Source organism: Trinickia camelliae (genome assembly GCF_053525655.1).
In genome coordinates, this window is sequence record NZ_JBCHAA010000004.1 from 338,487 (window position 1) to 393,944 (window position 55,458).

53 protein-coding genes and 2 tRNA genes (2 of these 55 running past the window's edge) are annotated in these 55,458 nt (G+C 65.3%); 21 read left to right on the forward strand and 34 right to left on the reverse strand.

From position 1 onward, the window contains the following. Together AAHK20_RS09885 and AAHK20_RS09890 are read right to left on the reverse strand one after the other, a co-directional pair. A protein-coding gene (locus AAHK20_RS09885; RefSeq protein WP_449181269.1) for a DUF6600 domain-containing protein crosses the window boundary here: on the reverse strand, positions 1-1,896 show its 5' portion. 627 nt of this gene lie to the left of the window's left edge; only the first 1,896 of its 2,523 coding nucleotides appear in the window; the start codon lies at positions 1,894-1,896; the stop codon falls past the left edge of the window. A gap of 153 nt (positions 1,897-2,049) precedes the next feature. Continuing rightward, positions 2,050-2,766 carry an ArsR/SmtB family transcription factor gene (locus AAHK20_RS09890; RefSeq protein ID WP_449181270.1) on the reverse strand — a complete coding sequence of 239 codons (717 nt, stop codon included), beginning with the start codon at positions 2,764-2,766 and terminating at the stop codon, positions 2,050-2,052. A gap of 268 nt (positions 2,767-3,034) precedes the next feature. Here AAHK20_RS09890 and AAHK20_RS09895 point away from each other — a divergent pair, with 268 nt between their 5' ends. From AAHK20_RS09895 to AAHK20_RS09910, 4 genes are all read left to right on the forward strand, one after another. Continuing rightward, complete coding sequence (locus AAHK20_RS09895) at positions 3,035-3,172, forward strand: hypothetical protein (RefSeq protein WP_449181271.1); 138 nt, start codon at positions 3,035-3,037, stop codon at positions 3,170-3,172. A gap of 144 nt (positions 3,173-3,316) precedes the next feature. Further along, positions 3,317-4,585 carry an MFS transporter gene (locus AAHK20_RS09900; protein WP_449181272.1) on the forward strand — a complete coding sequence of 423 codons (1,269 nt, stop codon included), beginning with the start codon at positions 3,317-3,319 and terminating at the stop codon, positions 4,583-4,585. 39 nt (positions 4,586-4,624) lie between these two features. Further along, positions 4,625-5,650 (forward strand): GlxA family transcriptional regulator, encoded by a 1,026-nt coding sequence (locus AAHK20_RS09905; RefSeq protein WP_449181273.1) that lies wholly within the window; start codon positions 4,625-4,627, stop codon positions 5,648-5,650. Positions 5,651-5,735: 85 nt separating this feature from the next. Next, on the forward strand, positions 5,736-6,239 hold the full coding sequence (locus AAHK20_RS09910) for an acyl-CoA thioesterase (protein ID WP_449181274.1): 504 nt from the start codon (positions 5,736-5,738) through the stop codon (positions 6,237-6,239). Positions 6,240-6,307: 68 nt separating this feature from the next. Here AAHK20_RS09910 and fumC read toward each other — a convergent pair whose 3' ends face one another. The 10 genes from fumC to kdpF all read right to left on the reverse strand — a co-directional run bounded on the left by fumC (position 6,308) and on the right by kdpF (position 19,509). Continuing rightward, complete coding sequence (gene fumC / locus AAHK20_RS09915) at positions 6,308-7,708, reverse strand: class II fumarate hydratase (protein ID WP_449181275.1); 1,401 nt, start codon at positions 7,706-7,708, stop codon at positions 6,308-6,310. A gap of 52 nt (positions 7,709-7,760) precedes the next feature. Beyond that, on the reverse strand, positions 7,761-9,485 hold the full coding sequence (locus AAHK20_RS09920; RefSeq protein WP_449181276.1) for a phospholipase D-like domain-containing protein: 1,725 nt from the start codon (positions 9,483-9,485) through the stop codon (positions 7,761-7,763). 257 nt (positions 9,486-9,742) lie between these two features. Further along, a complete protein-coding gene (locus tag AAHK20_RS09925) occupies positions 9,743-11,134 on the reverse strand; it encodes an MATE family efflux transporter (RefSeq protein ID WP_449181277.1) in 1,392 nt (463 codons plus the stop codon). Between the two features lie 153 nt (positions 11,135-11,287). Then, entirely contained in the window at positions 11,288-11,509 is a 222-nt protein-coding gene (locus AAHK20_RS09930; protein WP_449181278.1) for an RNA-binding S4 domain-containing protein, read from the reverse strand. Between the two features lie 99 nt (positions 11,510-11,608). Continuing rightward, entirely contained in the window at positions 11,609-13,291 is a 1,683-nt protein-coding gene (locus AAHK20_RS09935; RefSeq protein WP_449181279.1) for a SulP family inorganic anion transporter, read from the reverse strand. Between the two features lie 225 nt (positions 13,292-13,516). After that, positions 13,517-14,026 (reverse strand): DUF1269 domain-containing protein, encoded by a 510-nt coding sequence (locus tag AAHK20_RS09940; protein WP_449181280.1) that lies wholly within the window; start codon positions 14,024-14,026, stop codon positions 13,517-13,519. Positions 14,027-14,177: 151 nt separating this feature from the next. After that, positions 14,178-15,194, reverse strand: a complete 1,017-nt coding sequence (locus tag AAHK20_RS09945; RefSeq protein ID WP_449181281.1) for a potassium-transporting ATPase subunit C — start codon at positions 15,192-15,194, stop codon at positions 14,178-14,180. Positions 15,195-15,293: 99 nt separating this feature from the next. Next, positions 15,294-17,465, reverse strand: coding sequence for a potassium-transporting ATPase subunit KdpB (gene kdpB, locus AAHK20_RS09950; RefSeq protein ID WP_449181282.1), 2,172 nt, complete (start codon positions 17,463-17,465; stop codon positions 15,294-15,296). A 90-nt stretch (positions 17,466-17,555) separates the two neighbouring features. Then, positions 17,556-19,358 (reverse strand): potassium-transporting ATPase subunit KdpA, encoded by a 1,803-nt coding sequence (gene kdpA, locus AAHK20_RS09955; RefSeq protein WP_449181283.1) that lies wholly within the window; start codon positions 19,356-19,358, stop codon positions 17,556-17,558. 70 nt (positions 19,359-19,428) lie between these two features. Beyond that, entirely contained in the window at positions 19,429-19,509 is an 81-nt protein-coding gene (gene kdpF / locus AAHK20_RS09960) for a K(+)-transporting ATPase subunit F (protein ID WP_449181349.1), read from the reverse strand. A 394-nt stretch (positions 19,510-19,903) separates the two neighbouring features. On the opposite strand from kdpF, the gene AAHK20_RS09965 reads away from it, so the two are divergent. After that, positions 19,904-20,539: a GNAT family N-acetyltransferase gene (locus AAHK20_RS09965; protein WP_449181284.1), complete on the forward strand. Its 636-nt coding sequence runs from the start codon at positions 19,904-19,906 to the stop codon at positions 20,537-20,539. Between the two features lie 81 nt (positions 20,540-20,620). After that, entirely contained in the window at positions 20,621-20,947 is a 327-nt protein-coding gene (locus tag AAHK20_RS09970; protein ID WP_449181285.1) for a hypothetical protein, read from the forward strand. A 164-nt stretch (positions 20,948-21,111) separates the two neighbouring features. Here the strand turns inward: AAHK20_RS09970 and AAHK20_RS09975 are convergent, their stop codons facing one another. From AAHK20_RS09975 to AAHK20_RS09985, 3 genes are read right to left on the reverse strand one after another with little or no spacing between them, the layout of a single operon-like run. Continuing rightward, positions 21,112-22,263: a branched-chain amino acid ABC transporter substrate-binding protein gene (locus tag AAHK20_RS09975; RefSeq protein WP_449181286.1), complete on the reverse strand. Its 1,152-nt coding sequence runs from the start codon at positions 22,261-22,263 to the stop codon at positions 21,112-21,114. A gap of 36 nt (positions 22,264-22,299) precedes the next feature. Continuing rightward, complete coding sequence (locus tag AAHK20_RS09980; protein WP_449181287.1) at positions 22,300-23,532, reverse strand: NAD(P)/FAD-dependent oxidoreductase; 1,233 nt, start codon at positions 23,530-23,532, stop codon at positions 22,300-22,302. Further along, a complete protein-coding gene (locus AAHK20_RS09985) occupies positions 23,532-24,959 on the reverse strand; it encodes an amino acid permease (protein ID WP_449181350.1) in 1,428 nt (475 codons plus the stop codon). The genes AAHK20_RS09980 and AAHK20_RS09985 overlap by 1 nt, the downstream gene beginning before the upstream one ends. 376 nt (positions 24,960-25,335) lie before the next feature. Between AAHK20_RS09985 and AAHK20_RS09990 the strand changes: the two genes are divergently transcribed. Beyond that, complete coding sequence (locus AAHK20_RS09990) at positions 25,336-26,760, forward strand: aminotransferase-like domain-containing protein (RefSeq protein ID WP_449181288.1); 1,425 nt, start codon at positions 25,336-25,338, stop codon at positions 26,758-26,760. Between the two features lie 88 nt (positions 26,761-26,848). Here AAHK20_RS09990 and AAHK20_RS09995 read toward each other — a convergent pair whose 3' ends face one another. From AAHK20_RS09995 to fdxA, 11 genes are all read right to left on the reverse strand, one after another. Further along, the gene (locus AAHK20_RS09995) at positions 26,849-27,616 is read right to left on the reverse strand and encodes a DUF4088 domain-containing protein (RefSeq protein ID WP_449181289.1); all 768 of its coding nucleotides are present in this window, start codon (positions 27,614-27,616) and stop codon (positions 26,849-26,851) included. A gap of 109 nt (positions 27,617-27,725) precedes the next feature. Then, positions 27,726-28,049 (reverse strand): AzlD domain-containing protein, encoded by a 324-nt coding sequence (locus AAHK20_RS10000; protein ID WP_449181290.1) that lies wholly within the window; start codon positions 28,047-28,049, stop codon positions 27,726-27,728. Next, entirely contained in the window at positions 28,046-28,717 is a 672-nt protein-coding gene (locus AAHK20_RS10005; protein ID WP_449181351.1) for an AzlC family ABC transporter permease, read from the reverse strand. Before AAHK20_RS10005 ends, AAHK20_RS10000 begins: the two co-directional genes overlap by 4 nt. A gap of 219 nt (positions 28,718-28,936) precedes the next feature. Next, complete coding sequence (locus AAHK20_RS10010; protein WP_449181291.1) at positions 28,937-29,824, reverse strand: helix-turn-helix transcriptional regulator; 888 nt, start codon at positions 29,822-29,824, stop codon at positions 28,937-28,939. 46 nt (positions 29,825-29,870) lie between these two features. After that, on the reverse strand, positions 29,871-30,464 hold the full coding sequence (locus tag AAHK20_RS10015) for a DUF4865 family protein (RefSeq protein ID WP_449181292.1): 594 nt from the start codon (positions 30,462-30,464) through the stop codon (positions 29,871-29,873). A 110-nt stretch (positions 30,465-30,574) separates the two neighbouring features. Beyond that, positions 30,575-31,066 (reverse strand): CreA family protein, encoded by a 492-nt coding sequence (locus AAHK20_RS10020; protein WP_449181293.1) that lies wholly within the window; start codon positions 31,064-31,066, stop codon positions 30,575-30,577. A 31-nt stretch (positions 31,067-31,097) separates the two neighbouring features. Beyond that, positions 31,098-31,460: a type II toxin-antitoxin system RelE/ParE family toxin gene (locus tag AAHK20_RS10025; RefSeq protein ID WP_449181294.1), complete on the reverse strand. Its 363-nt coding sequence runs from the start codon at positions 31,458-31,460 to the stop codon at positions 31,098-31,100. Continuing rightward, a complete protein-coding gene (locus AAHK20_RS10030; RefSeq protein ID WP_449181295.1) occupies positions 31,457-31,759 on the reverse strand; it encodes a type II toxin-antitoxin system ParD family antitoxin in 303 nt (100 codons plus the stop codon). Before AAHK20_RS10030 ends, AAHK20_RS10025 begins: the two co-directional genes overlap by 4 nt. Before the next feature lie 166 nt (positions 31,760-31,925). Beyond that, a tRNA-Asn gene (locus tag AAHK20_RS10035) sits at positions 31,926-32,001 on the reverse strand. Positions 32,002-32,077: 76 nt separating this feature from the next. Next, a tRNA-Asn gene (locus AAHK20_RS10040) sits at positions 32,078-32,153 on the reverse strand. A 164-nt stretch (positions 32,154-32,317) separates the two neighbouring features. Beyond that, positions 32,318-32,641, reverse strand: a complete 324-nt coding sequence (fdxA, locus tag AAHK20_RS10045) for a ferredoxin FdxA (protein ID WP_449181296.1) — start codon at positions 32,639-32,641, stop codon at positions 32,318-32,320. Positions 32,642-32,990: 349 nt separating this feature from the next. On the opposite strand from fdxA, the gene pncB reads away from it, so the two are divergent. The 5 genes from pncB to AAHK20_RS10070 all read left to right on the forward strand — a co-directional run bounded on the left by pncB (position 32,991) and on the right by AAHK20_RS10070 (position 39,105). Beyond that, positions 32,991-34,187, forward strand: a complete 1,197-nt coding sequence (gene pncB / locus AAHK20_RS10050; RefSeq protein WP_449181297.1) for a nicotinate phosphoribosyltransferase — start codon at positions 32,991-32,993, stop codon at positions 34,185-34,187. A 178-nt stretch (positions 34,188-34,365) separates the two neighbouring features. Beyond that, positions 34,366-35,028: a LutC/YkgG family protein gene (locus AAHK20_RS10055; protein WP_449181298.1), complete on the forward strand. Its 663-nt coding sequence runs from the start codon at positions 34,366-34,368 to the stop codon at positions 35,026-35,028. Positions 35,029-35,097: 69 nt separating this feature from the next. After that, positions 35,098-36,522 carry a sodium:proton antiporter gene (locus tag AAHK20_RS10060; protein ID WP_449181299.1) on the forward strand — a complete coding sequence of 475 codons (1,425 nt, stop codon included), beginning with the start codon at positions 35,098-35,100 and terminating at the stop codon, positions 36,520-36,522. Positions 36,523-36,631: 109 nt separating this feature from the next. Then, a complete protein-coding gene (locus AAHK20_RS10065; protein WP_449181300.1) occupies positions 36,632-37,621 on the forward strand; it encodes a 2-hydroxyacid dehydrogenase in 990 nt (329 codons plus the stop codon). Next, positions 37,618-39,105, forward strand: coding sequence for a DNA recombination protein RmuC (locus AAHK20_RS10070; protein WP_449181301.1), 1,488 nt, complete (start codon positions 37,618-37,620; stop codon positions 39,103-39,105). The genes AAHK20_RS10065 and AAHK20_RS10070 overlap by 4 nt, the downstream gene beginning before the upstream one ends. Positions 39,106-39,169: 64 nt before the next feature. On the opposite strand, the gene AAHK20_RS10075 is transcribed toward AAHK20_RS10070, so the two are convergent. The 6 genes from AAHK20_RS10075 to AAHK20_RS10100 all read right to left on the reverse strand — a co-directional run bounded on the left by AAHK20_RS10075 (position 39,170) and on the right by AAHK20_RS10100 (position 46,524). Beyond that, a complete protein-coding gene (locus tag AAHK20_RS10075; protein WP_449181302.1) occupies positions 39,170-39,652 on the reverse strand; it encodes a GNAT family N-acetyltransferase in 483 nt (160 codons plus the stop codon). Next, on the reverse strand, positions 39,652-39,927 hold the full coding sequence (locus AAHK20_RS10080; protein WP_449181303.1) for a hypothetical protein: 276 nt from the start codon (positions 39,925-39,927) through the stop codon (positions 39,652-39,654). The genes AAHK20_RS10075 and AAHK20_RS10080 overlap by 1 nt, the downstream gene beginning before the upstream one ends. 41 nt (positions 39,928-39,968) lie before the next feature. Continuing rightward, a complete protein-coding gene (moeA, locus tag AAHK20_RS10085) occupies positions 39,969-41,279 on the reverse strand; it encodes a molybdopterin molybdotransferase MoeA (protein WP_449181304.1) in 1,311 nt (436 codons plus the stop codon). Positions 41,280-41,390: 111 nt separating this feature from the next. Then, positions 41,391-42,008 (reverse strand): molybdenum cofactor guanylyltransferase MobA, encoded by a 618-nt coding sequence (gene mobA / locus AAHK20_RS10090; protein ID WP_449181305.1) that lies wholly within the window; start codon positions 42,006-42,008, stop codon positions 41,391-41,393. Between the two features lie 34 nt (positions 42,009-42,042). After that, positions 42,043-43,152 carry a GTP 3',8-cyclase MoaA gene (moaA, locus tag AAHK20_RS10095; RefSeq protein WP_449181306.1) on the reverse strand — a complete coding sequence of 370 codons (1,110 nt, stop codon included), beginning with the start codon at positions 43,150-43,152 and terminating at the stop codon, positions 42,043-42,045. A 198-nt stretch (positions 43,153-43,350) separates the two neighbouring features. Then, on the reverse strand, positions 43,351-46,524 hold the full coding sequence (locus AAHK20_RS10100) for an Rne/Rng family ribonuclease (RefSeq protein WP_449181307.1): 3,174 nt from the start codon (positions 46,522-46,524) through the stop codon (positions 43,351-43,353). Positions 46,525-47,248: 724 nt separating this feature from the next. Here AAHK20_RS10100 and AAHK20_RS10105 point away from each other — a divergent pair. Genes AAHK20_RS10105 through AAHK20_RS10120 form a run of 4 tightly spaced genes read left to right on the forward strand, consistent with a single transcriptional unit; the run spans position 47,249 to position 50,381 of the window. Continuing rightward, on the forward strand, positions 47,249-48,268 hold the full coding sequence (locus tag AAHK20_RS10105; protein WP_449181308.1) for an RluA family pseudouridine synthase: 1,020 nt from the start codon (positions 47,249-47,251) through the stop codon (positions 48,266-48,268). 23 nt (positions 48,269-48,291) lie between these two features. Beyond that, positions 48,292-48,951 (forward strand): HAD family hydrolase, encoded by a 660-nt coding sequence (locus AAHK20_RS10110; protein WP_449181309.1) that lies wholly within the window; start codon positions 48,292-48,294, stop codon positions 48,949-48,951. Then, positions 48,948-49,340 carry a Rieske (2Fe-2S) protein gene (locus tag AAHK20_RS10115; protein ID WP_449181310.1) on the forward strand — a complete coding sequence of 131 codons (393 nt, stop codon included), beginning with the start codon at positions 48,948-48,950 and terminating at the stop codon, positions 49,338-49,340. The genes AAHK20_RS10110 and AAHK20_RS10115 overlap by 4 nt, the downstream gene beginning before the upstream one ends. Before the next feature lie 18 nt (positions 49,341-49,358). Further along, the gene (locus AAHK20_RS10120) at positions 49,359-50,381 is read left to right on the forward strand and encodes a S49 family peptidase (RefSeq protein ID WP_449181311.1); all 1,023 of its coding nucleotides are present in this window, start codon (positions 49,359-49,361) and stop codon (positions 50,379-50,381) included. Positions 50,382-50,444: 63 nt separating this feature from the next. On the opposite strand, the gene AAHK20_RS10125 is transcribed toward AAHK20_RS10120, so the two are convergent. Further along, positions 50,445-51,164 carry an SAM-dependent methyltransferase gene (locus tag AAHK20_RS10125; RefSeq protein ID WP_449181312.1) on the reverse strand — a complete coding sequence of 240 codons (720 nt, stop codon included), beginning with the start codon at positions 51,162-51,164 and terminating at the stop codon, positions 50,445-50,447. Next, positions 51,161-51,781 (reverse strand): Maf-like protein, encoded by a 621-nt coding sequence (locus AAHK20_RS10130; protein ID WP_449181313.1) that lies wholly within the window; start codon positions 51,779-51,781, stop codon positions 51,161-51,163. Before AAHK20_RS10130 ends, AAHK20_RS10125 begins: the two co-directional genes overlap by 4 nt. 247 nt (positions 51,782-52,028) lie before the next feature. On the opposite strand from AAHK20_RS10130, the gene AAHK20_RS10135 reads away from it, so the two are divergent. The 5 genes from AAHK20_RS10135 to fabD form a co-directional block, all read left to right on the forward strand. Further along, positions 52,029-52,670, forward strand: coding sequence for a DUF177 domain-containing protein (locus AAHK20_RS10135; protein WP_449181314.1), 642 nt, complete (start codon positions 52,029-52,031; stop codon positions 52,668-52,670). 109 nt (positions 52,671-52,779) lie between these two features. Then, complete coding sequence (gene rpmF, locus AAHK20_RS10140) at positions 52,780-52,959, forward strand: 50S ribosomal protein L32 (protein WP_449181315.1); 180 nt, start codon at positions 52,780-52,782, stop codon at positions 52,957-52,959. Positions 52,960-53,143: 184 nt separating this feature from the next. Then, complete coding sequence (gene plsX, locus AAHK20_RS10145) at positions 53,144-54,250, forward strand: phosphate acyltransferase PlsX (protein WP_449181316.1); 1,107 nt, start codon at positions 53,144-53,146, stop codon at positions 54,248-54,250. Next, positions 54,250-55,239, forward strand: a complete 990-nt coding sequence (locus AAHK20_RS10150) for a beta-ketoacyl-ACP synthase III (protein ID WP_449181317.1) — start codon at positions 54,250-54,252, stop codon at positions 55,237-55,239. Before plsX ends, AAHK20_RS10150 begins: the two co-directional genes overlap by 1 nt. 79 nt (positions 55,240-55,318) lie before the next feature. Beyond that, positions 55,319-55,458 carry the beginning of an ACP S-malonyltransferase gene (gene fabD, locus AAHK20_RS10155; protein WP_449181318.1) on the forward strand. The gene runs 793 nt beyond the window's last position, so only the first 140 of its 933 coding nucleotides appear in the window; the start codon lies at positions 55,319-55,321; its stop codon lies off the right edge, out of view.

Below are 55,458 nucleotides of genomic sequence, written 5' to 3' on the forward strand. Positions count from 1 at the left end.
CATCGGCCCCGGCGCATGCTGCGGTCCATTCGCGTTGCCCATCATTTGCGGCGGATGCGGCACGCCGTTGCCCGGCTGGCCATGCTCCGCGGCCATCGGCGCGCGCGGCGCGGCTTGCTGTCCAAGTTCCGGACGCGCGCCGTTAGGCGCACCCGGAGCCGGACGCTGCTCGGCGGCCTGCGCCGGACCGTGCATCGGCGCCATCACCGGCGAGCGCGTATTGACGAGCCGCACGTCGCGCGCCGGCGCGCCACCGGGCGCGCCGTGCGCCTGCTGTTGCGCGGCCTCGCCGCGGAACGCGGCCGGCGGCGCGTTGCGCACGACCGGGGCGCCGGCGCCCGGCACCTGACCGCCTTGCGCGAACCGCTGTGCGAGGTGATCGTTGAATGCAGCCGGCATGACCGGGTTGCGCGTCGCGACGATCTGCCGTCCCATCGCGGCTTGAGGCGGGCGATAGTTCGCCTGGCGCATCCCCGGCCCAAAGCTCTCGCGTACCGGCGCGATGCCCGGCGCACCCGCGTTGATCCGCGCGTTATGCCATTGCTGCGGATCGACCTTCTGCGCGAAGCGCATGACGGGCTGGCCGTGGACGAACGCCGTCGCCGGCACTGCCGTCACCGCGCCCGGCGCGCGGTAGTTGATGTACGTGTTGTGGATGTTGTTGATATTGGTGATGTTCACGTTGCGGTTGTTGACGATCACCGTCTGGTTCACGCGCTCGTAGTAGCGCGGGCTCCAGCCGCCGTCCCTCGGGTGCCACTCTTCGCCGGGGCCGAGCGGGAACCACGCGCAGCCCGCCGTGGCGACGCCGCCAATCGTGAGGTTCACGCCCCAGTCGACACCGCCGCCTCCGCCGCCGACGAACGCAACGAGCGCCGGCGCATAGACGGGCGGCGCGCTCTCGACGAGCGGACCCGGCACCCACGCCCAACGATCGTCGTCGTACGCCCAGCGGCCGTAGTGGTAGGGCGCGAAGCCCCACGGTGCGTCATCGACCCAGGTCCAGCCCCACGGCGCTTGCCAGACCCAGTGGCCTTCGTGGTACGGCGCCCAGCCAGCCGGCGTCGAATTCGGCACCCACACGGCGCCGTACTGCGGGCTGTTGCTCCACGTGCCGTTCGCGTCGAGATCCTGGTAGCCGGGGATGTCGCGCGATACGTAGCGTGCGGAGATCGAGCGGTCCTCGGCCTGATCGCGGCCCATCGCCCAGTGGTCGAACGCGTCGGGCGGCGGCGTGCCGTTGCTCGCCACCTGCTGGAGATTCGTGCCGGAGAACGTGATCTGCTGGCCGGCCTGCATCGGCACCTGGCCGCCGTCGCCATAGACCGTGACCGAGCCCTCGCGCACCGTCACCGTCGTCGTGCTGCCGTCGGGCGCGGCGTCGACGCGATAGTCGCCGGGGCCGGTCACGCCGACCGCGACGTTCGGCGTGTCGATTTCATACGACGAACCCGGCGCGAGTTCGCGCACGTGCGTCGACAGCGTGCCTTGCGCGACTTTGAGCTGCGCGTTGGTGTCGTCGAGATTGAGGACGTCGAGGCTCGTCGAGGCGCCGAGGCGCACGGCCGTCGAGCCGATATGCATTTCGGAGCGGGCGTTCGTGTCGTTCCACAATTGATCGCCGGTCGTGAGCGGACGGTTCAGCGTCGCGTATGACCAGTCGGTTGCGCCGGCGGGCTCGGTCGTCACGGCGCCCGACATGTAGTTCAGGCGTGCGACGCGCGAGGGCGGATCGACTTGCTGCGCGGCCGGCGCGGTTTGCGGCGGCATGTCCTGCGGCGGCTCGGTCTGTGCGAAGGCTGCGTGCGACGCCAGCGCGAACGGCGCGATGGCGAGCAGCACGTAACCCGTCAAGCGACGGAGGGTCAGTCGAGGCGATGGGGTTGGCGTTTTCATGATGGTCCGTGGTCCGAGACGGGTGGGATGCTACGGCATTCCATGGAATCACTCTAGCCTTTGCCCCTGTATCAAAGCGCTGTGTTTTGTAAGTCTCCAGTCGTCGTCTGTAACAAAGAATGTCCGCGCCCTAAATTCGTAATCCGCCGGCTTTCAAGTCGAAAGAATGGCGTCGAATTGGCGGTGTCCGGTGGGGGTGATGCGCAGCACGCGCGGCTTTTCCGCGCGCTCGACCCAGCCTTGCTCCGACCAGCTTTCAAGCAGCGCTGCGCCTAGCGCGCCGCCGAGGTGGGCGCGCCGCTCGCTCCAGTCGAGGCAGGTGCAGGCGAAGCGTCGGCGGCGTCCGCGTTCGATGCCCACGTCGACCCCCAGGCTCGCGAGCTTCGCGGCGCCGGTGTCGGTCGCTTCGATCGCGTCGCCGTCCTGGACGAGCCAGTGCTCGCCGATCATTTTTTCGAAGACGCGCACCGCGAGCTCGCCCGCCATGTGGTCGTAGCAGGTGCGCGCGTAGCGCATCTCGAGCGGCACCGTGCGTGCGGGGCGCGGCGTCGCGCGCTGCGGCGCGCTCGCTTGCGCGAGGTTGGCGAGTGCTTCGATCGACGCCGCGATGTCGGGCGTCGCGATCCGGTAGTAGCGGTGGCGTCCGCGCACCTCGAGCGCGAGCAGGCCGCCTTCGGAGAGCCGCGCGAGATGCCCGCTCGCCGCCGATGGCGACAGCCCCGCGATCAATTGCAGTTCGCCGGCGGGGCGCGCGCTGCCGTCCATCAGCGCCCAGAGCATGGCGGCGCGGCCGGGATCGGCGAGCAGCGAGCCGATGCGGCTCAAGCCGGGGAAGTGGCCTTCGTTGTGGTCGGGAAGCGGGGCGGGCATGGTGGATCTCCGTATAGACGAGGGGGTGTCGCGCGGCCGGTTTGATGGTTCGAGGTGGCTGCCAGCGCGAGGAAGGGCGCGTGTCGATACTCTACCGCTGCGCTGCATTCGATGTTTCAGGCTAGATCGAAATGTCGAATGCGGCTTCGGATTGGCGGCGGGAGATTGCCCGAAGCGTCGCGACCCGGCGCGCAACATGAGTACGCGCTCGCCGCTGCGCTAGAATCGATTTCTTCCTTCGCGCAACGCGATGAACCAAAGGGCAGTCATGAAAGTGTTCCTGGCGGCGATGCTGGCCGCTTTCCTCTGCAGCGCCTGCGCGGGCGGCGGCCCAGCGCCGAGCGCCGGCTCGGGCACGATCGAGATGTACGGCACCATCGACGAAGGCATCACCTTCCACAAGTAACGCGTAGCGGGCGAGGCTTGGCCGCGCTTTCGCCCGTTCTCGGGTGCGCTCGATCTTCTGGCAGCAATTGATGCATCATTGGCATTTCTGCCAATAGCGGGCGTGGGACGATTTGAATACCGTCCACCCGCTTCGAGGCCGTCGATGCCGCCTTCCGCTCAGTCCTCATCCTCCGATGCAACAGCCGGCCTCGGCCGGCGCAATACGCGCGTGCTGGCGCTGTGCCAGGCGCTCTACACGTCGTCGGTATCGATCGACCTGACGCTCACCGGCATCGTCGGCTACACGCTCGCGCGCGACAAAGCCTTCGCCACGCTGCCGTTTTCGCTGATCACGGTCGCCGCCGCGCTGACGACGGTCTTCGCATCGTTCCTGATGGCGAAGATCGGCCGGCGCGCGGGCTTTGCGATCGGCGCGAGCGTCGGCGCGGCGGGCGGCGCGATCTCGGTCTGGGCCATCTTTCATCACAGTTTTGTCGCGTTCTGCTGCGGCACCGCGACCGTCGGCGTATTTCAGGCGTTCGCGCAGTACTACCGCCTCGCCGCAGCCGATGCGGCCGGCTTCGCGGGCAAGAGCCGCGCGATTTCGACGGTGCTCGCGGGCGGTGTCGTCGCGGCGGTGCTCGGTCCGGCGATCGCGGCGTGGAGCCGGGACTGGTTCGCGTCCGTCGCGTTTGCCGGGTCGTATGTGGTCGTGACGGTGTTTGGGCTGGCTTCGATGGCGCTGCTGCTGATGGTGTATCGCGACGGCGCGGCGAGCGGAGCGAGTCACGCGCCGTCACACGTGGCACAAGCAGCGAGCGCGGAGACGGCCGCCGCGCGTCCGCTCGCGCAAATCGTGCGCCAGCCGATCTTCGCCGCCGCGCTGGCGAACAACGCGCTCGGCTACGCGGTGATGATGTTCGTGATGACGGCGACGCCCATCGCCGCCGTCGCCTGCGGCCACACGATCGGCCAAGGCGCCGAGATCATCCAGTGGCATCTGGTCGGCATGTACGCGCCGTCGTTCTTTTCGGCGCGACTCATCGACCGCTTTGGCGTGCTGCGCGTCATCGGCGCGGGGATCGCGCTTTCTGCGATGTGCGGCGTGATCGCGCTGCGCTCGGCCGATCTGCCGCATTTCTACGCGGCGCTCGCGTGCCTCGGCGTCGGTTGGAACCTCATGTTCGTCGGCGGCACGACGCTGCTGGCGCAGTCGTATCGGCCGAGCGAGCGCGCGAAGACGCAGGCGGCGAGCGAATTCACGACGTTTGGCTTTACCGCGCTGGCGTCGCTGTTTGCCGGGCAATGGCTCGCGCATTTCGGGTGGGACGCGGTCAATGCGGCGATTTTTCCGTTGCTCGGCTTGGCCGCGCTCGCGACTGTCGCCCTCGCGTGGTCGCGTTCGCGCGCTGCGGCGATGGCCGCGTTGTGAAGAGGGCGCTGTGAAGGGTTTTCCATCGAGGGTTTCGACATGACTTCCGAAGTTCGCCACGTCGTTTTTGCGGTTGCGCCCGATCTCGTGCTGCTCGACGCGGCGGGTCCGCTCGAGGCGTTCTGGCGCGCGGAGCTGACCGCGCGCGCCACCGGTCTCGGCGGTCCGGGCAAAGCGGGCGAGCCGGCCGCGTATCGGACGACCGTGGCGTCGATCGATGGCGGCGCGCTCGACACCTATCCCGGCCTGCCGATCCTCACCGAGCGCCTGGACACGCTCGACGGCCTGCCGATCGACACGCTGATCATCCCCGGCATCCCGGCCGACGAGGGCCTCGTGATGCAGCCAGAACTCGTCGACTGGATCGCGCGCCGCGCGCCGCAGATCCGGCGCGTCTGCTCGGTCTGCACCGGCGCGTTCTACCTGGCCGCGGCGGGCCTGCTGGATGGCCGCCGCGCGACGACGCATTGGCGCAGCGCGGGGCTGCTCGCGCGGCGGTACCCGGCGGTGCAGGTCGACGCCGACCCGATCTTCATCCGCGACGTGCGCGACGGCCGCGCCGTCTGGACGTCGGCGGGCGTCACCGCGGGCATCGATCTCGCGCTGGCGCTGATCGAGGAGGACCTCGGCCACGATGTCGCCATGCAGGCGGCGCGGCGCCTGGTCGTGTTCATGAAGCGGCCCGGCGGCCAGTCGCAATTCAGCGCCGCGCTCAATGCCCAGGCGTCGGCGGGCGGCGCGTTCGACACGCTGCACAGCTGGATGGCGGCGAACCTGCAAGACGATTTATCGGTGGAACGGCTCGCAGAAGAAGCGAGCATGAGCCCGCGCACGTTCGCGCGGCGCTACGTCGACGAGGTCGGACGCACTCCCGCGAAGACGGTGGCGGAGCTGCGGCTCGAAGCGGCGTCGCGCGCGCTCGCGCAATCGGCGCGGCCGCTCAAGCGCATCGCGCTCGAATGCGGCTTCGGCAGCGAGCAGAACCTGCGCCGCGCGTTCATGAGGCGCTTCGGCGTCCTGCCGCTCGACTATCGCGAACGCTTCGCGTCTCTGCATGCGGGTTGATGCACGCGGGTTGATCGGCACAGCGCGCGACAATTTGCCCCTTTATAATCCGCTCATTTAGAACCCTCGCCTGACCGGAGTCACGATGAGCACGCCCGCCGCACCGATGGACCGTTCCGAAACCACCTTCCGCTTTCTCGCGGAGCCAACGTCCGTCAACTTCGGCGGCAAGGTGCATGGCGGCGCGTTGATGAAGTGGATCGACGAGACCGCGTATGCGTGCGCCGCCGTCTGGTCGGGGCGCTATTGCGTGACGGTCAGCGTCGGCAATATTCGCTTCCGCCGGCCGATTCTCGTCGGCAATCTGGTCGAATTGCGCGCGCGCGTCGTCGCGACGGGCCGCACCAGCATGCATATCCACGTCACGGTGATGGCGGGCGACCCGAAAAGCGGTCAGCTGCGTCTGACGACCGACTGTCTGGTCGTGTTCGTCGCCGTCGACGAGAACGGCACGCCGATCCCGGTGCCGGCGTTCGTGCCGGAAACCGACGAGCAGAAAAGCATCGCCAAGTACGCGATGGACGTGAAGGCTGCGCTCGACGCGATCGTCGAACTCAAGCCCGAGGAAATCGCGCAAGGGAAGATCTGACGCGAGCCTGATGTGAAAAGCGCCGTGACGGTCCGCCGCCACGGCGCTTTTTGTTGGTCGGCGCGCCGCTACTTCTGCGCGTTGCCGACCATCTCCTGCGGACGCACCCACTCGTCGAACTGCTGCTCGGTCACATAGCCGAGCGCGAGCGCCGACGCCTTCAGCGTCGTGCCTTCCTTGTGCGCCTTCTTCGCGATCTTGGCGGCCTTGTCATAGCCGATGTGCGGATTGAGCGCCGTCACGAGCATCAGCGATTCGTTCAGGAGCGTCTCGATGCGGTCGTGATTCGGCTCGATGCCGACCGCGCAGTTGTCGTTGAAGCTGTGCGCGCCGTCGGCGAGCAGGCGAATCGATTGCAGCACGTTGTGCGCGATCATCGGACGAAACACGTTCAGCTCGAAGTTGCCGCTCGCGCCGCCCAGGTTGATCGCGACGTCGTTGCCGAACACCTGGCAGCACAGCATGGTCATGGCCTCGGATTGGGTCGGGTTGACCTTGCCCGGCATGATCGAGCTGCCCGGCTCGTTTTCCGGAATCGACAGTTCGCCGAGGCCGCAGCGCGGGCCGCTCGAGAGCCAGCGGATGTCGTTGGCGATCTTCATGAGGCTCGCCGCGACCGTCTTCAACGCGCCGTGCGCGAACACCAGCGCGTCGGCGGCGGCCATCACCTCGAACTTGTTCGGCGCCGTGACGAACGGCAGGCCGGTCAGCTTGCCGATCGTCTGTGCGACGTTGTGCGCGAACTGCGGATGCGCGTTGAGGCCCGTGCCGACCGCCGTGCCGCCCTGCGCCAGCTCATAGAGATGGGGCAGGGCGGATTCGACGTGCTTGATGCCGTGATCGAGCTGCGCGACGTAGCCCGAAAACTCCTGGCCGAGCGTGAGCGGCGTCGCGTCCTGCAGGTGCGTGCGGCCGATCTTCACGATGCCGGCGAAGGCCTGCGCCTTGGTGTCGAGCGTCGCGCGCAGCGTCTTCAGCGCGGGCAGCAGATGCTTGACGATGCCGTACGCCGCGGCGACGTGCATCGCCGTCGGAAACACGTCGTTCGACGACTGGCCGCGGTTCACGTCGTCATTGGGATGCACCTTGCGCGCCTCGCCGCGCTCGCCGCCCATCAATTCGCTGGCGCGGTTCGCGAGCACCTCGTTCAGATTCATGTTGGTCTGCGTGCCGGAACCCGTCTGCCAGACCGCGAGCGGGAATTCGCCCGGATGCTTGCCGTCGATGACTTCGTCGGCCGCCTGCATGATCGCGTGCGCTTTGTCTTCGGGCAGCACGCCCAGGCCGAGATTCACCTCGGCCGCCGCGCGCTTGATGATCGCCAGCGCGTTGATGAGTTCAGGCGACTGCTTTTCCGTCGAAATCTTGAAGTTTTGCAGCGAACGCTGCGTTTGCGCGCCCCAGAGGTGCGCGTTCGGCACGGCGATTTCGCCGAAGGTGTCGCGTTCCATGCGTACGTCGTCGGTCATGTTCAGCTCCAATTGACAGAGGGTTCGGATTCGGCGCGCTGTCATGCCAGCGTCACAGCTCCGAATCGACGGGCAACCACAAGAATAGACCCGTGAGCGCGTTTCGGTAGAGGCCGGCTTGCGGGTCGAGCGTCCAAGTCTTCAGATAGGGGCCGCTTGCGCCGGGTTCCTCGCTCGTCCACACGATGCGCGACGTGGACCCGGCGAGCCCTTGCAGCTGGGCCCTTTCGGCGGGCGTCGCGAGCCGCAGACGGTAGCTTGCCCGCAGCGACGTCGCCTGTTCGAACAGTTGCGCGACTTGGCTGGCGAGCGCCGGGCTGTGGATGAAGAGCGCGAGCTCGGTGTTCAGGTGCGCCGAGCGCGGATCGAGATTCATCGAGCCGATCACGAGCGTGCTGCGGTCGATCACGTAGACCTTCGCGTGCAGGGCCGTGCGCGATTCGGAGCCTGTGAGGCTCTCGTGCTCTTCGTGCCCTTCGGGTGTTTGGTGGAGAGGCTTGTACTCGTACAGCTCGACGCCGTTTTCGAGCAGCGGCACGCGGTACGGGCTATAGCCGGCCTGCACGGAGATCGCGTCGGTGGACGCCATCGAGTTGGTCAGTACCGCCACGCGCACGCCGCGCTTGGTCAGCTCGCCGAGCAGTTTGACGCCGCCTTCGTGCGGCACGAAGTAGGGCGACAGGATCAGCACCTCGCGCTGCGCGGACCGCACCGTCTCGACGAGCGCGTGCATCGGCGGGCTTCGATAGGTGTCGCTCGGCGCCGTGATCTTGCTTGGCGAGTCGCCGCGAAATTCGGCTTTCGCCCACGTGAGATCCAGCTGCTGCTGCGCGATGCGCTCGGCGAGCGGCGTTTTGTCGAGCGGCTTGGCGTTGTAGGCGTCGGCGTCTTCGCGCCAATGGGCGCGCAATGCGTCGCGCGTCGCGTCGAGATCGGCGGTTTCGAAGTGCTGCTTGTTCAGTACGGAGAGCGGGTAGGAATCCGAACTGTTCCAGAACGTGTCGAAGCTCGCCGAGACATCGTGCGTGACCGGCCCGGCTGCCAACACGTCGAGATCGCGAAACACGAGCGTCGGGCTCATGCCGAAGTACTCGTCGCTCAGATTGCGGCCGCCGACGACCGCGATCTGGTTGTCCGCGATCATCGCCTTGTTGTGCATGCGGCGCGTGAAGTGATCGATTTTCGTGAAGATGTTCTCGGTGCGCTCGAACATCCCCCATTGCGCGCTGCCGTACGGGTTGAACACGCGCACGTCGATGTTCGGATGCGTGTTGAGCGCGGCCATCGTGTTGTCGATGTCCTTGAAGTTCAGGTCGTCGACGAGGAGCCGCACATGCACGCCGCGGTCGGCGGCATGGAGCGCCGCAGCCAGCATCAGCTTGCCGGTGACGTCCTCGTCGGCGATGTAGTACTGCATGTCGAGCGTTTTCGTCGCGGCGCGCGCGAGCGCCACGCGCATCTGCAGCCCTGCGACGCCGCTCGGCAGCAGCACGAAGCCCGATTCGCCGGGATGGGCCTTTTCGAGCGGAGCGAGGGCTTCGGAGAGCGGCGTATCCGCCGACGCGGGGAGCGCGTGGGTGACGGGGTGGTTGACATTGGCGGGGGGCCGCGTCGCGCAGGAGGCGATCAGCGTGGCCAGGACGAGGAGGGCTATGTATCGGATTGCACGCGAGGCCGCTTGGCGCGTCCGCGAAAGACGCGTGATTGCATCCTGCGCGTGCTGGCGCGCAGGGTTGCCCGGTCGCCCAAGTTCGATCACGGTGCGTCGCTCTCCCATCGATGCGTTTCTTCGTCAGACGGGACGTTCGTTGAGCGTCTGCCTAGAAAAAGGCATGTAAGGAGGAATCGCTTGGCGAAGCCGTCAGTCCGTCAGCCAATCAGCAAGCGGCGTGCCCAGCAACGACAGCGCGAGAGGAAAAACGGAGGAGTAAAAAAGAAGGCCCGCCGGCAGCGCGGGCCAAACACCCTGTCAGAGGAGTCGATTCCATCGTACCCGGCGCGATGCCGCGCGCCAACCAACAACGGATGCTTTGCTTATGCCTGGGGCGTGTCTGTCAAATGCTGGCTCTTCTTATGAAAGCGCAGCGTCAACAGTATGGCGACGCTCGCGAGCCCGGCCGCCAGCCCCCACCACAGGCCGCGCGCACCGAGGCCGAAGTGGAACGCGAGCGTATAGCCGGTCGGGAAGCCGACGCCCCAATAGCCGAACGCCGCCGCGATCATCGGGATGCGCGTGTCCTTGAGACCGCGCAAGCACCCTGCGGCGACCGTCTGCATGCCGTCGACGATCTGGAACACGGCCGCCACGCCGAGCAGCGTTGCGGCGAGCGCGACCGTCGGCGCCTCGGACGGATTGTCGAGACGCAGATAGAGCCCGACGATCCAATGCGGCGCAAGAATCAGCACCAGGCCCGACAGCGTCATGAACCCGACGCCGAGCCCGAGCGCGACGAAGCCCGCGTGCCGTGCCGCGAGCGGCTGCCCGGCGCCGGCCCAGTAGCCGACTCGCACGTTCGCGGCCTGGCCGATCGAGAGCGGCACCATGAACGCCACCGACGCGACGTTCAGCGCGATCTGATGTGCCGCGAGTTGCGTCTGTCCGAGCAGGCCGATCATGAGGCCGGTGGCGAGAAAGAGCGTCGATTCGACGCCATAGGTGATGGCGACGGGCCAGCCGATCGCGAACAGCTCGCCCATCAGCGGGAGTTTCGGCCGCGCGGCAGTGACGAAGCGCCGGTAGCGTTCGCGGCCGTGCAGCAGGATCACGAGCGCGATTGCCGTGAGCCAGATGGTGCAGGTCGTCGCCGCCGCCGAGCCGAGAAAGCCGAGCCGCGGCAAGCCATAGGCGCCGTGAATCAGGCCGTAGTTGAGCACCGCATTGACGGCGACCCCCGCGATCGATACCCACAGCAAGCGTTTCGCCGCGCCGATGGCGGGCAGGAACGAGCGCATCATGCCGATCCCGATCAGGCTGCCGAGCGCCGCCCAGCGCAGGATGTTCGCGTATTCGCCGACGTCGCGCGCGAGCGTGGGCGGCTCGCCGAACGCGAGCAGGATCGGATGCGCGAACGACAGCAGCACGAACGCGGGCACCGCGAGAATCGCCGAGAGCAGGAGGCCGGTCCAATAGATGTGCGGCACGCGGTGTTCGGCCTGCGCGCCGCGCGCATGGGCGACGCTGACCGAGACCGAGGTCAGCACGCCTTGCAGCAGCGTCACGACGACGAAGAAGAGCGTGGCGCCGAGGCCGCCGGCCGCGAGCGCGTCGGGGCCGAGCGAGCCGAGCAGGATGGTGTCGGTGACGCCCATCGCCATCTGCGAGAGCTGTGCGATCGCGAGCGGCGCGGCAAGACGGGCGGTGTCGGCGGCGTGGCGGGTGAGGCTGGGCGGCGGAACGGCCGCGTGAGAAAGACGGGATTGAGACATAGGGACCTGCGAAAACCTGCTGGTGCGGCGAACCTTGCGCGCACCTTTCTTATTTCGAAAACAGACAGCATATGGCCAGCGCGTGCGGCTGTCGATGAGGCGAGCGGTCTATCTGTGCCGCATTGCGGGCGCGAAGGCGCGTCAGTATGCGTGCTAAGCCGCTTCGTGCACGGCGATGCGCGTGTCGCCGAGCATGACGACCTGGCCCGCGCGGATCTTGCAGGTCTTGCGCAGCTCGACCTGGCCGTCGACCGTGACCGCGCCCGACGCGACGATCGCCTTCGCCGAGCCGCCGCTGTCCGCGAGGCCCGTGATCTTCAGCAGGTTGTGCAATTCGACGAAGTCGCCGGTGAGCGTGAAGTTGAGATTGGCCATGACGAGAAATGCGTGTTCACGCTTCGAAGAGAGAGAAGGGCTCGCATCATAAGCCAGTTGCAGCGCGGGGCCGGTTATTTACGCACCGGCCCGCCGGCTTCAGACCTCGTGCCTCGCGTGCAGGCTTTCGTCCGCCTCGACGACGGCGAGCGCCTCATGCAGCGTCTTGAAGATGCGCGTCTCGCCGATCACGCTGGCGATGCCGTGCCGGACCATGTCCGAATACAGGTATTGGTTGACGCGTGCGAACACGACCTGGACCTGGCGCTGCGTCAGCGTTTCGCAGAGCTCGGTGACGGTGCGCGCAGCCGAGTAGTCGAGATCGGTGATGGCGCCCGCATCGACCACGAACCAGCGCACGGGACTCGGCGCATGCTCGATGAGATCGCGGACTTCATCGACGAAGAAATGATCGTTGGCGTAAAAGAGATCGGCGCCGAAGCGGTACACGATCAGCCCGGGCGCGGTCTCGGCGCCCGGCGTGGCCGGCGCGGGCAGCCAGCGCGAATCGGCGCCGGGCTCGAGCATCATCGTGTGAGGGCGATAGCTGTGGCGCACGTGCCGCAACAGCGACAGGAAGACCGCCAGCAAGATGCCCTGCTCGACGCCGATCACGACTACCGACGCCGCCGTGAAGAGCGCCAGCGTAAATTCGCCAGGGCTCTCGCTGCGGATCGCCATCAGGCTCGGCACGTTGACGAGGCCGACGGCGATCGTGAACACGATGCCGGCCAGCACGCAGTGCGGCAGGTACTGAAGCGTGCCGCTCAGGAACAGCAGCACCACGACGACCACGGCCGCGAACACCAGCTGCGCCACTTGGCTGCGCGCACCGGCGCGCTCGGCCATCGCGGTCTGCGTCGGGCTGCCGTTGACGACGAACGCGCCGGTCACCGCCGCGGCCGCATTGGCGGCGGCGATGCCGAGGATGTCGGAGTCGATGTCGACGGGCTCGCGATAGCGTTCCGCGAACGCGCGGCTGGCCGCGGCGCTCTGCGCGATGATCATCGCGAAGCACGACGCGGAGGTGGGCAGCAGTTCGAGCGATTCGCGCCAGCCGACGAGCGGCCAGTGCAGCGACGGCAACCCGCCCGCGACGGGCCCGATCACCGCGATGCCGTGACCCGCGAAGTTGTACGCGTAGCTTGCCGCGATCGACGCCACGACGGCGAAGAGCGCAACCGGCAGGCGCGGCATGAAGTGCTTGAAGCCGAGGATGAGCGCTACCACGAGCGCCGCAATCGCCAGCGTGGGGAGCTGAGTGTGCGGTAACTGATCGAGGACCTGGCCTAGCTGCTCGATGCTGTGCCGCGTCGTCACGGTCACGCCGAACATGTCGCCGAGCATCGCGATGCCCACTTGCACGCCGACGCCGGCAAGAAAGCCGACCAGCACCGTGCGCGAGAGAAAGTCGGCGAGAAAGCCGAGCTTGAAGATGCGCGCGATCAAGAGCAGCGCGGCCGTCTGCATCGCGACGACGCCCGCGAGCGCCGCGTACTTCGCGCTCGCGACGGGCGCCATGGTTGCGAGCCGGCTCGCGAAGATCGTGGCGGTGGCCGAATCGGCCGCGACGACGAGGTGCCGCGATGCGCCGAAGATCGCGAACGCCACGAGCGGCAAGAGGACGGTGTAGAGGCCCGTCACCGCGGGCATGCCCGCGATGCGCGCATAGCCGAGCACCTGGGGGATGTTCATCGAGGCGAGCGTCGCGCCCGCCATCGCATCGCGAAGGGCGCCAGCCCGGTCCAGAGGTCGGATTCCCTTCAATAAGCTAAGTCGCATGCCTGTTTTCCAAGGAGTTTTTGCACGCACGAATGACGTGAAAACGGTATGAACGTTACCGTATCGTGCCGCGATTCGAAGTGGAAAAGCAAGGCAAACGGCAAAACGGGGAGGGCGGCCGCTGCTGCGCGCGGCGGCCTCGATGTCGGCTGGGACGCTGGCAAGGGCGGCTCGCGCAGCCCGGATCGTCAAGCCCGCGCGAGCGTGTTGGCTCGACGAAAACGGTTACGGAAATGCCGGTATCGTCGGGTCCGTGCCTTCGATATCCGCTTCGGGATGATGGCTCTTGACGAGTTCTTCGATCTCGTCGACGAGGTCTTTTCGCACGTCGACCATCATCAGCAGCTCGCCTTTCTCGATCGCGGCCTCGAAGCGTTTCAGTCGCGTGTTCGGGACGTCGACGCCGATCATCGTCGCCGTCCACGCGCCGAAACCCGCGCTCGCCAGCGTCATCAGCACCACGGCGCCGCCCGCGATCGTGAGCCCCGCTGGAGGAAACGCCATCGCGATGAGCCCCGCCAGCGCGCCTGTCACGCCGCCCGCCGCCGTGCCGCGCGCAAGTGCGGGAAGCAGGTCGCTGCGCTGCGAGAGCGTGCATTGCGGCAGGTCTTCGAGCGGGGTGCCGGGACGGGCGAGCACGTGGATATGCCGCCACTCGATGCGCTTGAGCAGCAGCTCGTCGATGATGCCCTTCGCGCTCGGCACGTCGGGCAAGAGGAAGTAGATGCGGCGCATGATGGCTCTCCCTTCGGGTCTTCCTTGCGGGAATACCCGTAGCCCCGCTGGCCGGGCCGGCATCGAATTTGCACAGGCGATCGGCGACAGGGCCTTATCAACCAATATAGTCGCTATCGGATCGGAGCACCCGGAGCCGAATCGAATGGCCTTACGCCGGCGCCCCAAACCGCCTGCGCAATTCGAGGTTGACTTCGAGCACGTTCACGAACGGTTCGCCCGCGAGACCCCCCAGCGGCGCATGCGCCTTCTGCTGCAGCAGCGCGCTGACTTCGCTCTTGATCATCGCCGGATCGCGCTTCGTATCCTTGGCCCATGCGGCGGCCACGCGGTCCAGTTGATAGTCGGCGTTGGCGAGCGTGATGTCGGGGTCGAGACCCGAGCCCGAGGTCGTCACGAAATCGCCAGGCACGTTTTGCAGCACGACGTCCGGATGGTCCTGCCGCCACATGTCGAAGAAGATCGACTGAATGTCGGAGCCGGTCTTCACAGGTTCGATCGACGTGACGCTCTTGCCGTCGCTGCCGGTTTTCGTGACGCTCGACGGGAACTGCCCTGGGTGCTCGGCCGAGAACGATTCGAAGAACGGCACGGCAAGGTCCGCCGCTTTCGGCTGTGGCGTGCCGGGGTTCGCCGCGATCCATTGCTTGACTGCTTGCGGGTGGCTCTTCGTCCACTCGTCGACGTACTTCCCATGCGACGGGTCTGCGTTGACCCACGCCTGCGCGAGCGAGTTATGCGCGTCGGCCCATTGCGCGACGATATGAGGCTGGCCGTTGGCGCGATCCGCCTGGAACCACGTCTCGACATCGGGCGCGACGAGCTGTCCCGCCTTTGGCCCGCTCGCATACTGCGCGATCGGTCCCAGCGTGCGCGCGACGCGATCGCGCAGCGCATAGTTCGACGCCGCGAGCGCCGACGAACCCGACGACGACCCGTCATACGACACAGCGGACGGACGCGGCTGGAAGTATTCGTCCTTCGTGAACGGCTGCGCGATCAAGAGCGAACCGACCGGCTTGCCGTCGGGCCCGTTCACGATGCTGCCGTTCGCCTGGAACGGAAACGCGGTCTGCCCGATGATCCACAGGATCGCCGGATAGAGGCCGCACACCAGCACGACTGCCATCCCCAGCAGCAAGGCACTTTTCGATACGTAGCGCAGCATGGTTGTCTCCCTGTCGACCAGAGTTAGCGCTTTAGCGCTTACTCTGGTCTCATGCAAAGCTCAGTGCGCGGATTTCACGCGATGCTCATGTGACCCGAGTCACGCGACCAGATGCAGCGCGACCATCACGACATCGATCAGCTTGATCCCGGCGAACGGCACGATCACGCCGCCGAGTCCCCAAACCAGCAGGTTGCGTCGCAACAGCGCGTCGGCGCCGAGCGCGCGGTACTTGACGCCCTTCAGCGCGATCGGAATCAGCAACGGAATGATCAGCGCGTTGAAGATCACCGCCGACAGAATCGCGGAGGTCGGCGAATGCAGATGCATGACGTCCATCGCGCCGAGCCACGGCAGCGTGCCGGCAAAGAGCGCGGGCACGATCGCGAAATACTTGGCGACGTCGTTGGCGATCGAGAACGTCGTGAGCGCGCCGCGCGTCATCAGCAGCTGCTTGCCGATCTCGATCACTTCGATGAGCTTGGTCGGATCGCTGTCGAGGTCGACCATATTGCCGGCTTCCTTCGCGGCCTGCGTGCCCGAGTTCATCGCGAGGCCGACGTCGGCTTGCGCGAGCGCGGGCGCGTCGTTGGTGCCGTCGCCCATCATCGCGACGAGCTTGCCTTCGGCCTGCTCTTTACGCAGATAGGTGAGCTTCGCCTCGGGCGTCGCTTCGGCGATGAAGTTGTCGACGCCCGCGAGCTGCGCGATCGTCGCGGCGGTCAGCTTGTTGTCGCCCGTGACCATCACCGTGTAGAGGCCCATCTTGCGCAAGTGCTGGATGCGTTCGCGGATGCCGGGCTTGAGCACGTCTTCGAGAATCACCACGCCCGCGATCTCGTTGCCGTTCGCGACCAGCAGCGGCGTCGCGCCAAGCTTCCCCGCTTGCTGCAGGATCGGGTCGAGGCCGAACGGCACTTCGCCGCCGTGCTGCTTCACGTACGCGACCACTGCATCGGGCGCGCCTTTGCGGATCATGCGGCCGTCGGGCAGGTCGACGCCGCTCATGCGGCTTTGCGCGCTGAACGGAATCAGCTTCGCGTCCTTCGGCAAGGCGTGCATGCCGTGATCGGCCGGGTAGGGCGCAAGCGGCGACACCACGGAGACGATGCTCTTGCCCTCCGGCGTCTGATCGCCGAACGACGCCATCGCGGCGAGCCGCTTCAACTCGCCTTCGTCGTAGGCGCCGACGGGCATGAATCCGGTCGCGCGGCGATTGCCGATCGTGATCGTGCCGGTCTTGTCGAGCACGACGGTGTCGATATCGCCCGCGACTTCGACCGCCTTGCCGCTCTTCGCGATGATGTTTGCGCGCAGCGCGCGGTCCATGCCCGCGATGCCGATCGCCGCGAGCAGCGCGCCGATCGTCGTCGGGATCAGGCAGACGAGCAGTGCGACGAGCGTGGGCACGTCGGTGCCGAGGCTGTGCAGCGGCTCGCTCAGGCCGAGATAGCTCGTCATGTATTGCTCGGCGTTGAACGCCATCGGCCACAGCGGCACGACGACGATCAGGAAGATCAGCGTGAACGCCGACAGCACGAGCGTGAGCGCAATCTCGTTCGGCGTGCGCTGCCGCACCGCGCCTTCGACGAGCGCAATCATGCGGTCGAGAAAGGTTTCGCCGGCATGCGCCGAGATGCGGACGATGATCTCGTCGGACAGCACCGTGGTGCCGCCCGTCACGCCGGAACGGTCGCCGCCCGCGTCGCGGATCACCGGCGCCGATTCGCCCGTGATCGCCGACTCGTCGACGGTCGCCGTGCCATCGATCACTTCGCCGTCGCTCGGAATCACATCGCCCGCGCGCACGATGACGACGTCGTCGCGCTGCAGCTTGATCGACGACACCTTCTCTTGCCGTCCGTCGGGATGCACGAGGCACGCGATCGTATCGCGCCGCGCGCGCTTCAGCGCATCGGCTTGCGCCTTGCCGCGCTCTTCGGCGATCGCGGTCGCGAAGTTCGCGAACACGACGGTCAGAAAGAGCCAGACGTCGAGCGCGATGAAGTAGGTGAGCGGCGCCTCGCTATGCGCGAAGCCGAGCGCGATCTGCACGATGAACACGAGCGTGAGCACCGCGCCGATCTCGACGACGAACATCACCGGGTTCTTCCATTGGATGTCCGGGCGCAGTGCGACGATCGACTGACGCAGCGCCGCGCGCACCAGGTCCGAGGCGAACAGTTTGCTCGCCTGCGAGTGCTGCGGCGGGCGAGGGCCGGCAGGCGTGGCCCCGACGGCCGCCCCATGCGCGAGCTTGGCGGTTTCCATGAGATACGCTCCTCGATTTCGCTATCTAATCGATTCGTTCGCTAGTTGATTCGCTAAGTGATGTCAGATTCGGAAACGGTTTGACATCCGCTATCCGCCGAATGGAATCGGCCCCAAGTGCTCCGCGACCGGTCCGAGCGCGGCAATCGGCAAGAACAGCAAGGCGCCGACGATCAGGATCGTGCCGAGCAGCAGGAAGCCGAACGTCGCGGTGTTGTCGCGCATCGTGCCGAGCGTCGCGGGCGCCACCTTCTTGCGGCCGAGGAACGCGGCCATCGCAATCGGCGCCACGATCGGCAAGTAGCGCGAGAACAGCATCACGAGGCCAGTCGCCGTATCCCATTGCACGGCGGTCGGCGCCGGGTTCGGGTTGCTGTTGAAGCCGTAGGTGGTCGCGAGCCCGTCGAACGCGGAGCCGTTGTTCGCCGACGAGGACGAGAACTGGTACACGATTTCGCTGAACCCATGCGCGCCCGGATTCGCTTCGGCCTTGGTGCCCCAGTCGGTCGCGGAGAACAGGCCGCTCGGGCCGAGAATCAAGATCGGGTGCACGAGCAGCGCGATCATCGCGAGCTTCATCTCACGCGCGCCGACCTTGCGGCCGAGATACTCCGGCGTGCGTCCGACCATCTGCCCCGCGAGGAACACGCCGACGATCAAGAACAGCAGCAGATTGATCATGCCGACGCCCTTGCCGCCGAACACGCAGTTGAGCCACATCCCGATGAGCGGAGAGAGACCCGCGATCGGGTTCAGGCTGTCATGCTCGGCGTTGACCGCGCCGCAGGTCACGTCGGTCGTGATCGCCGCGAAGGTCGCGCCCGCCGACGTGCCGAAGCGCAATTCCTTGCCTTCGAGATTGCCCAGATGCTGGTCGACCGGCAGTGCGGCGACAGGCGGGATCGTGAGCGTGCGATGCGCGCCCGCCAGCGGATAGGTGCGCGACATCGCATGCGCGGTGAACGCCGGGTTGGGCTTCATCGTGTCGAAATAGACGGCCCATGCGATCAAGCCGATCATCATCGACAGCATCACGCTATAGATCACGATGGCGTGCCTGAGACGCGCGAGCATGCGCCCATACATCAGCACGAGCGAGAACGGGAAGATCATCATCGCGAGCGTCGTCACGAAGTTCGACAGCGCGCTCGGGTTCTCGTAGGGATGCGCGCTGTTCATGCCGTAGAAGCCGCCGCCGTTCGTGCCGAGCATCTTGATCGGAATCACCGCGGCTACCGGTCCGACGATCAGCGTTTGCTGTTTCGCCTGGCCGTGGTCGTCCGTGCCCATCGCCGTGGGCTCGAGCGTCGTGACCTGCACGTCGCTCTGCAACGTCATCGGCATGCCTTCATGGATGAAGATCGCGCCGATGATCAGTGCGACCGGCACGAACATGTAGAGCACGACGCGCCACATGTCGACGAAGAAATTGCCGACGTGCTCGGCTCCGCGCAGCAAGCGAATGATCGCGGTTAGCGCGCACACGCCGACTGCCGCCGAAAGAAACATGTTCGGCAGGATGAACAAAATCTGGCTGAAGTTCGATAGATGCTGGTCGCCGGAATAGTGCTGCAGGTTCGTGTTGGTCATAAACGAGATGACCGTGTTGAAGATCGTCGACGGCGCGAGCATGCCGCGTCCAAGCGGATTGAGCGGCATCAGCGGCTGCAGCGACAACACGACGAAGCCGAACACGAATAGCGCCGCGTTGAACACGAGCAGCGAGATCGTGTATTGCTTCCAGTTCTGCGGGCCGCTGTCGAGCCGCGCTTCGAACCAGTGGAAGAGGCGCGGCGCGTTGTAATGGCCGTCCATGATCCGCGCCATGTAGCGGCTGAGCGGGATCGAGATGACGATGGCCGTCACGAGAATGAGAATCGGCAGGGTCCACATAACGCTCCCCTTGGGCGCGAAAAGGCGCTAATCGGCGCTAAGAATTCGATGGAACTGCGTTAAGCAACGCTCAAAACCACTCGGGACGTATGAGCGCGACGAACAGATAGATGAAGGTCAGCGCGGATATCGCGGCAGCAATCCAGGCCATGATGGTGTCCTCAAATCTTGTCGCAGGCGTGGATGAAGAGCAGACAAAGCACGAGACTGCCCAAGCCGAGCGCGAACATTCCCGGTAGCCAGATCAGCAGATTCATGACGGTCTCCTTGTTTTCTTCGGGCAATACGACGCCCTCACCGGCCTGTCGAGCGCGGCGACGCAACCTGAAATCAGGTTGGATACAGGTATAGGGCGGGGCAAATAAAAATGTCGTAAATCCGGAAGGAATCAGGTGCGCCTGCCGACTGAACGCCTCGCTTTTTTACGAGATTTTTTCTTGCGAGCGCGAAGCGCCGAACCCTAAACTTCGGGCAGTTCGATAACAAAGCGAGAAGCGAGCGATCGCTAACGCCAAGTCGTCAACGCGATCGCCAGGGAGGCTGTCATGAGCAAGCAACGAAAAGCAGCAACGAACCCTCCGCGTGTCGCCTATGTCCAGCGCGGCATCGGCAGCGTCGTAGTGCGGCGCTTCGATCCGAAGCGCGATTCGTTCGAGCACTTGACGGACATGCTGCATCGATCGTTCGCGCGGCTCGGCATGATGGGCCTGAACTGCACATGCGTCGATCAGAGCGTGCTCGTGACCGAGCAGCGCGCGAAGCGCGGCGATTGCTATGTGGCCGTGTGCAACGGACGTGTCGTCGGCACGATGACGCTCTACGCGACGGATCGCGAATCGGCATGCGAGCTATATCAGCGCGACGACGTGGCGAGCGTGCGTCAGCTGGGCGTCGATCCGACGTACCAGAACCGCGGCATCGGCAAATCGCTGCTGGCGTTCGCTGAGCACTGGGCCGCGACGCGCGGCTACGCGGAGCTGGCGCTCGATACGCCGCAGCCGGCCGCGCACCTGGTTGCGTTCTATCGCGGGCAAGGCTTTCGCATCACGGACTTCCAGCGCTTCGATGGCAAGCGCTACGACAGCGCGATCCTCTGCAAGCCGGCGATTGCCGCACGCACGCTGGCGGCGTGGACGAAGACGCTCGAAGTCACGCGCCGCGCGTGGGCGCTCGCGGCGTGATTTCCAGGCTATGAAACGAAAGGAAGGTCCTCGGAATTCGAGGGAAACGACACACCGATGATTGAGCGTTCCAGACTACACATGCTGTTAAGAGGCATGGCGAAGGTGATTGCGATCGCCTTCTTGGCCAACCAGGTCTTGACCTCCGTATTCACGCTGGCCGCGCAGCAGATCGATCCGGAGATCTCGCATCAAACGATCTGGATGTTCAGTTGCATGACGTGCGGGTTGTTCACGCTGTGGCTGCAATCCGATGCACGGCGCGCGTATGGATTCGCGCGCGAGAAGGGTTTCGTCAAGTCCGAGGGCAATGCTGGCCAGGCGGCGCTGCAAGTCGCGATGGATTGCCCAAAGCGCTGGCTCGTCATTCTGCACATCGAGTTGAATCCAACGACGGTCAAGGCGTAGTAGCGTTTCCGTCTCGCGTTAACACAATCTTTACGCGATCGTCGAACATCCGGCGGCGGCGCCAATGCATTGAGGCTCTTGGCAATGGCGCCGGACGACTCCGCGCGAGGTACTTTCGCGCGTGGCCTCCGGCGCCACTTTTTCATCTTTTCACGTCTTCAGACTCACGCCCCACTACTGCCGCCCACGGTCCGCAAGCTCTTCCATTGCCCCTGCTGGACTTCGAACAGCGTGTACGGCGGCTTGATCAGATCGCCGTTCGGGTCGAACGCGATCTTGCCCGTCACGCCCGTCACCGTGACCTTCGGGAACGCGGCGACGATCTTCGCGCGGTCGAGCGAATTGGCGTCCTGAATCGCCTTGAGCATCGCGAGCGTCGCGTCATAGGCGAACGGCGCGTACAACTCGACGTCCTGGTTGAAGTGCGCCTTGTAGCGCTTCGCAAAGTCCTGCGCCGCAGGCAGCTTGTCGAGCGCCGGGCCCGGCTCCAGGTCTTGCGTGCCTTCGCCCGCGGGGCCCGCGATCTGCAGGAACGCATTGCTCTTCAGCGCGCCCGCGCCGAACAGCAGCGTCGGCATGCCGAGCGAGCGCATCTGCTTGACGAGCATTGCGCCTTGTTCGTCGAGCCCGCCGAAGAAGATCATGTCGACGTTCTTTTCCTTCAGCGTCGTCAGGATCGCGCGGAAGTCGACGGCCTTGTCGTTCGTGAACTCGCGATCGACGATGTTCCCGTTCGCCTCCTTCGCGCCTTTCTCGAACGCGTCGGCGAGACCCTGCCCGAAGGCTGTGCGATCGTCGATGATGCCGATGCGCTTCGCTTTCAACTGCTGCACCGCGAACTGGCCCGCGATCACGCCGCCGACGCCGTCATGACCCATCGTGCGGAACACGTTCTGGAAGCCCTGGTGCGTCAGCGCCGGATTGGTCGAGCCCGGCGTGATCATCGCGACACCCGCCGTGTGATAGACCGTCGAGGCCGGGATGCTGCACCCCGAGTTGTAATGGCCGATCACGCCGACCACGCCGTCGTCGACCATCTTCTGCGCGACCTGGATCGCGGTGCGCGGGTCGGCTTGATCGTCCTGCACGTCGAGCACGAACTTGACCGGCTTGCCGCCGATCGTCGGGTTCTTGGCGTTGGCCTCGTCGATCGCGAGCTGCGCGCCGTTCTCCAGATCCTTGCCGACGCGCGCGACCGGCCCCGTCAGCGGCGCGGCGAATCCGATCTTCACGATCGTGGGGTCCGCGCCGTACGACGGCGCCTGCGCGCACAAGACCCCAAGTGCTAGTGCGACTACCAAATTTCGGCGTTTCATGATGTCCGTCCTCTTTTGTGCAGACAGTTGCGGTGGTTAAAAACGACGCGGGCTATAAGGCTCGAGATCGATGGGAGACGCGCGGCCGGCGACGAGGTCGGCGACGACGCTGCCTGTCACGCCGCCCAGCGTGACGCCAAGATGCTGATGCCCGAACGCGTAGACGACGCGCGGCGAGGCGCTCGACGCTCCGACGACCGGCAGCCCGTCGGGCAGGCTCGGCCGGAAGCCGAGCCAGTTGCTGTCCGGTTGCTGCAAACCCGGCAACGCTTCCTGCGCGGAAGTCGTGATCAGGTTCAGCAGCTCCGGGTTCTTCTGTGGTCCAAATCCGCCGAGCTCGACGGTGCCCGCGGCGCGGATGCCGCCGTCCATCGGCACCATGTAGAAGCCGCGCTCGGCCCAGCCGCACGGGCGGGAGATCAGCGACGACGTGCCGGGAAAGCGCACGTGATAGCCGCGCTCGGTATCGAGAGGCACGCGGTCGCCGCATTGCCGTGCGAAGCGGCCCGACAGCGCGCCTGTGCAGACGATCGCGTGCTCGGCGCCGTGTACGCGGCCGGCTTCGTCGACGATGCGCACGCTGCTCTTCTGCGGCTCGAGCGAGCTAATCGCGGTGCGTTCGTGCTGCAGCCCTTGGCGCACCATCGATTCGTACAGCACCTGCAAGAAGCCGCGCGGGTCGCTTAGGAACCAGCTGTCGTTGAACATCGTGCCGTGCGCGAAGATCGGCGCGAGGTTCGGTTCGAGTTCGCGAATGGCGTCGCGCTCGAAGTTTTCGAATCGCACGCCGAGCGAGCGGCGCAGCGCGAGCGACGCTTGCGCCGACTTGAATGAGTCCGCGTTCGAGTACAGGTACAGGCATTCGCGTTCGCGAACGAAGCTCGACAATCCATCGATCGACAGCATCTCTCGATACCCTTCGAACGCGCACGTCAGCAGGCTCGCCAGTGCTTTCGCGCTGTGCTCGTAGCGCTTGGGCGTCGCGTTCATCAGAAATCGCGCGAGCCACGGCGCCAGGTGCGGCACGTATCCCCAGCGAATCCGGAGCGGGCTCGTCGCCGAGAACAGGAAGCGCGGCAGGTTGCGGAACACGTCCGGGTTGTTGACGGGGATGCACGCGTAGTTCGCGAACGTGCCCGCGTTGCCGTACGACGTGGCTTCACCGGGGCCGAGCGCGTCGTAGAGCGTCACGCGGTGGCCGTCGCGCATCAGCCAGTACGCGCTCGACAGCCCGATGAAACCCGCACCAAGGACAGCGACGTCGGCCATTATTTCTTCCAGTCCGCGGCAGGGGCCGGGAACGCGCGACGCGGTGCTTCGCGGCGCGCCGAGGCGCCCTGACGAACCGCGTTCGGCGAGGTGCGTCCGGTGGCGACGGGCTCGTGGCGCATCGCCCCTGCGGCGCATTCGCGCTGTTTGCGCGTGAGGACAAAAGCGAGCGATACGACCGCCACGCTGCCGAGGCTCGCCATCAACTGGCTCGCGAGCGAATGATCGAAGCCCATCGCGATCAGCACGCCGGCAATCGCTGCGACCACCGCGTAGGAGAGCCACGGGAACAGCCACATCTTGAGCGTCAGGCGTTCCGGCGCGCTCGCCTCGATGCGCCGCCGGATGACGATCTGCGAGACCGCGATCGCGAGATACACGAAGAGCATGATCGCGCCGGACGCGTTGACGAGGTATAGGAACACGCCCTGCGGCGAGACGATCGCCGCGACGATCGCGACGTAGCCGACCACGCTCGAGAGCAGCACCGCGAGGCGCGGCACTTTGTTCGGGGAGAGCTTGAGCACCGCATGCGGCGCGTCACCGCGCTCGGCGAGCCGGAACATGATGCGCGACGACACATAAAGCCCCGAATTGAGCGCCGACAGCACGGCGACCAGGACGATCGCGTTCATCATGTCGGCGGCGCCGGGGATGTGCATCGTCCCCAGGGCGGAGACGAACGGCGAGTAGCCGACCTTGATCGACGCCCACGGCACGATGCACGCGATCACGAACATCGAGCCGACATAGAACGTGATCACGCGCAGGATCACCGAGCGCGTCATCGCGGCGACGTTCTTGCTGGGGTCGTCCGATTCGGCGGCGGCGATCGTCGCGATTTCGGCGCCGCCGACCGCGAAGATCACAGTCGGCACGCCCGCGAAGATCGACATCATGCCGAACGGCAGGAAGCCGCGGTCGCCGCTCAGATGCTGCGCCGTCTGATGCCACGACGAGAAGCCGAACAGATAGCTCGCACCGACGACGATGAACACGATGATCGCGGCGACCTTGATCGACGCGAACCAGTACTCGAATTCGCCGTACGACTTGACCGACAGCAGATTGATGGCGGTCATCACGGAGAGCAGCACGAGGCCGATCACCCAGACCGGCGCCGGTATCCAGCGCTGCAGGATGCCGGCGCCCGCCACCGCCTCGACGGCGACGACGATCACCCAGAAGTACCAGTAGAGCCAGCCGTTGGTGAAGCCGGCCCAGTTGCCGAGGCCGATGCGCGTGTACTCGGTGAACGAGCCGATGCCGGGCGTGGCGATCGCCATTTCGCCCAGCATGCGCATCACGAACAGCACGACGACGCCGGCGAGCAGATACGAAAGGCACGCGGCGGGTCCCATCGCGCTGATCGTGGCGCTGCTGCCGACGAAGAGGCCGGCGCCGATGATCCCGCCGAGCGAAATCATCGTCACGTGGCGTTTTCTGAGCGCCGTGCCGAGGTGGGCCGCGGGTTGGGCCGAATCTGGCGTCTCCGGGGTGGTGGGTCGATCTGTCACAAGCGTCTCCTCCTGTACTACAGTTCGGGATCGCGCCGCTGAGCTGGCGCCGTACAAACGATGGGCTCATACTCACACAAAGATTTTTTGTGTGCAATTGATTTGTCTTTGTGTGGACTTAGGTATTTTCCCCGACGCAGCAGCGCCTGTTCTCGCCGAATAGCGAATAAGTCCTTGCTGTATGCCCCTATAAAGGGTTTAGTATCTGTTCCGTGGGCGCATGTGGTGCACCGCGTGGCAAGTTTTGTGCGGGCGAACGAATGTTTTGTATGGAGTTGCTAACTGAATGACTAGCGAAATAAACCACACAAATGGTGAGGAAAATCTCCAGACAAAGGGACGCCAGGCCACCTACCTAGAGGTGTCGCGCAATCTCGAAGAGAAAGTGCGCAGCGGGCTCTACCCGCCGGGCAGCCGTTTGCCGCCGCAACGCGACCTGGCGCTGGAGCTTGGCCTCAACGTGTCGACGGTGTCGCGCGCGTACAAGGAGCTGCAGGCGCGCGGGCTGATCGTCGCGAGCAAGCGGCGCGGATCGATCGTCACCGGGGGCGCGATGCCGTCGGTGCACGCGCGCGCGGAGAGCAGCCCGAGCGCCGCCGTCGAAGCGAACGCGGTGATCGACCTGACCGTCAATCGCCCCGCGACCGGCGAGTTCCTCACACAGCTCGCGCGCACGATGGCGAACCTCGCGCGCGATCCGCGCTATCCCGAGACGCAGGAATACCAGCCGCCGCAGGGGCCCGATTGGGCGCGCGCGGCCGGCGCGCAATGGATCGCGGCGCCGGGCTTCGCGCCGCTGGCCGATAACGTGGTCGTGACGAGCGGCGCGCAGCACGGCCTGTATGCGGTGCTGAGCAGTCTGATGGGCCACGAGGGCGTGATCCTCTCGGATCAGTTGACCTACTACGGGCTGAAGGCGCTCGCGCCCGTGTTCCAGTTCGAGATCGTCGGGATTCCGAGCGACGACGAAGGGTTGCTGCCGGACCGTCTTGAAGAGGCGTGCAAGCGCATGCGCGTGAAGGCGATCTTCGTCGTGCCGAATCTGCAGAATCCGACTGTCGTGACGATGAGTCTCGCGCGCCGCGTGGCGCTCGTCGATATCGCGCGGCGCCATCACATCGCGATCATCGAGGACGACGTGTACGGTCCGCTCCTGCGCACGCGTCTGCCGACGATCGCGAGCCTGTGCCCCGAGCTGACCTTCCATGTCGCGTCGACATCGAAGATCCTCGCGCCCGGGCTGCGCATCGGCTACCTGCATACGCCGCCGCACGGCGCCGCGCTGGCCGCCGAGGCTGTGCGCACGACGGCATGGATGCCCGCGCCGCTCTCGACGCTGATCGTCACGCGCTGGATCGAGGACGGCACCGCGCATACGATCCTCGAAGCGCAGCGCACCGAGTTGCAGGCCCGTCAGGAAATCGCGCGCGAATTGCTGCCGGCCGAGCTGCTGCATAGCGATCCCGCGTGCATGTTCGTCTGGCTGCGCGTGCCGCCGCCCTGGCGTTCGGACGACTACGCGGCGAATGCGCTGGCGCGCGGCGTCAACACGATGCCGGCGTCGGCGTTCGCGGTGGACCGTTCGACCGTCGCGCACGGCGTGCGGATCAACCTCGCCTGCGCCGCATCGCGCGAGCAGCTGACGCGCGCGCTGCAGATCCTCGCGCACACGCTGCGCGACCGGCCGAGGGCGCTGTTTGGGACGATTTGAGGAGGAGGGCGGCGCGCTTGTGTAAAGCGCCGCGTTTCGAGTCAGGAAATGTGTTTCGGGGGAAGGGTAAGCGCGCCGGCGCGCTTGCTTACCGCGTGCGGCGCTGCTCCGGCTGCTGCGGCGGGCGCGGCGCCATGAAGAAGTTGCGGAGCCAAACGGCCATGCGCGAAAAGATGTCGTCGGGTTCCTCGACGAAAATCTCGGGCTTCAAGAGGCGCAGGAACTCCATCATCTGCTGCGCTTCCTGCTTCTGGAACGAGCCGTGCGCAAGCCCGAGCTTCAACAGCCCGCGCAACTCGCCGAGCTTCTCGCGCGCCGTGCTGCCGGTGCTCATCTCGCACGCGATCTTCGCCTCGTAGACCCGTTGCCGCAGCGATTCCGCCAACCGCCACGCCGGCGTCTGCATCGATTCTTCCAGCGATTGGATATCTTGCGCGGCTGACTTGATCTGGGCCGCGAGCGGGTCGACCAGCATCTGTTCGCCGCCCGCCTCGTTGACGATCGCCGTCGCCCATTCGCGGCACGCCTTGGCCAGCTCGTCGGGCGTCCATTCGGAGCGCACGGCGAAGCCGAAGCCGAATTCGGTCGCCTGACGCATCAGGATCGCGACGACGTCCGGAAACTCCTTGTCGAGCGTGCGCTTCGCCCAGGCGTACTGGCCGCCCTGCAGCATCCGCTGCACGGCGTGCTCGGTCAGCGGCACCATGTTGTCGAGCAGCTTGGCGCGCAGGAAGTCCTCGAACGACGGCGTCGCGAATTGCGGATCGAGCTTCAGCGACACGCGCACGAATGCCTCGAAGTCCTTGCGTAGCGACGCGACGGTGTCGTCCTTCAGTGTTAGGGTGATTTGACCCATGTGATGTCCCGATGGCTCGTCGTGCGCGTCAGTGTTGCCGTTCAGCGCACCTCGGCTGTTTAACGGCTCTCGCTGGCGGAACTTGAGAGCAATCCATCGGAAGATTGCTTCAGTGCAGCACGACGCCTTGCCAAAGGAAGAAGACAGCCAGGCCGACCGCGATGGTCACGAGCGGCCGGCGCGTCGCGATGCAGACCGCGCACGACGCCAGCGCGCCGACCAGCTGCGGGTTGCGCCAGGTGAGCTCGGGGCTGCCGCCGTGCGGCGAGACCGCCATCGGCACGATGATCGCGGTCAGCACGGTCACCGGCACGAAGCTGAGCGCGGTGCGCACGAGCGGCGGGAACACGATCCGGTCGCCGAGCACGAACACGGCCGAGCGGATCACGTAGGTGATCAGCGCCATGCCTAGGATCAGGAGGGCGTAGTTCATTGCGTGACTCCCGCGGCGCGTGAGCGGACGAGGCCCGGGCGCGACAGCGCGACGCCGACCACGACGCCCGCGGCCACCGCCGCGAGCAGACCGAGCTTGTAAGGCCACGCCTGGAACACGCAGGCAAGGACTCCCGCAGTCGCGGCCGCCGCGACGAAGCGCACCGCGACGAGTTGCGGGATCACGATCGCGATGAAGGTCGCGACCATCGCGAAATCGAGCCCGAGCGACTGCAGGCGCGGGAAAGCCGCGCCGAACAGCAGGCCGGCGAGCGTCCAGACCTGCCAGTTCAGGTACATCGCGACGCCTGCGCCAAGAAAGTAGTGCGGGCCAATCGCGCCGGGCGGCTTGTGCCGGTAGTGCGAGTAGGCGACGGCGAAGACTTCGTCGGTGAGCAGCGCGCCGAGCGTCCAGCGCCAGCGCGCGGGCAGGTGCGCGACATAGGGCGCGAGCGTCGCGCTGTACAGGACGTGCCGCAGGTTGACGATCAGCGTCGTCGCCAGGACGACCGCGAAACTCGCGTGGCTCGCAATGAGGCCGAGCGCGATGAATTGGGCCGAGCCGGCGAATACCGCCAGCGACATGAGCTGGCCGTGCCACACGTGGAGCGGGCCGGATGTGACGAGCGTGCCGAAAATGACGCCGAACGGCGCCGCGCCGACCATCATCGGGATGATGTCGCGGGCGCCGTCGGCGAATTCGTTCAGGGGGCGGGGTGCGTTCAAGATATTCTCCATAGGTCTCCGAGGGTAGTCGGATGACCTAGGCGGGTCTTGTACGTTCTTGCGCTATCCGTGCTGCTTGCCGATGGGCTGATGGCGGCCGGTTTTGCTTGCTTCTGTTGCTTGCCCCTGCGGATGACGAAGCACGCGCCGTTGCGACCGGCGTCAGCGCGACTGCCAGCGTCCGGGCGGTACGCCGAACATGCGGCGGAAATGGCGCGTGAAATGGCTTTGGTCGGTAAAACCGGTCGCCGCAGCGACTTCGGCCACCGAAACGCCAGCGCGCAGTGGACCGAGCGCGCGCTGCAGACGGACCTGGTTGCGCCACGCATGCGGCGGCAGGCCGGTCTCGCGCGTGAAGAGCCGTGCCGCGTGGAACGCCGACAGGCCGACCGCCTGCGCGAGATCGGTCAGCGTCACGGGCTCGGAGAGATCGGCGGCGAGACGGGCCTTCATCGTCTCGACGCGCGGATTGTCGGCCAGTAGCCGAGCCGGTTCGGGCTCGTTGCCCGCGTGCCGGACTAGCAGAGTCGATAACGCGTCGATCAGCGCGGCTTCGGCAGCAAGCGGATCGCCGCCCGGCGGATGGCCGCCCCGCGGATCGCCGCACCGCGCATTGCCGCCCCGCAGATCGCCGGCCGCTTCGAGCAGCCGGTGCGCGATCGACACCCGGCGCGCGAGATCGGGGTCGCGAATGACGTCGGCCGGAAACCAGGGCAGCGGCTGCGCGCGGCCGGCGATGTCGTCGGCGAGCCCCTGGACGAAATCGACCGGCACGTAGCAGACGCGGTACTGCCATCCGTGCTCGGTCGCGCGCGAGCCCGTGTGCAACTCCCCTGGGTTGATGACCGGCACGGTGCCTGTCTCCGCGACGTGGTGCGAACCGAGATAGTCGAACATCTCGGCGCCCGCTTCGATCACGGGAATCGTGTACGCGTCGTGCCAGTGCGGCGCGAACTCGTGATCGAGGTATTCGGCCGTCACCATGTCGGCACCCGGCAGAAGCGGGGTGCGCCAGTAGCGTACGGAATTGCGGAATGGGCGGTCGGACATGGCGATGCTAATGGCTGATGCGTGGTTGACTCGATTCACCTGCCGATCATTCGTCGTTCACGGGTTGCAGCGCTTGCCACTCCGGCGTCGAAACATGCAGCACTTCGTAGCGCGCCGCCGTTGCCGTGTGCGCAATATCCGCGCTGGCCCACAGCTCGGTGCGCACGGCGGTCCAACTACCGGCTTCGAGCGAGACGACCCGCGCGAGCAGCCCGGCTTCGTCGATCCGCGCCAGATGCAGCTCGTTTTCGTCCACGGCCCAGTTGGTCAGATCGATGCCGGGCCGCAGCGAGAAACGTTCGACGGTCATGCTGCGTCCCGCGCGGAACGTTTCCTGGTCGCCGTTCAAATGCAGGGCGGTGACGATGCCTTCGAACGCCGTCGGCCGGCCGAACGATTGAACGACCGCGTCGAACTTCGGACCCAGCAGGAAATCGCGCGCACCGAATGGCTGCGTCCACACATAGAACGGCGCATATTCGTTGACGTGCGCGCCGCTATTGCGCTCGCGGATCAGAAACGCCTTGAAGCCGAGCCCGGCGAGCGTGTCGAACGGCGCATGCCGCTCGGCGACTCGGCGCCGGATGATCGACATGTCGTAGTCGGCCGGAAGCGTGATCGGATAGTGCAGCGTGAGCATGGGCGCGCCCTCCATTTGCCTGGTCGATCAGTGTAGAACACCGCGCGTGTCATTGCTTGGAGGCGCCGCGGCTCGGTGCGGCCGCGGAGGGACATCACTGCATGAGCGGCTTATCTGACGGGAATCGTGACGCCGGCCGGCATCGGCACGGCGGTGACGCTGTTCTTCGCACTGCCGGACACGACGCGGTCGCTATACGTCAGATAGACGAGCGTATTGCGCTTCGCATCGACGATCCGCACCACATGCAGCGTCTTGAAGATCAGCGACATGCTCGCGGTGAACACATCGGTCTGCTGCTTGAGCGGCTGAAGAATCTTGATCGGGCCGACCTGGCGGCACGCGATCGACGCTTCGGTCGGGTCTTCGGCTATGCCGAGCGTGCCCTTCACACCGCCCGTACGCGCGCGCGACACATAGCAGGTGACGCCGGTGACGAGCGGATCGTCGTAGGCCTCGACGACGACGCGGTCAGACCCGGTGATGCGGAAGTTCGTGTTGACGCTCGCGACTTCTTCGCTATGCGCGAACGGCGTTGACAGCGCGGTGAGAGTCAGGGCGAGCACGGCGCTGACGGACGACAAGGCAGGATGGCGTTTCATATCGGAGTCTGCGGGAAGAGGGGGCGAATCGTTATTCAGCATCGGAGGCCGGGGGCACATGGCGCGGCAGATCCATCGCATCGTGAAGAATTCTGAGCACGTCAATCACACGCTTATCGTGTTCATCGACTCGGAACATGATGAAGTGCCGCCCCTTGCGTCGCTTGCGAGACACGTGGATCGAGAGCAGTCCAGGGGCAATATCGTCTCGTGTGGCAACTCCTGTCAGTGCCGGACCGGCGATCAACTCCTGCAAAGCCATCGAAATCGTTTCAGCATAGGCACGTGCACGGGCCTTGCCAAACCGCTCTGCGCTCCAGCGAATGATGTTGCTGAAATCGTGTTCGGCAGATTCCGTTAGGCGAACGGTCCAGGCGGCTGTTTGGCTGGTCACCGGGCGGGTTTCGATTTGGTTGCCGGTGCGAGCGCGTCGTCAGCGAGCTCGGCGAGATGTTGACCCAGCTCCTGCGCCGAAACGAAACTGCGCACCCGCTTGGCTTCGACGTCGGCAAGACCAACGTGCGCAGCATCCCGCAACGCTTCGAGCCGAGCCTGCGTCTCGTTTTCCTCGCGTTCTACCAGGCGCAGGCCCTCGCGCAACACTTCGCTTGCGTTCTGATAACGCCCCGACTTGACCAGGCGGTCTACCAAGGTGGCCTGATGGGTGGTTAGCACGACATTGCGGGTAGGCATGGCGTTAGCTCCTGGAGAAACAAGCGTTGGCAGATTATGCCATGGCACGCTATGCGCGCCGCCGCTTGTTGCCGCTGGATGTGAGCGCGAAAAGTTGACCCAGTTCGCTAGCTGGCGTGCAAAAAGCAAAAAGGCCCGTCATTGCTGACGGGCCTTTGCATGCTCTTGGCTCCCCGACCTGGGCTCGAACCAGGGACCTACGGATTAACAGTCCGGCGCTCTACCGACTGAGCTATCGGGGAACAGCTACTACTCTCAACCTTACGTAAAAAAGCCCGTCATCGGTAACGGGCCTTCGTATCTTGCTCTGCGATTTTTTGGCTCCCCGACCTGGGCTCGAACCAGGGACCTACGGATTAACAGTCCGGCGCTCTACCGACTGAGCTATCGGGGAACAACAACAGCAGAGAAGCGAGATTGTATTGGCCGTTGCGAAACCTGTCAATACCCTTCGATCATTTCATCCATGTCGAAGTGGCTTGCAGGGCCGCTTTGCGCGAGGCTCGCTGAGGTGACCCAAGCGAAACACCAAAGCGCATGCCGCGGCCGGACACGAATTTAGCGCTCGAGCAGATTGAGCTTTTCCTTCACGTCCTTCCACTCGTCGGCTTCCGGCAGCGGGGCCTTCGTTTTCGTAATGCTCGGCCAGTTTTTCGCGAGTTCAGCGTTGAGCGGCGTGAAGTGCTGCTGATCGCCTGGGACGTCTTCCTCGGCGTAGATCGCGTTCACCGGGCATTCGGCGACGCAGACGGCGCAGTCGATGCACTCATCCGGATCGATCGCGAGGAAGTTGGGACCTTCGCGAAAGCAATCCACCGGACAGACGTCCACGCAATCGGTGTAGCGGCATTTGATGCAGCTTTCGGTCACAACGTGAGTCATTCAAGCTCCTGCACACAGATGTATTGGGGAGGCGAAACGCCAAAGGAGCTATTGTAGCGTAACGGGTAAATCCTTATGCAATTGCCCCTACGACGCCTTTTATACCGTTTGGTGATTTGTTTATGAGAGCCCCCAGACCTGGCGCTGTGCGCGAGGCCCCCCGAGGGGGCAAGTCAATCTTGGGGCGGCCCGGCGATTTCCTTGAAGGGTGGACGGGTCCGTGCAGCTGAGCCGTGTTCCGGCCCGCATTCGGGTAACATGGCCGAAAAGCCGGGTCGAAGGCGGCGCTGTCATACCTGAGCGCCAAGCCGGGCAATCTGGTCCGAACGTTCGCAGTCCGGTTGAAATCATGATCATTACTTCGCTGCTCGACACCGATCTGTACAAATTCACGATGATGCAGGTCGTCTTGCATCATTTTCCCGCCGCCAACGTGGAGTACCGGTTCAAGTGCCGCACGCAGGGGGTGAATCTCGTGCCGTACATCGACGAGATTCGCGACGAGGTCAGGAAACTCTGCCAACTGCGCTTTTCCGAAGACGATCTCGACTATCTGCGGCGGATGCGTTTCATCAAGAGCGACTTCATCGATTTCCTCGCGCTCTTTCACCTGAACGAAAAGTACATCTCGATCGATGCGTCGAAGAAGGGTAACGGCGAGATCGACATCGACATCAAGGGGCCGTGGCTGCACACGATCCTCTTTGAGATTCCCGTGCTCGCGATCGTCAACGAGGTGTACTTCCGCAATACGCAAAAAGATCCCGACTACGCGGGCGGACGCGAGCGTCTGCACGACAAGATCACGCTGCTTGGCGCGCGCCCGGAATTCGCCGACTGCAAGATCGCCGACTACGGTACGCGCCGGCGCTTCTCGGGGACCTGGCACGAAGAGGTGATTCTCACGCTGAAAGAGCGCATCTCCGAGCAGTTCGCCGGCACGAGCAATGTGTACTACGCGAAGAAACATGGCTTGACGCCACTCGGCACGATGGCGCACGAGTATCTGCAGGCGTGTCAGGCGCTCGGACCGCGTCTGCGCGATTCGCAGATCTATGGCTTCGAGATGTGGGCGAAGGAGTATCGCGGCGACCTGGGCATTGCGCTGTCCGATGTCTACGGCATGCAGGCGTTCCTGCGCGATTTCGATATGTACTTCTGCAAGCTCTTCGACGGCGCGCGCCACGATTCGGGCGACCCGTTCGATTGGGGCGAGCGTCTCTTGCGCCATTACGAGGAAAACCGCTGCGACCCGCGCACGAAGGTGCTCGTGTTTTCGGATGCGCTCGATATCCCCAAGGTGCTGCAGCTCTACGAACGCTTTCGCGGACGCTGCCGGCTCGCGTTCGGCGTCGGCACGAATCTCACCAACGATCTCGGCTATAACCCGCTGCAGATCGTGATCAAGATGGTCCGCTGCAACGGCCAGCCGGTCGCGAAACTGTCCGATTCGCCGGGCAAGAACATGTGCGAGGACAAGGCTTATATCGCGTATCTGCGCCAGGTGTTCGGCATCGACACGCCCGAAGAGGACGCCGGGAAGTAACCGGCGCACCACGCTCGCTCGGCCATCCGGCCGAGCGAAAACCGCATGCGAGGCGGCTCTGCGGCGAAGAGGCGCGCCCCAAGGGCACTTCCTTGTCCGCCTCCCTTACGGGCGGCATCCTGCGGGGCGTCGGTATAATCGACCTCTATCGCAATCGGCATCGTCAAGAGGAACGCTCATGGATACATCGGCCGCCCGCCGCAATATCCTGGCGCGCATACGCGCGGCCCAGGGCCGGCCTGCGCAACCCGACGCCACCGAACGTGAGGCCGTCGCCGACTATCTCGCGCGGCATCCGGAAGGACCGCGTCCGCCGATGCCGGACGATCTCGTCGCACGCTTCATCGCCGAGGCGCAGCAGTTGTCGACAACGGTCGACGAAGTCGCGGCGATGTCCGAGGCGCCCGCAGCCGCGCATCGATATCTGACCGAACACGGCTTGCCGACTTCCGCCATCGCCTGGCAAACACTCGAAGATTTGCCTTGGACCGAAGCGGGCCTGGCAGTCGAGTTCCGCAAGCCGCAAGACGCCGATCTCGTCGGCATTACCGGCTGTTTCTGCGCAACAGCCGAGACGGGTTCGCTCGTGCTGCTGTCCGGCCCGCAAACCTACGCCTCGGCGGGGCTTTTGCCGGAAACGCACATCGCGATCGTTCCCGCATCTCGCATCGTCTCGGGTCATGAAGAGGCGTTCGCGCTGATTCGCGCCGAACGCGGCGAGCTGCCCCGCGCAGTCAATTTCGTGTCGGGGCCGTCGCGCACGGGCGATATCGAACAGACCATCGTCCTGGGTGCGCACGGACCGTATCGCGTGCACGTGATCATCGTGCGCGGCGCTTGAGCTGTCGCGTCATCGGCCGGCCGGCGCCTGGCGTCCAAGGTCAATCTCGAAAATAAGGGGCTGCAAAACATGAAACGACTCGCCGCATCGGCGTGCGTGGCGCTGGCGGTGGTGTCGGCCGTGTGGCCCGTGACGGCGTCGGCGGCGACGCCCGATGGCACTACGTTGTCGGCGCTATGGGGTGTTCCGTTCGCGGGCATCCTGCTGTCGATCGCGATCTTCCCGCTCGTTGCCCCGATTTTCTGGCATGACCACTTCGGCAAGATCGCGGCCGCATGGGGCGCGCTGTTTCTCGTGCCGTTCGCGTTTGCGTTCGGCGCCGGGGCGGCGCTCGGCGCGTTCGCGCATGCGCTGCTGGAAGAATATGTGCCGTTCATCGTGCTCTTGACCGCGCTCTACACCATCGCCGGCGGCATCTGCGTGCGCGGCAACCTGCACGGGTCGCCCAAGCTCAACACGGCGATACTCGCGCTCGGCACCGTGCTCGCGAGCATCATGGGCACGACCGGCGCGGCGATGCTCTTGATCCGCCCGCTCTTGCGCGCGAACGACAACCGCAAGCATGTCGTGCACGTCGTGGTGTTTTTCATTTTTCTGGTGGCGAACGCGGGCGGTTCGCTGTCGCCGCTCGGCGATCCGCCGCTCTTTCTCGGCTTCCTGAACGGCGTGAGCTTCTTCTGGACGACGCAGCATCTCGCGCTGCCGATGCTGTTCATCTGCGCCGTACTGCTCGCGCTGTTCTACGCGCTCGACGCGTACTACTTCCATTGCCGGGCCGAAGAGCGCTCTCAGGTCCTCGATCCGACGCCCGATACGCACGGCATCTCGATCGACGGCAAGATCAATTTCGTGCTGCTCGCGATGGTGATCGGCCTCGTGCTGATGAGCGGCATGTGGCGGCCGGGCATCAGCTTCGATGTGATCGGCACGCACGTCGAGCTGCAAAACGCGGTGCGCGATGGTTCGCTGATCGCGTTGACGCTCGTGTCGCTGGCGATTACGCCGCGTTCGGCGCGTGCCGGCAACGCGTTCAACTGGGCGCCGATCGAGGAGGTCGCGAAACTCTTCGCCGGCATCTTCGTGACGATCGCACCGGTCATCATGATCCTGCGGGCGGGGCCGTCCGGCGCGTTTGCGCACGTGACGAGCCTTGTCACCGATGCGCACGGCAAGCCGATCGACGCGATGTACTTCTGGGCGACCGGCATCCTGTCGTCGTTCCTCGACAACGCGCCAACCTACCTCGTGTTCTTCAACCTCGCGGGCGGCAACGCGCAGACGCTCATGACCACCGGCGCGACCACGCTCGCCGCGATCTCCGCGGGCGCCGTGTTCATGGGCGCCAACAGTTACATCGGCAACGCGCCGAACTTCATGGTGAAAGCGATCGCCGAATCGCGCGGCGTGCGCATGCCGAGTTTCTTTGCTTACCTGTTGTGGTCGGGAGCGGTGCTGGTGCCCGTCTTCCTGGTGACGACGTGGCTCTTCTTTTGAGGTGACGCGCGGCTTGTGGCCTTTGGGTCCGGCGGCGCGATTCAGATTCGCAGTTTGATTTCATGGCGCGCGCGGCTTCGCTGCGCGGCGCACGATTCGGAGACGAAGCATGCAGAAGATTTTGGTCGCGCGTCCGATTTTTCCGGACGTGGTCGAGCGGCTCAAACAGTATTTCGAGGTGGATTGGAATCAGGGCGAGGCGTTGCCCGCCGCCGAATTGGCCGCGCGGCTCGCCGACAAGGACGGCGCGCTGACCGCGGGCGACCCGGTTGGCGCGGCGGCGATTGCAGCGGCGCCGCGTCTGCGCGTCGTGTCGAACATGGCGGTCGGCTTCAACAACTTCGACATGGCGGCGTTCGACGCGGCGAACGTGCTCGGCACGAATACGCCGGACGTCCTGAACGAATCGACGGCCGACTTCGGCTGGGCATTGATGATGGCCGCCGCGCGCCGCGTGACCGAATCGGAGCACTGGTTGCGCGCGGGCAAGTGGCAGAAGTGGGCCTACGACAGTTTCCTCGGCACCGATATCCACGGTTCCACGCTCGGCATCATCGGCATGGGGCGCATCGGGCAGGCGCTCGCGCGCCGTGCGCGCGGCTTCAACATGCGCGTGATGTATCACAACCGCTCACGCGTCTCACCGCAGATCGAGGCCGAGCTGAACGCCGAGTACGCGTCGAAGGAGCATTTGCTGCGCACGGCGGACCACATCGTCCTGGTGCTGCCGTACACAAGTGAGAACCATCACACGATCGGCGCCGCCGAATTCGCGCTGATGAAGCGGACCGCGACGCTCACGAACATCGCGCGCGGCGGCATCGTCGACGACGCGGCGCTGGCCGTTGCGCTGCGCGAGAAGCGGATCGGCGCCGCCGGTTTGGACGTGTTCGAAGGCGAGCCGAGCGTGCATCCCGATTTGCTCACGGTGTCGAATGTCGTCCTGACGCCGCATATCGCGAGCGCGACCGAAGCGACGCGCCGCGCGATGGCGAACCTCGCCGCCGACAATCTGATCGCCGCGTTGGGCGAGGGCCCGCAGGCAGGCAATCCGCCGAACCCGATCAACCCTGAAGTGCTCGGCAAGGCGCGCTCATGACCCTGATTCTGGTGGCAGCCGTCGCGCTGCTCGCGGTGGCGCTGGTGATCGCGCTGGTGGTGCTGATGAAAGGCGCCGGCCGCGCGAACGAGCACGCGTTCGCGGAACTCGGCGAGCAGATGCTGGAAGGCGCCGAGAAACAGGCGCGCGCGTACGAGCGCCTCGAGCGCGAACTGCGCGGCGAGATCGCCGAGACATCGCGTCAGTCGCGCACGGAGTTGGGCGCGGGCTTTGCGCAGGTTCAGCAGATGCTCGCCGCTCAGCTCACGAGCGTCGCGACGGTGCAGAACAACAAGATCGAAGACTTCGCGCAGCGCCTCGCGCAGCTGACCGAAAGCAACGGCAAGCAGCTCGACGCGGTGCGCGAAAGTCTCCAGTTGCAGGCCCTGCAGGCGCGCGAAGAGCAGGGCGTCGCGCTCAAGCGCTTCGGGGAAACGCTCGCCACGCAGCTCGTGCAATTGACGGAAGCCAACGACAAGCGCTTTGCCGAAGTGCGCGCGACGATCGAGCAGCGCTTGAAGGACATCGAAGCGAACAACGCGACGAAGCTCGAAGAGATGCGCCGCACCGTCGACGAGAAGCTGCACGCGACGCTCGAGCAGCGCCTTGGCGAATCGTTCAAGCTCGTATCGGACCGGCTGGAGCAGGTGCATCGCGGGCTCGGCGAAATGCAGACGCTCGCTGCCGGCGTTGGCGATCTGAAGAAGGTGCTGACCAACGTGAAGACGCGCGGCACCTGGGGTGAAGTGCAGCTCGAAGCGCTGCTCGAACAGGTGCTGACGCCGGACCAGTACGCGAAGAACGTAGCAACGGTGCCGAAGAGCAGCGAGCGCGTCGAATTCGCAATCAAGCTGCCCGGTCGGCTGGATGCCGCCGGCGGGCAGGGTGTGGCGACGCCGGTGTGGCTGCCGATCGACGCCAAGTTTCCGCGCGAGGATTACGAGCGTTTAATCGAAGCGCAGGATCGTGCCGATCCGGCGGCGGTGGAAGAGGCATCGCGCGCGTTGGAAACGCGCATCAAAAACGAAGCGCGCACGATCGCCGAGAAATACGTCGCGCCGCCGCATACGACCGATTTCGCGCTGCTGTTTCTGCCGACCGAAGGCCTGTACGCAGAGATCCTGCGCCGCCCGGGCCTGACCGACCTGCTGCAGCGCGACTACCGCGTGACGATCGCTGGACCGACGACGCTCACCGCCTTGCTCAACAGCCTGCAAATGGGCTTCCGGACGCTCGCGATCGAAAAGCGTTCGAGCGAGGTGTGGCAGGTGCTGGGCGCGGTGAAGACGGAATTCGGCAAGTTCGGCGACGTACTCGCCAAGACGAAGTCGCAACTGGAAACGGTCACTCGCTCGATCGAGGCGGCCGAGGTGCGTACGCGCGCGATGAATCGCAAGTTGCGCGATGTCGAGGCGTTGCCCGGGGAGGAGGCGAGCGGACTCTTGGGCGATGCGTATTCGAACGCGGAAACGGAAGAGCCCTGAAACGCTGGGCAATCGCGGATGGTGACGGGCCGGGCATTCCCCCGGCCTTTTTTACGCCTCGCCCTTAGTTACCCTTAGCGAGTTGCGTGAGCGCGTCGCCCGTCATACGGACGACTCGCCAATCGGGCAGCACGACCGCGCCCATCTTCTCGTAGAAATCGATCGCGTTCTGATTCCAGTCGAGCACCGTCCATTCGAAGCGGCCGCATTGCCGCTCGACGGCGATTGACGCGAGTCGCTGCAGCATCGCGCGGCCGAGACCGCTGCCGCGCTGCGACGGTTGCACGTACAAGTCTTCGAGATACAAGCCGCGCCGGCCAAGAAACGTCGAAAAATTGTGAAAGTAGAGCGCATAGGCGACGATCCGGCCGCCAGCTTCCGCCACCTGCGCTTCCGCAGCGCGCTGCTCGCCGAAGAGCGCATCGTGCACGCCGGCTTCGGTCGCGACGAAAAGGTGCGTGAGCTTTTCGAATTCGGCGAGCTCGAGCATCAGGGCGAAGATCGCGCCGACGTCGGCGGGCGTGGCCGGACGGATCACGGGGCTCATCATGCTTCCTCGGGCACGTCGGAGAGCACGATCTCGATACCGCCGAAGCGCGAGGCCACCCAGTTGTATGCGTGGCAAGCCACCCACAGCAGGATGAAGCCGAGGATCGCGTTCAGGATCAGCGCGCTGAAAATCGTGCTCAGCTCCACCGAGCCGTAGCGGACGAACGCCACCAGAATGCCAAGCAGCACGATCGGCACGCTGAACGTCAGGTAGACGAGGATGAGCGCTTTGGCGGTCTGCCCAGCCGCGATCGACGAGATTTGTTTTTTCATTGCGTGAAGCCCCGTAAAAGTGGTGATTCTAAAGCGGTGATTCAGATGAGCCCGTCAAAGGGCATGATGTCGACGGCTTCGCCTGCGTCGACGTCGGTTCGATCGTGCGCCAGCACGATAAAGCAATTCGCTTCGCTCATCGAGCTCAAGACGCCCGAGCTTTGGGAGCGGGTCGGCGCGACGTGCCAGTGGCCGTCGGTGTCGCGCGTGGCGACGCCGCGCAGGAATTCGGTGCGGCCCGCGCGTTTCCTGAGCGGTTGCGCGCTGCTTGCGGCAAAGACGAGCGGCGGCTGCGGCTCGGCGCCCGACATGGCGATAAGCGCGTCGCGCACGATCTGATAGAACGTGACCATGACCGCCACCGGATTGCCCGGCAGGCCGAAAAACAACGCAGGGCGGCCAACGGCGGCCCGTCCGCCTGACCAGACGCGGCCGAACGCGAGCGGACGGCCGGGGCGCATCGCCATGCTCCAGAACGCGACGTCGCCGAACGTCTGCAGCATTTTTCGCGTGAAGTCGGCCTCGCCGACCGATACGCCGCCCGAGGTCAGCACGACATCGGCGCTTTCGGCGGCCTGGCGCAGCGCGGCTTCGAGCGCGGCAGGCTCGTCGCGGACCACGCCGAGATCGAGCGTTTCGATGTTCAGACGCTCGAGCATGGCGGAGAGCGTGTAACGGTTGCTGTCGTACACGCAGCCGACGGGAAGCGGCTCGCCGATGGAGCGCAACTCATCCCCGGTCGAAATAAACGCGACGCGCACACGCCGCCGAATCGACACTTCGCCGATTCCCAGCGACGCCAACAGGCCAAGGTCCGATGCCCGCAGGATGCGGCCTGCGCGCAACGCGGATTGGCCGCGAGCGAGATCTTCGCCGGCATGCCGGCAATTGGCGCCGCGCGCGAAGCGCTGCGGATCGAAGCTGATGCGCTCGCCGTCGGTGCGTGTCACGAATTCTTGCGGGACGACGGTGTCGCAATCCGCCGGCATCGCGGCGCCCGTCATGATTCGGACACATTCGCCGGAGGCCACAGCGCCGTCGAACGGATGTCCCGCGAACGCCTGGCCCGCGACGCGCAGAGTCAGCTGCGTTGGGTCACCGGAACTCGCTTGGGCGGGGAGGGCGGCACCGTCGAACGCATAGCCATCCATCGCAGAGTTGTCGTGAGCAGGGACGTCGATCGGCGATGCAACGTCTTCGGCCAGCACGCGATTGAGCGCGGCGCGCAGCGCGACCCGTTCGGTCGTCGTGACCGGCACTGCCCACTGGCGCACGATCGCCTGCGCGGCATGGACCGGCATCGCGTTGGGATCGAATTGGGCAATACAACTGGAATCGTTCTGCGTGGTCATCGGTGATGAGGCTCGCCCCTGTTTTGCCGTCCGCATGGGCGGGGCGTGGGGCGCTGGCTGGGCGAATCGGATCGGGCGGCGCGCGGAGGAACGTGGCGTCCTGCTGTCGTTTCACGCACGCTCGAGGTCGGCGAGCTCTTGCAAAGAATTGATATTGTAAAACGCACGCTCCTCGGCAAAGCCGACTTCGGCCGCCATGTGGCGCGCGTACCACGCGCGAACCTTGCGCTCGCCGCGATCGAGATAGGCCGCGAGGTCGTCTGCGAGCGACGTGCGTAACAGCGCAAACACCGGATGAACCGATGACTGGCCGTCGGCGCCGGTGGTCGTCGCGGTCGCGATATCGGCGCGGTTCGCGTCGAGGGCGGCGGCAAGGCGGTCGGCGAGATCCAGCGGCAGATAGGGCGAATCACACGGCGCGCAGAGCACGAGTTCGGTGCGCGCCGCGCGCAGCCCCGCGAGGATGCCAGCCAGCGGTCCGGGGAAGTCGCTCGACGCATCGCTGATGACAGACGCGCCGAATGGCGCGGCGAGCGTTTGGTACGCGTCGAGATTGCGGTTCGCGCTGATGAGAAGGGCGCTGGTCTGCGGAGCGATGCGTTTCGCGACGTGCCGTGCGAGTGTCTCGCCGTGCAGGATTTGCAATCCCTTGTCGACGCCGCCCATGCGCGCACCGCGCCCGCCCGCGAGGATGAGCCCGGTGATGCGGCGGTCTGGGAGGGTTGCCATTGGGTATCAGTCGGCAGCAGTCGGCTGGGTGCGCTCAGCCGCCGATATATGACATTTCGACGCGATGCGCGCCCGGCTCCTGCGCTTCGCCGGCCGCGCTGCCGCGCAATTGCGAGTAGCGGTCGCCACGCGCTTGCCAGATGTGCGCGACGGCGGACGCGATGTCGGCGTCCGACGAGCCGTTGCGCAAGAGCGCGCGTAGATCGTAGCCGGAAGATGCGAACAGGCACAGGTACAGCTTGCCCTCGGTCGACAGCCGCGCGCGCGTGCAGGACCCGCAGAACGCGCGCGTCACGCTCGAGATGACGCCGATCTCGCCGCTGCCGTCCGCATAGCCCCAGCGCTGCGCGGTTTCGGCCGCGCTGTGCGCTTCGAGCGGCACCAGCGGGAAGTGCTCGGCAACGCGGGCAACGACGTCGGCCGACGGCAGCACTTCCGCCATGTTCCAGCCGTTCGAGGTGCCCACGTCCATGTACTCGATGAAGCGCAGGACCACGCCCGAACCTTTGAAGTGCCGCGCCATCGGCACAATTTCGCCGTCGTTCGTGCCGTGCTTGACGACCATGTTCACCTTGACCGGTTCGAGCCCGGCAGCCTGCGCAGCCTCGATGCCTTCGAGCACGTTCGCAGCCGAATAGCCGGCGTCGTTCATGCGCTGAAACAGGGCGTCGTCGAGGGCGTCGAGGCTAACCGTGACACGCGTGAGGCCTGCGTCTTTCAGCGCACGGGCCTTGCGCGCCAGGAGCGAGCCGTTGGTCGTGAGCGTCACGTCGAGGGGGCGGCCGTCCGGCGTCGTCATCATGGCGAGCCGTTCGATCAGATGTTCGAGGTTCTTTCGCAACATTGGTTCGCCACCCGTCAGACGGATTTTTTCGACGCCGTGTGCGACGAAAAGCCGCGCGAGCCGCTCGATTTCTTCGAAGCTCAGGAGCGAGGCGTGCGGCAGGAACGGATAGTCCTTGTCGAAGACCGCGCGCGGCATGCAGTAGACGCAACGGAAGTTGCAGCGGTCCGTGACCGAGATGCGCAGGTCGCGCAGCGGCCGCGCCAGCGTATCGGCGAGCACGCCACTCGGCGCCAGCGTGACCGCGGGCGTCGCGGGGATCGCGCTGAAGTCGGCAACAGGGATGATGCGTCGCTGCATGATGGAAAAGAAGGACGTTAGATCATCATTTTAGCGGAAGCAGCGTCGCTCCACCGGCCTCGCGGCGGCTCCCGATGGGCATGGCCGGGATAACAAACAGGCGGGGGCGGGTAATGAAACGGACAACTAGGGGGAAACACGCAGCCAAGAAAAAGCCCGCCTCGAAGGGCGGGCTTTCGTACGCTGAATGCGCGACGCTTAGTCGTGCTTCATCGTTTCCACTTGCTGCATCGGCGTGGTGTCGGCCGGCGGCAGCGACTTGCGCTCGCGCGGCACGCGGGCGGGCTTCGCTGCTTGCGCGGCGGCGTCTTGGGCAGCGCGGAGCTTGTCAGCGTCGGTGTTGACCCAGACGAGACCGACTGATTCCAGCATCGGCTGCAAGTCGGCGGACTTCAAGCCGTTCGCTCGCGGCGCTGACGCATGGGCGACGGCGGCTTGCGGAGCGGGCTGCGTTTCGACCGGCGAAGCTGCTACTGCCGGCGCGGCGTGCGCGACCGGCGCTGCTTCGACGATCGACTCGACCGGTTGAGCGACGCTCACCGGCTGGGCTTCGACGACGGGCGCCGCGACCTCGGCGGCAACCGCCGGCGCAGGTGCTTCGGCTGGCGCTTCCGGCACGACCGGCGCGAAGACGGGAGCGGCGGCTGCGGGTTGCTGCGTCTCGACTTGCGGAGCGGCGACAACCTGCTCGACGTGTGCGGCTACCGGAGCAGCCTCATGCGCGGCAGGCATTGCCGCCGTCTCGACATGCTGCGCCACCGGCTCGGCCAGCTCGGTCACGACCGGTGCCGGAGCTTCGACGGGGGTGATCACCACCTCGGGCGCCGCAACGGCTTCCACCGGAGCCGATACCGCCGTTTCGCGCGGTGCAGCGACGGGTTCGACAGCATGCGCGTGCTCGACAGCAGCGGCCGGCACAGCAGCGACCGCGCCTTCGGCTTCGGCGATGTCGGCTGCATGCGTTACGTTGACGCCTTCTTCCTCGCGCTCGCGACGGCCGCCACGACGGCCGCGGCGGCGACGGCGGCGTTCCTCGCCGTCACGTGCGGCGGCTTCCTGATCGAACGTTGCGCCGTCTTGGCCGGCGCCGGCCGCGGCCGTTGCTGCCGATTCGGCTTCAAGCGCTTCGCTGCGAGCCGCTTCGTCGGCGGCGACTTCCTGCTGCGGCTTGCGGCGCTCGCCACGTTCCACTCGCTCCGGACGCTCGCCACGCTCACGGCGCTCGCCGCGTTCTTGACGCTCGCCGCCGCGCGCCGCGGCTTCTACTGCCTCGCCGCGCCCGGCACGTTCTGCACGCTCCGGCGAACGTTCGCGGCCCTCGCGGCTTTCGCGCGGCTCGCGTGCTTCACGACCTTCACGTGCCTCACGCGGCTCACGGCCTTCGCGTTGCTGCGGCTCGCGTTGATCGCGGCCGGCGCGGCCTTCGCGTGGTTCCTTCTGCTCGTCGCGACGCGGCGACGGCTGGGCCTGACGGCCGCCGATCGCGCTGTCGCCGCGCGCGGCAGCACCTTCGCGGGCGCCTTGACCGCCACGGCGGTTGCGGTTGCGATCGCCGCCGCGTTCGCCGCTGCGATCCGCGCGTTCACGCGCCGGACGCGCAGGCTGCTCGACCACCGGTTCCGGCGCGGGCGCAGCCGGCGCCATCCCGAACAGATTCTTGAGCCAGCCGATAAAACCGCCGCCTGCCGGAGTGACCGGGGCGGGAGCCGGAGTGGCGGCCGCAGCCGCCTTCACGGGCGCGCTCGGCGCCGGCGAGGCCGGCGTGATGCCCTTGACCGCCGCTTCCTGCTTCGGCTTCACCTCTTCGGTGCGCTTGCTGTAGCCGGTTTCCGACTCGAGCTCGCGGGCGGCTTCCTCGGCCATCTTCCACGAGGCGCGCGGATCGTCGAGGCGCGCATCGTCGTGACGCAGGCGCTCGAGCTTGTAGTGCGGCGTATCGAGGTGCTTGTTCGGGATCAACACGACGTTGACCTTGAAGCGCGACTCGATCTTGTTGATTTCCTGACGCTTTTCGTTGAGCAGGAAAGCGGTCACTTCGACCGGCACCTGGCAGTGGATCGCCGCGGTGTTTTCCTTCATCGCTTCTTCTTGAATGATCCGCAGCACTTGCAGCGCGGACGATTCCGTATCCCGAATGTGGCCGGTGCCGTTGCAGCGCGGGCACGTGACGTGGCTGCCCTCGGACAACGCCGGACGCAGACGCTGACGCGACAGCTCCATCAGGCCGAAGCGCGAGATCTTGCCCATCTGGACGCGCGCACGGTCGTGCTTGAGCGCATCCTTCAGGCGCTGCTCGACTTCGCGCTGGCTCTTGGCCGATTCCATGTCGATGAAGTCGATCACGATCAGGCCGCCCAGGTCGCGCAGACGCAATTGGCGGGCGACTTCGTCGGCGGCTTCGAGGTTCGTGCGCGCGGCCGTTTCCTCGATGTCGGCGCCCTTGGTGGCGCGCGCCGAGTTCACGTCGATCGCGACGAGCGCTTCGGTGTGGTCGATCACGATCGCGCCGCCCGACGGCAGCGGCACCGTGCGCGAGTACGCCGTCTCGATCTGGTGTTCGATCTGGAAGCGCGAGAAGAGGGGAACGTCGTCGTGGTAGCGCTTGACCTTGTTGACGTTGTCCGGCATCACGATGTCCATGAAGGCGCGCGCCTGATCATGGATTTCGGTGGTGTCGATGAGGATTTCGCCGATATCCGGCTGGAAGTAGTCGCGAATCGCGCGGATGACGAGGCTCGATTCGAGATAGATCAGCATCGGCTGGCCGGCCGTGCCGCTTTGCGACGCGGCTTCGATCGCGCGCCACAATTGCATCAGGTAGTTCAGGTCCCACTGCAGCTCTTCGGCGGAGCGGCCGATGCCGGCCGTGCGCGCGATGATGCTCATGCCGTCCGGCAGTTGCAGCTGCGACATCGTCTCGCGCAGTTCCTGACGCTCGTCGCCCTCGATCCGGCGCGACACGCCACCGCCACGCGGATTATTCGGCATCAGCACCAGATAACGGCCGGCGAGCGAGATGAAGGTGGTGAGGGCCGCGCCCTTGTTGCCGCGCTCTTCCTTCTCGACCTGGACGATCAGTTCCTGGCCTTCGCGCAGCGCGTCCTGAATGCGCGCGGAGCGCATGTCGACGCCGTCCTTGAAGTACTGGCGGGCGACTTCCTTGAACGGCAGGAAGCCGTGGCGGTCTTCGCCATAGTTGACGAAGCAGGCTTCGAGCGACGGCTCGATGCGGGTGACGATCCCTTTGTAGATGTTGCCTTTGCGCTGTTCGCGGCCGGCAGTCTCGATATCGATGTCGATGAGCTTCTGTCCATCGACGATGGCGACGCGCAGTTCTTCCTGCTGCGTCGCATTGAACAGCATGCGTTTCATTGAACGGCTCCAGAGCGGCTCGATACCGGCCCGTGCCGCGCGGTTGCCAGCCGCGGGCCAGGAGCGGTACGCCGCATCCTTATTGTGTTGTCACGAGCACGCTGGAGCAGGAACGATGGCGGGGAGAATTGCCTGAAAGGGCCGGGCCTGGAAAAAGACCGCAAGCCGCAAGGGCGCATGCGAACACGGCTTCAAAGAACGGCGGCGACACGCCGTGCGTTTCGAGTCGCCCGGCGCAATAAAAAGCGCCGCGACTGCCTTCGCACAATGCTTGCGCGATTGTCGGCCGGGTTGCGGTTCGCGGCTGTGCCGCGGGAGGCCCGATCAACGCTCGATAGCCGCGCAGGGTGTCTCGCTCGTTTTGACGTCGCCAAGTCCCGCGCTCTCTGCAGGACGCCTTTGGGCGCACGCCGTATTTTCGCAATGGGGAGCCTCGTGTTGCTTGATATCGCTTGATTCCGAGGCTCGCCAGATAAATTCTTTTTTACCAAAATTCCGTTACCGTCGGCGCCGACCCCAACCGAACGCGCCTGTGGGCGCCGTCCCTGCCGGGTGCAGTTGCCGTGCGTGCAACTTGTTGCTTCTCGTTTTTAAGGGCGAGCAACCAGCCCTCGGCGCAAGTAAGCAAGTAAAATAACGGTTTCTCGCTTGCACCTCGTGCAATCCGCCCGGTTTCCGGCCAACGCGCCGTCTACCGCAGACTGCTGGGCAAATTATATTCAGAATGAATGAGTTAGGCAAAACATCCCAGAATTCAGTCGCAAGCGACCAAGTCTCGATGATACATATCGATGACGGTTCGGCGGGGCAGCGCATCGATAATTTTTTGCTGCGCATCTGCAAAGGTGTGCCGAAAAGTCATATTTACCGCATCCTGCGCAGCGGCGAAGTCCGCGTCAATAAGGGCCGGGTCGATGCGAAATACCGGCTCGCCTATGGCGATATCGTGCGGGTGCCGCCCGTGCGCGTCGCGCAGGGCTTCACGGACGAGTTCGCCGCGCCGGTGCCGGCTGCGCATTTCGACGTTCTGTTCGAGGACGAGCACGTGCTCGTGATCGACAAGCCGGCCGGCGTCGCTGTGCACGGCGGCAGCGGGGTGGCGTTCGGCGTGATCGAGCAGATGCGCGAAGCGCGGCCGCAAGGGAAATTCCTCGAATTGGTGCACCGGCTCGACCGCGAGACCTCCGGCATCCTGATGCTCGCCAAGAAGCGCGCGGCGCTCGTCGGCCTGCACGAGCAGATTCGCGACAACAAGATGGACAAGCGCTACTACGCGTGCGTTCACGGCGAGTGGTCGAGCGACTGGGGGCGCCGGCGCGCGGTCAAGGAGCCGTTGCACAAATATTCGACGCCCGAGGGCGAGCGGCGCGTGCGCGTGCAGCAAGATGGCCTGCCGTCGCATACGGTGTTCAACCTGGTCGACCGCTGGTCCGACTACGCGCTGCTTGAAGCGGAGCTGAAAACCGGGCGCACGCATCAGATTCGCGTTCATCTGGCGCATCTGGGGCTGCCGATCGTCGGTGACGCCAAGTACGGCGATTTCGCCTTGAACAAGGCGCTGGCCCGCGCGAACGCACGGCCGGGTCTCAAGCGGATGTTCCTGCACGCGCACCGGCTGCGGCTTACGCATCCGATCAGCGGCGAGCCGCTCCAATTCGACGCGCCGCTGCCGGCCGAATGCCGGAGCTTCATCGATCAGCTCAATGAAATGCGCGACCAGAGCGCGGCGCGCGACGCGCTTTAACCCGTACGAGGACCGACAAACGCATGGCTCGACAGCAATTTGACCTGATCGTCTTCGACTGGGACGGCACGCTGATGAATTCGACGGCGCACATCACGCGCAGCATTCAGGCGGCGTGCCGCGATCTCGGCTTGCCGGTGCCGGCGGACGAGGCGGCGAGCTACGTGATCGGTCTCGGGTTGCGCGACGCGCTGCAAATCGCCGCGCCGACGCTCGATCCATCCGACTATCCGCGCCTCGCGGAGCGCTACCGCTATCACTATCTGGCGAAGGATCAATACCAGGAGCTGTTCGCCGGCGTGCGCGAAATGCTGCAGGAGTTGCGCGACGTCGGTTATCTGCTGGGCGTGGCAACCGGCAAGAGCCGGGTAGGGCTGAATCGCGCGCTCGACCAGATGCATCTGACGAGCGCCTTCGACGGCACCCGCTGTGCGGACGAGACGTTTTCGAAGCCGCATCCGGCGATGCTGCAGGAGCTGACGCGCGAATTGGGGCAGGATCTCGATCGCACGGTCATGATCGGCGACACCACGCACGATCTGCAGATGGCCACCAACGCGGGCGCCGCGAGTGTGGCGGTGACCTACGGCGCGCATCCCGCTGACGCGTTGTCGGCGCTCGAGCCGCGCTTCGTCGCCGACAGCGTCGCGTCGCTCGCCCAGTGGCTAAGGGACTACGCATGAGCGAGGCCGCGCTCGAGCCGGTGCGCGTCTGCGCGTCCGACGAACTCGTCGACGGCGCCATGGGCGTGCGCGTGGCGGCGTCTTATCTCGGCGGCGACGCGGTCGTGTTCTTCGTGCGCTACGACGGCCATGCCTACGGCTACTTGAACCGCTGCGCACACGTGCCGATGGAGCTCGACTGGATGGAAGGCCAGTTCTTCGAATCGTCGGGTTTATACTTAATGTGCGCCACGCACGGCGCGATTTACGCGCCGGACACCGGACGCTGTGTCGGCGGCCCGTGCCGTGGCGGCAGGCTGCGTCCCGTTCAGGTCGACGAGCGGGATACGCCGGAGGGCCGCGCCGTGTTCTGGCTGCCCGACGGCGACCTGCGTCCGGCCACCCTTTGATTTCCAAATCGACGAAGCATGGCCGACAACCTCACTCCCGATTCCAACGAACCCTCCAGCCCGGCCGCGCCGCCTGAAAACGGCGGCGCGCGCGCCAAAGAGCGCGAGCCGAACTGGGAGCGCGCGGCGCTTGAGCGCATCGCGCTTGCCGCCATCAATGAACAGCGCGCGGCGCGGCGCTGGAAAATCTTCTTCCGCTTCGCGTTCCTCGCGGTGTTGCTGCTCGTCGTCTGGGGGCTGTTCGACTTCTCCGGCGACAAAGTGTCGACGGGCGGCCAACACACCGCACTCGTCTCGCTCGACGGCGAAATTTCGTCCGATACGAACGCGAACGCCGAAGACATCAACACCGCGCTCGACAATGCCTTCGACGACGACGGCACGGTCGGTGTGATCCTGCGCATCAACAGCCCGGGCGGCAGTCCGGTGCAGGCGGGCATCATCAATAGCGAGATCCGCCGGCTGCGCACCAAGTATCCGAGCAAGCCGCTCTACGTGGTGGTCGGCGATATGTGCGCGTCGGGCGGCTACTACGTGGCCGCGGCGGCCGACAAAATCTATGTCGACAAGGCGAGCATCGTCGGCTCGATCGGCGTGCTGATGGACGGCTTCGGGTTCACCGGGCTGATGGACAAGCTCGGCATCCAGCGGCGCTTGCGCACGTCGGGAGAAAACAAGGGCTTCTACGACCCGTTCTCGCCCGATACGCCAGCCATGGACGCGCACGCGCAAGCGATGCTTGATCAGATCCACCAGCAATTCATCGACGCCGTGCGTCAGGGGCGCGGCAAGCGCCTGCACGAAACGTCCGAGGTTTTCTCGGGGCTGTTCTGGACGGGCGAGAAGAGCGTCGAGCTGGGCCTCGCCGACGGCTTCGGCGATATGGACTACGTCGCGCGCAACGTCATCAAGGCGCCGGACATCGTCGACTACACGGTCAAGGAAAGCATTTCCGATCGCGTCGCGCGCAAGTTTGGCGCGGCGGTGGGCGATGCCGCCATGCACGCGATGATCCTCAGCGGAAAGATGCAGTTGCGCTGATGGGTAGATGCCGGGCCAGGATGGTGGCCCGGCTCGGCTTCGCTTTGTGGCCCGCGGTGGCCGTTAGACCGCCAGGAGCAGGAAAATCGCTGGCCGCTTGTGTAGTTCAAGCGCCGGCGCCTTCTTCCATTCGGCCGCCGGGCGGCTCGCGATTGTCTCCGTTTCCAGCGTCAAGTCCACCGCGACGCAAATCAGCGTCGAAGGCGCACAAGTTGCGATCAGCGTGTCCAGCAACGCGCGGTTGCGGTAGGGCGTCTCGATGAAAATCTGTGTCTGCTTCGCTTTGCGTGACTGCTGTTCCAGCTCGCGCAGGCGTTTCGCGCGTTCGGCCGCATCGACCGGCAAGTAACCGTGGAACGCGAAGCTCTGGCCGTCCAGGCCGGAGGCCATCAACGCCAGCAGGATCGAACTCGGGCCGACGAGCGGCACGACTTTCACGCCGCGCTCGTGAGCGCGTCGAACGAGCAGCGCGCCGGGGTCGGCGACGGCAGGACATCCGGCCTCGGAGACCAGTCCGGCGTCGGCGCCGTCCAATATCGGTGCGAGCAGACGGTTGATTTCGCCGGCGGGCGTGTTGACGTTGAGCTCACGGATCTCGATTTCCTGAATCGGCCGTTCGGTGCCGACTTTCTTTAGGAACGCGCGGGTCGTTTTCGCGTTTTCGCCAATGTAGTAGCCAAGGGTGCCGGCACGCGCCTGCACAGCGGCTGGCAGCACGGCGGCGAGGGCGCTGGCGTCGCCTTCGCCGAGCGTGTTGGGAATCAAATACAGGACGCCGCTCATCGCGCACCTCGCAAAAGTGGATAGCCCGCCGCGCGCAGCATGCGCGTCAGCGCGATCAGCGGCAGGCCGATGAGCGCGGTCGGATCGTTGGAATCGATCGCGTCGAGAAGCGCAATGCCGAGTCCTTCGGATTTGGCGCTGCCGGCGCAGTCATAGGGCGTCTCGGCGCGCAGGTAAGCGTCGAGTTCAGCGTCCGGCAGATCGCGAAACCGTACTCGCGTGACCACGTCTTCGACTTGGGTCGAGCCGTCTTCGCTGTCGAGCAGGCAAAGCGCGCTGTGGAATTCGACTTCGCGGCCGCGCATTGCTTGAAGCTGCGCGAGCGCTTTCTCGTGCGTTCCAGGCTTGCCGATTTGGTGGCCATCGAACGTCGCGACCTGGTCCGAGCCGATCACGAGCGCGCGCTGCCCCGCGTCGATGCCGCGCGCGACGGCGTGCGCCTTCGCTTCGGCGAGCCGCAGCGCGGTGGCAGCCGGCGCCTCGCCCGCGAGCGGGGTTTCATCGATGGCGGGCACGATGACCTCGTATGGAAGGCGAAGGCGTTCGAGCAGTTCACGGCGATAGCGGGAACTGGAGGCGAGAATCAGCCGCAACGGGCGATCGAGGAAATCCGGCATGGTCTGAAAGGCAGGTTGTAGGGCAGGCAAAGGGGCGTGCGGGCAGTGCGCTCGGCGCACCCTTAAGTATTTGACTCGTAAAGGTAAAGCGGATATGATGCTGGGCTTTTCATCGGTGTGCTATACGCGCGTGCGGCGGAATGATCGTTCCCGATCCCCGCTCGAAGCCTGTCTACATGCCGATTAACCGGGTAGCCAAGTGGGCTGAATTCGCCCGCCAAGATGCCCCGCCAAAGCAGGAGCGCACATGACTGAACATCCTGGCAAACCTGCTGGCGCCGTCAACCCGCGTGATTTCGACCTGTTCGAGTTTGCGCGCAGTGGGCGGCAGGCTGCGGGTGCCGTGCGCGTGTCGCAACTGCCGCGCATGTTAAACGAAGTCCCGGAGGAAGCGCCAGATCGCGACACCGCGTTCACCTGGCAAGCCGAGGGCTCGACGCAGCCGGAACTGCAGGACGATGGCACCGAAGGGCAGCAGCCTTACCTGCGGCTCGCCGTGCACGGGTTCGCATGGCTCGAATGTCAGCGCTGTCTCACGCCGTATGAGCAGGTGTTCGATGTCGATGCCATTTACCGGCTGGTGGCCACCGAAGAGGAAGCGGAGGAATTTCCGCTCGACGACGATGAAGTCGATGTGATCGTGGGCTCGCGCCAATTCGATCTCGTCGACTTGATCGAAGAGGAGCTGCTGCTTTCTCTTCCGCTCGTGCCGAAGCATGACGTGTGTCCGCAGGTGCACGAGAGTCTCGTCTCGGGCGTCGGTGACGCCGAAGATGACGAAGAAAGCGGTGAGGAAGAGGGCGAGGCGGACGGTGAACCCGGCAAGCCGAACCCGTTTGCGGCGCTCGAAGCACTGAAGCGTGGCGGCCCTGACGGCCAAAAGCACTGAAGGCGTAGAACAGTTGCAGGAGTAGCGCGATTGGGCGCCCTGGCTATCCGGCCAGTGGCTATCCTTAAGTCGGGCTGTGTTAGAATTCGGAAAATTTTTAGGAGTTACCATGGCAGTCCAACAAAACAAGAAGTCGCCGTCGAAGCGCGGCATGCACCGCTCGCACGATTTCCTGAGCGGCGCGCCTTTGGCCGTCGAGCCGAGCACGGGTGAAGTGCATCTGCGTCACCACATCAGCCCGAACGGCTACTATCGCGGCAAGAAAGTCGTCAAGACGAAGAACGACTAATCGTTTCAGCGCGCGGCTCATACTGTATTCATCAGTGGTTTCGCGCGTGGCGATCGGCTCGCTTGACATTTTCCCGGCTAGGCAAAAAGGCGGCATTCAACTGCCGCTTTTTTGTGTCGATTGGAGTCAGCGCTTTAGCGGTTGCTCCGGTCCGACACAGAGCGCCTGAAATTCGTCGCACTCCATGACCATAAAGCTCACGATTGATTGCATGGGAGGCGACCACGGCCCATCCGTGACCGTGCCCGCTGCCGTCAATTTCGTCCGTTCGCATCCCGATGCGCAGTTAAGACTCGTCGGCATCGAAACGGCGATTCGTGCCCAACTCAAGAAGTGCAAGGCGCAGGACAATCCCGCGCTGATCGTCGTCCCGGCTTCCGAAGTTGTCGCGATGGACGATCCCGTCGAAGTTGCGCTTCGGAAGAAAAAAGACTCGTCGATGCGCGTTGCGCTCAACGGCGTCAAGGAAGGGGAGGCGCAGGCCTGCATCTCCGCCGGCAACACCGGCGCGCTGATGGCCGTTTCTCGCTATGTGCTGAAAACGCTACCAGGCATCGAGCGCCCGGCGATCGCGTTCGCCTTGCCGAACCCGACCGGCTACACCACGATGCTCGACCTCGGCGCCAACGTCGATTGCGAGCCGCAGCATCTGCTGCAATTCGCCGAGATGGGGCATGCGCTCGTGTCCGCGCTAGAAGGCAAAGACCGCCCGACCATCGGCCTCCTCAACATCGGCGAAGAAGTCATCAAAGGCAATGAGACGATCAAGCGCGCAGGCGAGCTGCTGCGCTCGAGCACGCTCAACTTCCGCGGCAACGTCGAGGGCAATGACATCTACAAGGGCACGGTAGATGTCATCGTCTGCGACGGTTTCGTCGGCAACGTCGCGCTGAAGACTTCAGAAGGTCTCGCGCAAATGCTGGCGGAGATCATCCGCGAGGAATTCGGTCGCTCGATTCTCACCAAAGTGATGGCGGTGCTCGCGATGCCGGTATTGATGCGCTTCAAGAAGCGCGTCGACCATCGTCAATACAATGGCGCCGCGCTGCTCGGCCTGCGCGGTCTCGTCATCAAGAGTCACGGTTCGGCGGATGCTTATGCGTTTGAGTGGGCAATCAAACGCGGGTATGATGCCGTCAAAAACGGCGTGCTGGAGCGCCTCGTGCGCGCGATGGAAGAGAACGCGTCCCCCCTCGAACAGGCGGCGCGCGACGCAAACGGTGCGGGCCACGCAAGCCCTCCCGCCGGCCAGCCAGCCGAGCCCTACGCTGCGCAATCCTCGAAGGCATAATGGCTCAATCGAAAATTTATTCCCGCGTGCTCGGCACGGGCAGCTATCTGCCGCCTGGGCGAGTCACGAATCAGGAGTTGGCGGATCGTCTCGCCAAGAATGGCATCGAGACGAGTGACGAATGGATCGTCGCCCGAACGGGCATCCATGCGCGTCATTTTGCCGAACCCAATGTCACCACGAGCGATCTCGCGCTGATCGCTTCTCAACGTGCGATCGAGGCGGCCGATATCGACCCGCAATCGATCGACCTCATCATCGTCGCCACGTCCACACCCGATTTCGTGTTTCCGAGTTCGGCGTGTCTGCTGCAGAACAAGCTCGGAATCAAGAACAACGGCGCCGCGTTCGACGTGCAGGCCGTCTGTTCCGGCTTCGCCTATGCGCTTTCGACGGCGGATAACTTCATCCGTAGCGGTCAGCACCGCACGGCGCTCGTCGTGGGCGCGGAGACGTTCTCGCGAATTCTCGATTTCAAGGACCGCACGACTTGCGTGCTGTTTGGCGATGGCGCCGGCGCTGTAGTGCTGCAGGCATCCGACGAACCGGGCGTGCTCGCGAGCGCGCTGCACGCCGACGGTAGCCATTCGGACATCCTCTGCACGCCGGGCCACGTGAACGGCGGCGTCATTGCCGGCAGCGCGTTTCTCCACATGGACGGACAGGCGGTGTTCAAGCTCGCCGTCAACGTGCTCGAGAAAGTCGCGATCGAAGCGCTGAGCAAGGCGGATCTGGCTCCGGAACAGGTCGATTGGCTGATTCCGCACCAAGCCAATATCCGTATCATGACTAGCACTTGCCGCAAGCTCGGCTTGCCGCAGGAGCGGATGGTCGTCACGGTGGGCGAGCACGGCAATACGTCGGCGGCGTCGATTCCGCTTGCGCTGGACGTCGCCGTGCGCGACGGGCGCATCAAGCGCGGACAGAACGTGCTGATCGAAGGCGTCGGCGGCGGCTTCACCTGGGGTGCGTCCGTCATTCGCTATTGATGGCAGCTGCGTGCGGGCGCCGGCTGCGGCGCCGTAGCGCACGACCATCCGCATTCGAATTCACCAAATTGGGGACGATATGAAATTTGCGTTCGTTTTTCCTGGGCAGGGCTCGCAGTCGGTCGGCATGCTCAACGCATTCGCCGATCTCGCCATCGTGCGCGAGACCGTTCAGGAAGCGTCCGACGCATTGAATCAGGATCTCGGCAAACTGATCGC

What these genes read in the sequence shown, in the direction of transcription:
- AAHK20_RS10100 (WP_449181307.1), bottom strand. Translation starts at nt 46,524, where the DNA reads ATGAAACGCATGCTGTTCAATGCGACGCAGCAGGAAGAACTGCGCGTC.
- AAHK20_RS09985 (WP_449181350.1), bottom strand. Translation starts at nt 24,959, where the DNA reads ATGATTTCGCTCGGCGGGATCATCGGCGCCGGCCTCTTCGTCGGCAGC.
- AAHK20_RS09900 (WP_449181272.1), top strand. Translation starts at nt 3,317, where the DNA reads ATGCCGCCTTCCGCTCAGTCCTCATCCTCCGATGCAACAGCCGGCCTC.
- moaA (WP_449181306.1), bottom strand. Translation starts at nt 43,152, where the DNA reads ATGCAGCGACGCATCATCCCTGTTGCCGACTTCAGCGCGATCCCCGCG.
- AAHK20_RS10030 (WP_449181295.1), bottom strand. Translation starts at nt 31,759, where the DNA reads ATGCCTACCCGCAATGTCGTGCTAACCACCCATCAGGCCACCTTGGTA.
- AAHK20_RS10105 (WP_449181308.1), top strand. Translation starts at nt 47,249, where the DNA reads ATGAATGAGTTAGGCAAAACATCCCAGAATTCAGTCGCAAGCGACCAA.
- AAHK20_RS09995 (WP_449181289.1), bottom strand. Translation starts at nt 27,616, where the DNA reads ATGGGTCAAATCACCCTAACACTGAAGGACGACACCGTCGCGTCGCTA.
- fumC (WP_449181275.1), bottom strand. Translation starts at nt 7,708, where the DNA reads ATGACCGACGACGTACGCATGGAACGCGACACCTTCGGCGAAATCGCC.
- AAHK20_RS10115 (WP_449181310.1), top strand. Translation starts at nt 48,948, where the DNA reads ATGAGCGAGGCCGCGCTCGAGCCGGTGCGCGTCTGCGCGTCCGACGAA.
- AAHK20_RS10020 (WP_449181293.1), bottom strand. Translation starts at nt 31,066, where the DNA reads ATGAAACGCCATCCTGCCTTGTCGTCCGTCAGCGCCGTGCTCGCCCTG.
- AAHK20_RS10055 (WP_449181298.1), top strand. Translation starts at nt 34,366, where the DNA reads ATGGATACATCGGCCGCCCGCCGCAATATCCTGGCGCGCATACGCGCG.
- AAHK20_RS10120 (WP_449181311.1), top strand. Translation starts at nt 49,359, where the DNA reads ATGGCCGACAACCTCACTCCCGATTCCAACGAACCCTCCAGCCCGGCC.
- AAHK20_RS10010 (WP_449181291.1), bottom strand. Translation starts at nt 29,824, where the DNA reads ATGTCCGACCGCCCATTCCGCAATTCCGTACGCTACTGGCGCACCCCG.
- AAHK20_RS09890 (WP_449181270.1), bottom strand. Translation starts at nt 2,766, where the DNA reads ATGCCCGCCCCGCTTCCCGACCACAACGAAGGCCACTTCCCCGGCTTG.
- AAHK20_RS10070 (WP_449181301.1), top strand. Translation starts at nt 37,618, where the DNA reads ATGACCCTGATTCTGGTGGCAGCCGTCGCGCTGCTCGCGGTGGCGCTG.
- AAHK20_RS10080 (WP_449181303.1), bottom strand. Translation starts at nt 39,927, where the DNA reads ATGAAAAAACAAATCTCGTCGATCGCGGCTGGGCAGACCGCCAAAGCG.
- AAHK20_RS09905 (WP_449181273.1), top strand. Translation starts at nt 4,625, where the DNA reads ATGACTTCCGAAGTTCGCCACGTCGTTTTTGCGGTTGCGCCCGATCTC.
- moeA (WP_449181304.1), bottom strand. Translation starts at nt 41,279, where the DNA reads ATGACCACGCAGAACGATTCCAGTTGTATTGCCCAATTCGATCCCAAC.
- AAHK20_RS09930 (WP_449181278.1), bottom strand. Translation starts at nt 11,509, where the DNA reads ATGGCCAATCTCAACTTCACGCTCACCGGCGACTTCGTCGAATTGCAC.
- kdpB (WP_449181282.1), bottom strand. Translation starts at nt 17,465, where the DNA reads ATGGAAACCGCCAAGCTCGCGCATGGGGCGGCCGTCGGGGCCACGCCT.
- AAHK20_RS10065 (WP_449181300.1), top strand. Translation starts at nt 36,632, where the DNA reads ATGCAGAAGATTTTGGTCGCGCGTCCGATTTTTCCGGACGTGGTCGAG.
- AAHK20_RS10000 (WP_449181290.1), bottom strand. Translation starts at nt 28,049, where the DNA reads ATGAACTACGCCCTCCTGATCCTAGGCATGGCGCTGATCACCTACGTG.
- mobA (WP_449181305.1), bottom strand. Translation starts at nt 42,008, where the DNA reads ATGGCAACCCTCCCAGACCGCCGCATCACCGGGCTCATCCTCGCGGGC.
- AAHK20_RS10110 (WP_449181309.1), top strand. Translation starts at nt 48,292, where the DNA reads ATGGCTCGACAGCAATTTGACCTGATCGTCTTCGACTGGGACGGCACG.
- kdpF (WP_449181349.1), bottom strand. Translation starts at nt 19,509, where the DNA reads ATGGCCTGGATTGCTGCCGCGATATCCGCGCTGACCTTCATCTATCTG.
- AAHK20_RS09945 (WP_449181281.1), bottom strand. Translation starts at nt 15,194, where the DNA reads ATGCTGCGCTACGTATCGAAAAGTGCCTTGCTGCTGGGGATGGCAGTC.
- AAHK20_RS09895 (WP_449181271.1), top strand. Translation starts at nt 3,035, where the DNA reads ATGAAAGTGTTCCTGGCGGCGATGCTGGCCGCTTTCCTCTGCAGCGCC.
- AAHK20_RS10015 (WP_449181292.1), bottom strand. Translation starts at nt 30,464, where the DNA reads ATGCTCACGCTGCACTATCCGATCACGCTTCCGGCCGACTACGACATG.
- AAHK20_RS09910 (WP_449181274.1), top strand. Translation starts at nt 5,736, where the DNA reads ATGAGCACGCCCGCCGCACCGATGGACCGTTCCGAAACCACCTTCCGC.
- fdxA (WP_449181296.1), bottom strand. Translation starts at nt 32,641, where the DNA reads ATGACTCACGTTGTGACCGAAAGCTGCATCAAATGCCGCTACACCGAT.
- AAHK20_RS09935 (WP_449181279.1), bottom strand. Translation starts at nt 13,291, where the DNA reads ATGCGACTTAGCTTATTGAAGGGAATCCGACCTCTGGACCGGGCTGGC.
- AAHK20_RS09970 (WP_449181285.1), top strand. Translation starts at nt 20,621, where the DNA reads ATGCTGTTAAGAGGCATGGCGAAGGTGATTGCGATCGCCTTCTTGGCC.
- AAHK20_RS09940 (WP_449181280.1), bottom strand. Translation starts at nt 14,026, where the DNA reads ATGCGCCGCATCTACTTCCTCTTGCCCGACGTGCCGAGCGCGAAGGGC.
- AAHK20_RS10130 (WP_449181313.1), bottom strand. Translation starts at nt 51,781, where the DNA reads ATGCCGGATTTCCTCGATCGCCCGTTGCGGCTGATTCTCGCCTCCAGT.
- AAHK20_RS10150 (WP_449181317.1), top strand. Translation starts at nt 54,250, where the DNA reads ATGGCTCAATCGAAAATTTATTCCCGCGTGCTCGGCACGGGCAGCTAT.
- AAHK20_RS09920 (WP_449181276.1), bottom strand. Translation starts at nt 9,485, where the DNA reads ATGGGAGAGCGACGCACCGTGATCGAACTTGGGCGACCGGGCAACCCT.
- AAHK20_RS09965 (WP_449181284.1), top strand. Translation starts at nt 19,904, where the DNA reads ATGAGCAAGCAACGAAAAGCAGCAACGAACCCTCCGCGTGTCGCCTAT.
- AAHK20_RS10135 (WP_449181314.1), top strand. Translation starts at nt 52,029, where the DNA reads ATGACTGAACATCCTGGCAAACCTGCTGGCGCCGTCAACCCGCGTGAT.
- AAHK20_RS09990 (WP_449181288.1), top strand. Translation starts at nt 25,336, where the DNA reads ATGACTAGCGAAATAAACCACACAAATGGTGAGGAAAATCTCCAGACA.
- AAHK20_RS09975 (WP_449181286.1), bottom strand. Translation starts at nt 22,263, where the DNA reads ATGAAACGCCGAAATTTGGTAGTCGCACTAGCACTTGGGGTCTTGTGC.
- AAHK20_RS10075 (WP_449181302.1), bottom strand. Translation starts at nt 39,652, where the DNA reads ATGAGCCCCGTGATCCGTCCGGCCACGCCCGCCGACGTCGGCGCGATC.
- pncB (WP_449181297.1), top strand. Translation starts at nt 32,991, where the DNA reads ATGATCATTACTTCGCTGCTCGACACCGATCTGTACAAATTCACGATG.
- AAHK20_RS09980 (WP_449181287.1), bottom strand. Translation starts at nt 23,532, where the DNA reads ATGGCCGACGTCGCTGTCCTTGGTGCGGGTTTCATCGGGCTGTCGAGC.
- AAHK20_RS09925 (WP_449181277.1), bottom strand. Translation starts at nt 11,134, where the DNA reads ATGTCTCAATCCCGTCTTTCTCACGCGGCCGTTCCGCCGCCCAGCCTC.
- AAHK20_RS10005 (WP_449181351.1), bottom strand. Translation starts at nt 28,717, where the DNA reads ATGATGGTCGGCGCGGCGCCGTTCGGCGTCATTTTCGGCACGCTCGTC.
- plsX (WP_449181316.1), top strand. Translation starts at nt 53,144, where the DNA reads ATGACCATAAAGCTCACGATTGATTGCATGGGAGGCGACCACGGCCCA.
- AAHK20_RS10125 (WP_449181312.1), bottom strand. Translation starts at nt 51,164, where the DNA reads ATGAGCGGCGTCCTGTATTTGATTCCCAACACGCTCGGCGAAGGCGAC.
- kdpA (WP_449181283.1), bottom strand. Translation starts at nt 19,358, where the DNA reads ATGTGGACCCTGCCGATTCTCATTCTCGTGACGGCCATCGTCATCTCG.
- AAHK20_RS10060 (WP_449181299.1), top strand. Translation starts at nt 35,098, where the DNA reads ATGAAACGACTCGCCGCATCGGCGTGCGTGGCGCTGGCGGTGGTGTCG.
- rpmF (WP_449181315.1), top strand. Translation starts at nt 52,780, where the DNA reads ATGGCAGTCCAACAAAACAAGAAGTCGCCGTCGAAGCGCGGCATGCAC.